The organism is Pedobacter nyackensis (assembly GCF_032678475.1).
Taxonomy (GTDB): Bacteria; Bacteroidota; Bacteroidia; order Sphingobacteriales; family Sphingobacteriaceae; genus Pedobacter; species Pedobacter nyackensis_A.
Genome location: NZ_JAVTSF010000001.1, coordinates 576715 through 634385 on the forward strand (window position 1 = coordinate 576715; position 57671 = coordinate 634385).

General features: G+C 40.2%; 38 protein-coding genes (2 of these 38 only partly in view). 13 read left to right on the forward strand and 25 right to left on the reverse strand.

Annotated features, from left to right (window positions below; translation table 11 throughout):
- The 3 genes in view from R2Q84_RS02405 to R2Q84_RS02415 are tightly spaced (at most 10 nt apart) and all read left to right on the forward strand, a layout consistent with a single transcriptional unit that may run on beyond the window.
- Positions 1 to 135, forward strand: the final stretch of a protein-coding gene (locus R2Q84_RS02405; RefSeq protein ID WP_316814926.1) for an RNA polymerase sigma-70 factor. It extends 459 nt beyond the left edge of the window; 135 of the gene's 594 nt are visible here — the last part of the coding sequence; its start codon lies beyond the left edge, outside the window; its stop codon occupies positions 133 to 135.
- 10 nt (positions 136 to 145) lie between these two features.
- Complete coding sequence (locus R2Q84_RS02410; protein ID WP_316814927.1) at positions 146 to 1105, forward strand: FecR family protein; 960 nt, start codon at positions 146 to 148, stop codon at positions 1103 to 1105.
- Positions 1105 to 2847, forward strand: a complete 1743-nt coding sequence (locus R2Q84_RS02415; RefSeq protein WP_316814928.1) for an LA_2272 family surface repeat-containing protein — start codon at positions 1105 to 1107, stop codon at positions 2845 to 2847. The genes R2Q84_RS02410 and R2Q84_RS02415 overlap by 1 nt, the downstream gene beginning before the upstream one ends.
- Here R2Q84_RS02415 and R2Q84_RS02420 read toward each other — a convergent pair whose 3' ends face one another.
- Genes R2Q84_RS02420 through R2Q84_RS02435 form a run of 4 tightly spaced genes read right to left on the reverse strand, consistent with a single transcriptional unit; the run spans position 2848 to position 7672 of the window.
- Entirely contained in the window at positions 2848 to 4017 is a 1170-nt protein-coding gene (locus R2Q84_RS02420) for an ABC transporter permease (RefSeq protein ID WP_316814929.1), read from the reverse strand. It abuts the gene before it with no gap.
- Positions 3986 to 5170: an ABC transporter permease gene (locus tag R2Q84_RS02425; protein ID WP_316814930.1), complete on the reverse strand. Its 1185-nt coding sequence runs from the start codon at positions 5168 to 5170 to the stop codon at positions 3986 to 3988. Before R2Q84_RS02425 ends, R2Q84_RS02420 begins: the two co-directional genes overlap by 32 nt.
- Positions 5170 to 6156 (reverse strand): HlyD family secretion protein, encoded by a 987-nt coding sequence (locus R2Q84_RS02430; RefSeq protein ID WP_316814931.1) that lies wholly within the window; start codon positions 6154 to 6156, stop codon positions 5170 to 5172. Before R2Q84_RS02430 ends, R2Q84_RS02425 begins: the two co-directional genes overlap by 1 nt.
- Before the next feature lie 31 nt (positions 6157 to 6187).
- Positions 6188 to 7672, reverse strand: coding sequence for a TolC family protein (locus R2Q84_RS02435; RefSeq protein ID WP_316814932.1), 1485 nt, complete (start codon positions 7670 to 7672; stop codon positions 6188 to 6190).
- Positions 7673 to 8249: 577 nt separating this feature from the next.
- On the opposite strand from R2Q84_RS02435, the gene R2Q84_RS02440 reads away from it, so the two are divergent.
- The 10 genes from R2Q84_RS02440 (at position 8250) to R2Q84_RS02485 (ending at position 24210) form a co-directional block, all read left to right on the forward strand.
- On the forward strand, positions 8250 to 8891 hold the full coding sequence (locus tag R2Q84_RS02440; RefSeq protein WP_316814933.1) for a DUF47 domain-containing protein: 642 nt from the start codon (positions 8250 to 8252) through the stop codon (positions 8889 to 8891).
- A 98-nt stretch (positions 8892 to 8989) separates the two neighbouring features.
- On the forward strand, positions 8990 to 10471 hold the full coding sequence (locus R2Q84_RS02445) for an alkaline phosphatase PhoX (protein WP_316814934.1): 1482 nt from the start codon (positions 8990 to 8992) through the stop codon (positions 10469 to 10471).
- A gap of 68 nt (positions 10472 to 10539) precedes the next feature.
- Entirely contained in the window at positions 10540 to 12333 is a 1794-nt protein-coding gene (locus tag R2Q84_RS02450) for a cytochrome-c peroxidase (RefSeq protein ID WP_316814935.1), read from the forward strand.
- 29 nt (positions 12334 to 12362) lie between these two features.
- On the forward strand, positions 12363 to 13901 hold the full coding sequence (locus R2Q84_RS02455; RefSeq protein WP_316814936.1) for a SulP family inorganic anion transporter: 1539 nt from the start codon (positions 12363 to 12365) through the stop codon (positions 13899 to 13901).
- A 102-nt stretch (positions 13902 to 14003) separates the two neighbouring features.
- Positions 14004 to 14327, forward strand: coding sequence for a hypothetical protein (locus R2Q84_RS02460; protein ID WP_316814937.1), 324 nt, complete (start codon positions 14004 to 14006; stop codon positions 14325 to 14327).
- Positions 14328 to 14410: 83 nt separating this feature from the next.
- The gene (locus R2Q84_RS02465; protein WP_316814938.1) at positions 14411 to 18775 is read left to right on the forward strand and encodes a CusA/CzcA family heavy metal efflux RND transporter; all 4365 of its coding nucleotides are present in this window, start codon (positions 14411 to 14413) and stop codon (positions 18773 to 18775) included.
- Positions 18776 to 18779: 4 nt separating this feature from the next.
- Positions 18780 to 20075 (forward strand): efflux RND transporter periplasmic adaptor subunit, encoded by a 1296-nt coding sequence (locus R2Q84_RS02470; protein ID WP_316814939.1) that lies wholly within the window; start codon positions 18780 to 18782, stop codon positions 20073 to 20075.
- A gap of 22 nt (positions 20076 to 20097) precedes the next feature.
- Entirely contained in the window at positions 20098 to 20514 is a 417-nt protein-coding gene (locus R2Q84_RS02475; RefSeq protein ID WP_316814940.1) for a Fur family transcriptional regulator, read from the forward strand.
- Between the two features lie 69 nt (positions 20515 to 20583).
- Entirely contained in the window at positions 20584 to 22584 is a 2001-nt protein-coding gene (locus tag R2Q84_RS02480) for a heavy metal translocating P-type ATPase (RefSeq protein WP_316814941.1), read from the forward strand.
- 108 nt (positions 22585 to 22692) lie between these two features.
- On the forward strand, positions 22693 to 24210 hold the full coding sequence (locus tag R2Q84_RS02485) for a hypothetical protein (RefSeq protein ID WP_316814942.1): 1518 nt from the start codon (positions 22693 to 22695) through the stop codon (positions 24208 to 24210).
- Here R2Q84_RS02485 and R2Q84_RS02490 read toward each other — a convergent pair.
- From R2Q84_RS02490 to R2Q84_RS02590, 21 genes are all read right to left on the reverse strand, one after another.
- Entirely contained in the window at positions 24207 to 25538 is a 1332-nt protein-coding gene (locus R2Q84_RS02490; RefSeq protein WP_316814943.1) for a MutS-related protein, read from the reverse strand. The two genes, R2Q84_RS02485 and R2Q84_RS02490, sit on opposite strands and share 4 nt — an antisense overlap.
- A gap of 74 nt (positions 25539 to 25612) precedes the next feature.
- Positions 25613 to 26650 carry an Atu2307/SP_0267 family LLM class monooxygenase gene (locus R2Q84_RS02495; RefSeq protein ID WP_316814944.1) on the reverse strand — a complete coding sequence of 346 codons (1038 nt, stop codon included), beginning with the start codon at positions 26648 to 26650 and terminating at the stop codon, positions 25613 to 25615.
- An 85-nt stretch (positions 26651 to 26735) separates the two neighbouring features.
- On the reverse strand, positions 26736 to 27416 hold the full coding sequence (locus R2Q84_RS02500; RefSeq protein WP_316814945.1) for an ATP-dependent Clp protease proteolytic subunit: 681 nt from the start codon (positions 27414 to 27416) through the stop codon (positions 26736 to 26738).
- Between the two features lie 85 nt (positions 27417 to 27501).
- Complete coding sequence (locus tag R2Q84_RS02505; RefSeq protein ID WP_316814946.1) at positions 27502 to 27771, reverse strand: hypothetical protein; 270 nt, start codon at positions 27769 to 27771, stop codon at positions 27502 to 27504.
- Positions 27752 to 28315 carry a sigma-70 family RNA polymerase sigma factor gene (locus R2Q84_RS02510; RefSeq protein ID WP_316814947.1) on the reverse strand — a complete coding sequence of 188 codons (564 nt, stop codon included), beginning with the start codon at positions 28313 to 28315 and terminating at the stop codon, positions 27752 to 27754. The genes R2Q84_RS02505 and R2Q84_RS02510 overlap by 20 nt, the downstream gene beginning before the upstream one ends.
- A gap of 71 nt (positions 28316 to 28386) precedes the next feature.
- Complete coding sequence (locus tag R2Q84_RS02515; RefSeq protein WP_316814948.1) at positions 28387 to 29934, reverse strand: sulfatase-like hydrolase/transferase; 1548 nt, start codon at positions 29932 to 29934, stop codon at positions 28387 to 28389.
- A 17-nt stretch (positions 29935 to 29951) separates the two neighbouring features.
- Positions 29952 to 31373: a RagB/SusD family nutrient uptake outer membrane protein gene (locus tag R2Q84_RS02520; RefSeq protein ID WP_316814949.1), complete on the reverse strand. Its 1422-nt coding sequence runs from the start codon at positions 31371 to 31373 to the stop codon at positions 29952 to 29954.
- Positions 31374 to 31397: 24 nt separating this feature from the next.
- Positions 31398 to 34802, reverse strand: coding sequence for a SusC/RagA family TonB-linked outer membrane protein (locus tag R2Q84_RS02525; RefSeq protein ID WP_316814950.1), 3405 nt, complete (start codon positions 34800 to 34802; stop codon positions 31398 to 31400).
- Between the two features lie 128 nt (positions 34803 to 34930).
- On the reverse strand, positions 34931 to 35956 hold the full coding sequence (locus tag R2Q84_RS02530; protein ID WP_316814951.1) for a FecR family protein: 1026 nt from the start codon (positions 35954 to 35956) through the stop codon (positions 34931 to 34933).
- Positions 35957 to 36033: 77 nt separating this feature from the next.
- Positions 36034 to 36597: an RNA polymerase sigma-70 factor gene (locus tag R2Q84_RS02535; protein ID WP_316814952.1), complete on the reverse strand. Its 564-nt coding sequence runs from the start codon at positions 36595 to 36597 to the stop codon at positions 36034 to 36036.
- Positions 36598 to 36779: 182 nt separating this feature from the next.
- Positions 36780 to 38219 (reverse strand): alpha-L-fucosidase, encoded by a 1440-nt coding sequence (locus R2Q84_RS02540; RefSeq protein ID WP_316814953.1) that lies wholly within the window; start codon positions 38217 to 38219, stop codon positions 36780 to 36782.
- 92 nt (positions 38220 to 38311) lie between these two features.
- On the reverse strand, positions 38312 to 39505 hold the full coding sequence (locus R2Q84_RS02545) for a glycoside hydrolase family 88 protein (protein ID WP_316814954.1): 1194 nt from the start codon (positions 39503 to 39505) through the stop codon (positions 38312 to 38314).
- A 24-nt stretch (positions 39506 to 39529) separates the two neighbouring features.
- Positions 39530 to 41410 carry an alpha-L-fucosidase gene (locus R2Q84_RS02550; protein ID WP_316814955.1) on the reverse strand — a complete coding sequence of 627 codons (1881 nt, stop codon included), beginning with the start codon at positions 41408 to 41410 and terminating at the stop codon, positions 39530 to 39532.
- The gene (locus R2Q84_RS02555; RefSeq protein WP_316814956.1) at positions 41398 to 42585 is read right to left on the reverse strand and encodes an alginate lyase family protein; all 1188 of its coding nucleotides are present in this window, start codon (positions 42583 to 42585) and stop codon (positions 41398 to 41400) included. Before R2Q84_RS02555 ends, R2Q84_RS02550 begins: the two co-directional genes overlap by 13 nt.
- Positions 42586 to 42594: 9 nt before the next feature.
- Positions 42595 to 44733, reverse strand: a complete 2139-nt coding sequence (locus R2Q84_RS02560; RefSeq protein WP_316814957.1) for a TIM-barrel domain-containing protein — start codon at positions 44731 to 44733, stop codon at positions 42595 to 42597.
- Positions 44734 to 44756: 23 nt separating this feature from the next.
- A complete protein-coding gene (locus R2Q84_RS02565; RefSeq protein ID WP_316814958.1) occupies positions 44757 to 47276 on the reverse strand; it encodes a glycoside hydrolase family 95 protein in 2520 nt (839 codons plus the stop codon).
- Position 47277: 1 nt separating this feature from the next.
- A complete protein-coding gene (locus tag R2Q84_RS02570) occupies positions 47278 to 49749 on the reverse strand; it encodes a glycoside hydrolase family 95 protein (RefSeq protein WP_316814959.1) in 2472 nt (823 codons plus the stop codon).
- An 8-nt stretch (positions 49750 to 49757) separates the two neighbouring features.
- On the reverse strand, positions 49758 to 52223 hold the full coding sequence (locus R2Q84_RS02575) for a glycoside hydrolase family 2 TIM barrel-domain containing protein (RefSeq protein WP_316814960.1): 2466 nt from the start codon (positions 52221 to 52223) through the stop codon (positions 49758 to 49760).
- A gap of 156 nt (positions 52224 to 52379) precedes the next feature.
- A complete protein-coding gene (locus tag R2Q84_RS02580; protein ID WP_316814961.1) occupies positions 52380 to 53258 on the reverse strand; it encodes an AraC family transcriptional regulator in 879 nt (292 codons plus the stop codon).
- A 246-nt stretch (positions 53259 to 53504) separates the two neighbouring features.
- Positions 53505 to 55313, reverse strand: coding sequence for an alpha-L-fucosidase (locus tag R2Q84_RS02585; protein ID WP_316814962.1), 1809 nt, complete (start codon positions 55311 to 55313; stop codon positions 53505 to 53507).
- Positions 55314 to 55394: 81 nt separating this feature from the next.
- A protein-coding gene (locus tag R2Q84_RS02590) for a glycosyl hydrolase family 95 catalytic domain-containing protein (protein ID WP_316814963.1) crosses the window boundary here: on the reverse strand, positions 55395 to 57671 show its 3' portion. 276 nt of this gene lie beyond the right edge of the window; 2277 of the gene's 2553 nt are visible here — the last part of the coding sequence; its start codon lies beyond the right edge, outside the window; the stop codon is at positions 55395 to 55397.

Consider the following 57671-nt stretch of genomic DNA (forward strand, 5'->3'; position numbering starts at 1 on the left):
GAACGTCTGGGTTTATCTATAAAAACCATAGAAAACCAAATGGGCAAAGCACTTAGAATTCTACGGATGGAACTGGCCGACTTCCTTTCGCTCATTTTATTGGGCCTGATGTATTACAAGGATTATTTTAATTAAAAGAAACAGCATGACTGATGAATTATTGATAAGGTTTCTTTTAAAAGAAACAAGTGAAGAAGAAAACATCACAGTTCAGAACTGGATTGATGCTGCTCCTTCCAATAAAGACCACTTTTTAAAGTTCGAAAAATTATGGAACAGTAGTAAAAACCTGGCTCCACAAAGCACTATTAGCGAAAATGAAGCATGGTTAAGGTTTAAACAAAAAACTGTAGCTTATAAACAACCAGCAGTAAAAAATTTAAATCCCATAAAAAAATGGCTTAAAATTGCAGCAGTATTGTTTGTCATAGCTGCGGGATGGTCTGTGTACAGCATTTTATCACCTGTTTCCTATACCAGTTTTTCGGCCGGCAATAAGGTAGCTACCAAAATGTTGCCCGACGGATCAGAGCTAACCTTAAATAAAAACTCCAGTGTTAGTTATGCCAGCAACTTTAAAAACAACAGAAGCATCCATCTCAAACAAGGTGATGTATTTTTTAATGTCGTACACGACAAAACCAAACCATTTATCATTGAAATAGACGAAGTTTCAGTACTTGTAGTAGGTACCTCATTCAACATAAAACATCTCAATGACCAAACCGAAGTAATTGTTGAAACCGGAGTAGTTAAAGTGAGTTTAGGTACTGAAGAAATAAGCCTGCAAAAAGGCGAAAAAGTAGTGATCAGTAAAAGTTCGACCAAGTTAATTAAAGCACAAAACACAGATCAGCTTTACGACTATTATCGCAGCAATGAATTTGTAACTAACAATACTCCTCTTTCCAGATTATTGGAAGTATTTAATGAGGCATATGGTGCTAACATTATCATTAACGATGAAACCATCAAAAATTTAACCATAAATACAACCTTTAAAACCACTGCAAGTTTAGAAACAAACCTGCAGGTAATCTGTCGCACACTGGATTTAACATTGATCCGTAACCAAAACCAAATTATATTGTCTAACCACCAATAATGAAACTAAAAGCCACCCTAGCCCTCTTATTTTTTGCTGCCTATACAAAAGCGCAAATGCCGCTACTCCCCTCTAAACATAATTTAGAGAAAAAGGTAAGTATTGAGGTAAAAGATCAAAGAATTGCTGAGGTATTACAAAAAATCGGCAGGGCCGGGAATTTCTATTTTTCATATAGTGGCACATTGCTGAAACAAGACAGTCTGGTTAGCCTAAACATAAGAAATTCGCCAGTCAGGGAAGTGCTAAACAAACTATTCAATAACAAAGTTGACTACACAGAAAACGGGGAGTATGTCATTTTACGATATGCGGCGAATCATTTTACCATTGAACCAGAGAATATTACTACGGCCGAGAAATTATACCTGATTAGCGGATTTGTAATTGATACAGAAACCGGATTAAAAGTAAAACAGGCGAGTGTTTATGAAAAAAGACTGCTGCAGTCGACCCTTACAGATAACAAAGGGTATTTTAAACTAAAATTTAAAGGTGAGCATACCGAAGTTATACTTACGGCGAGTAAGGAAACATACCGTGATACCAGCCTGATTTTCCTATCCGACATCAAAATAAAACCCGAAGCATACCGTGATCAAAACGACCGAACGGGAAACATGGGCTATGGTGATATAGAGAATTCGGGCATAGGTAGATTCTTCATTTCGTCCAAACAGAAAATACAGAGTTTAAATATCCCCGACTTTTTTGCCAATACACCTTTTCAGGCTTCATTTACCCCTGGATTAAGCTCCCATGGTATCATGAGCTCGCAGGTTATCAATAAATTCTCATTGAATATATTAGGTGGCTATACAGCTGGTACAAACGGATTTGAAATAGCTGGACTTTTTAACATTACCAAAGGCGACGTAAAGAAAATGCAGGTAGCCGGTTTATTTAACCAGGTAGGCGGTTCTGTAAACGGTATACAAGTGGCCGGGCTGATAAACGACGTAAGAGGAGAAAAAAAAGGATTTCAGGTTGCGGGCCTATTTAACAATGTAAAAAAAGAAGCCGAAGGTTTTCAGGTCGCCGGTCTTTGTAACCTTGCCGGCAAAAGTATGAAAGGTATGCAAACCGCAGGTCTCATAAACATTACCCGAAAAAACTTTAGTGGTTTTCAAGTTGGAGGTGTCGCGAACATTGTTTCAAAAGATATGGACGGCGTACAGATTGCAGGTGTATTAAATTACGCGAAAAAGATGAAAGGACTTCAGATTGGACTCATCAATGTAGCTGATACTTTATCTGGCTGGAGTGTGGGGTTACTTAACTTTAGTAAAAATGGATACCATAAAATAAGTGTATATACCAATGAAACAGTAAATACCAATATTTCTTTAAAAACAGGTAACGCCAATCTATATACCATATTGTTCGTTGGTATGAATGCTTCCAGCCAGGAAAAAATAAAAACGGTGGGAGTTGGTATGGGGCATGACTTCATCTTTAACAAACGCTTATCCCTGGGCCTGGAAATAACCGGACAATCTTTATACATGGGTAGCTGGGATGCAGCAAATTTACTAAGCCGTGTACAAACAAATCTGCAATTTCAGCTATTTAAAGGCTTCGCCATATTCGGCGGACCTGCATATGCGATATATAGCGGAGATGCCCCGGCCGGATCAAGTGCCCCCGGCTACAAACAGAATGTAGTCCCCTCCCACCATACGAGTTTTGGCAATGCAACCAAAGGCTGGATCGGTTTCAACGCAGGCATCACGATCATGTAATTATGATTTTGCGACTAACAAGCTTTCCGGTTTACTAAATCTCAAATAACAAATACCTGTATAAAACAACCATAACAATAACAAATGAAGTAAAGGTCCTGTTTGACTGGATAAACTGGCACCCGATTGTACAATAGCTGTATACACTTTAATAAACGGTGTAGTAGGTATTAACATAGAAATCCATTGTACAACCAACGGCAGTGATTCAAAAGGCCAGGTATACCCGGTAATTAAGAATATAGGATAAGTTGAAAAAGCCATTACCTGCAAACACAACAACTGGGTTTTAAACAATGAGCCTATAAATTGTGCCATAGGTATCAATGTAAACAAGAGGAGCATCAGTAATATTCCCAGGTCAAAACCACTTCCCCGCATGGGTAGGTTTAATATTTTAAAGTTTACATTCAGAAAAAAGAAACCGTAAGCCCCAAAAACAAATAGATAAAACAAGCCTTTACCCCATATTGCCGTAGATACTCCGCCACTAAACCATTCCTTAATCCGGGAGTTTTCCCGTTCTCCTGCCACACTTTCCGATAAACCAATCAGCAACGTTTGCTGCAAAATCAACGCCAGCAATGCAGGCAGTAAAAAAGCACCGTAGCTGGATCTTTCGTTAAATAACGGGCGATAGTCTAAATTAATCGGCATCACATTTTGCATCGCCATCGCGGTGCTTAAACCTTCACTCTTTTCAAAATACTGCAACCGAACGCCCGCTCCTATTGTCAAACAAATCTGCTGCACACTCATCAGGATATCACTTGAAGGTAAAAACCTTGCTGCATTTACCGCAAGTACTACATTACTCTGTTTTAAGCTCAATAAATTACTTTGTGTACCTTTCGGAATATAAAAATAGCCCTGAGCGTCGCCCCTGTACATACATTCCTTAGCCTCTTCCAGGTTCGAAAAATGAATCAACTCTACTACAGGTGAATTGTCGATATTCTGCTGCAACAAACGCGATAAACGCGACTGGTCGTCATCAACCACCGCCAGTTTTACATTTTCTTCCTCTTTATTGATGTAAATACTGCCGTAAAAAAAAGCGTACAATAACGGCGCAATCAGCAAAGTCAGCAACAGACTATGGTCCTTTGCCACAAGAGCTGTTTCTCTTAGAAAAAGCTTAATTAGCGACGGCCTGGACTTCTTGCTCATTTTTACTCGTATTAAATTGTTGTTGAAATAAAATCACAGCCGTTGGAAACATCACCGCACAAAACAAAAGCAGTTTATTGATATCGGCCTGCGCATAATTCATCGGCAAATTCATGTAATACACCTTAAAAAAAGCGTCTAAAAAAGGCGTGTAAGGCATTATTGTAGCATAATACTGATCATACCACGGCATTGCCCATCTTGGAAAAGTAAAGCCGCTAAAAACAAATGCAGGCGAAGTATAGAATAAAGCTACATCACCCGAAAGCATCACATCCTTAAATAAAGCAGAAATAAACATCCCAATACCTAAACACGCAATAGACAACAAGGTATACAACAAAAAGAACTTACCTGTGGCAGCAGAAACCCCTATACCGAATATTGGAAAAATAACAAATGCGATGACAAAGAAGTTAATCCAGGCAAAGACCAGATGAGCCAGTGTTTTTGCCATAATTACTTTCAAAGCTGACCCATTTGCCAAAACATACAACTCCTGCATGGTATTCGTTTTCCATTCATAATTTAATGCCAGCATACTACTAATAATCAAGATCATCTGCATACCAACTGTTATTAGACCAGGCACCAGATATTCCTGATAATTGTAGTTAGAATTATACAACTGGTAGGAATTTAGTTTTATCGGATTCGCCAGCGCCATGGCCCTGTCTGGTTTCATGCCCGTTTTTACCAGTTTCTTTAATACGACACCAGAACTTCCCATAATAATGACTTCTGCTACGGCCTTATAAACCAGCTTGGCCGGCACTAACGAAGCCGCATTGGTATATAGTGTCACATTGGAAGGGTGCCTGCTGTAAATATCCTTTTGCATATTTGCCGGAAAATGTACGGCACCCATTATTTCGCCTTTTTGAATCAAGTCTTTAACCTCAGCTTCACTACCAACACTCCGTGTAATCTGCAAGGTTTCACGCTGCTCCAGTAAGAATATAAGCTGTCTGCTCATCGCTGATTTATCTTCATCCCAAATGGCAAAAGCCAGATGTTTTGCATCTTTTTTCTGATAAATGAGCGCATAAAAAGAAAATAGCAAACCTGGAATAACCAGCATCACCAGGTAAAAAACAGGCAACCTGATTATTCGTTTCCACTCTCTTAAAATGATATGGCCTATTGCTTGCATTAAGGCAGAATTAAAGAAGCTGTCATGCCCGAACGTAAACCTTTAATCGCCGACAAATCTTCCGGCTTAAACTCAACTGTAAAAGTCCTCAGTTCAAACTGTCCTTTATCTTTTGCCGGCACCCAATTTGCAAATTCAAGTGTCGGAGAAATTGTAGACACCTTAACGTTAAAAACTTCAGGCTCACAGCCCGGCACAGTTACCTTTGCAACCGAACCAACTTTAAGATCCTTCGCCCTATCCTGGCGAATATTAAATTTAATGAATGACGAGTTTTTCTTTTCAATGGTCATCATCGGATAACCTATTGAGACGATTTCTCCCTGGTGTGTAACCAAACTAGAAATCACCCCGTCTGCAGGGGCATGAACCCTCGTATTATCGCCCAATGATTTAGTTAACTCATAAGCTTGTTCCGCCTGCTTTACAATGGCATTTGCTGTTTTCAAAATTTCAGGTCTTGTACCATCCTTCAGCATCTTCAAATTCAGTTGCGCCGTTTCCATTTCTTTTTTAGCAGCCTGATACCTAAAATAAAACACATCCTTCTCCTGCCCCGAAATTACATCAGCATTGTACAAACGTTCCATTCGCTGGTAAGTAGTATTAAACAAATTATATTGCTCTTCGCTAATCTGGTAAAGCTTGGATGTAGCTTCAATCAACTCCGGTCTTGCACCTTGTGCTAGTAGTTCCTGCTGTCCCTTTGCCGCCTCTATCGCTGCTAAAGCCTGCGATTTAATGGCATCAATCTCGTTCGACCGCAACACCGCAACCAGCTGTCCCGCTTTCACGGTATCTCCCTGCTCTACCAGTAACGAGTCTAACCGCCCAGGAAATTCTGCGGCAACATCTACACTAGAAGCATCAACCATCCCAATTAAATTGTCTTCATCATGATTCCCTTTCAAGAAGAAAAACAAAGCAACAATAACAACCAGTATGGGGATCAGCAGGGCCCAGTAGTTTTTTATAATTTTATTCATACTCATATCTTTTATATTTCTACTGCTACTTTTACTTAATAAACTGACTTATTTGTTTCGGATCACCAAGACTGTTAAAATATTCCGCCAATGCCAGGTAATATCCTAAAACAGCCGCCTGATAAGCTTTATCAATTTCTTCTTCTATTAGAACAGCATCATTTACATCTTTTGGTGACGAAAGTTGGTTTTCCATACGTTTCGTAATCAAACGAGCGGTGGTTTCAGCTTCTTTTCTGGCATTGTCCATTACCGTTACTTCATTTTGAAGGGAAGTCATTTTATTGCGGGAAACCTTTGATAAAACCTGAAGCGTTAATCCGGCATTCTCTTCGGCCAGCTTCGATTCTTCAATCAACTGCTGGGCAGCTAACGTACGTTTTCGGGTTTGTCCGTTAAACAAGCTCCATTGTAATTCAACACCAACAAACCAATCGGGTATCGTTACCGGCAGGTCTCGCTGGTACAAATTGTAGTTTCCAATGGCAAAAATATTAGGCAGGGAAAACGATTTACTAATTTTTACAGCAGTTTTAGCGTAAGACATTTTACTCCCAGCCAGCTGATACAGTGGGTTATTTGTCCAGAATTCGCCTTGTGGGAGTTCAGGATTAACTGGTGTAAACTTTATCGTATCAGTAATCAAAATATTCGAATCAAGCGGCACCCCTAGTAATTTATTCAGCTCAACATGTGCATTTTGCTTATCCAGCTTTATACTGCTAAAACGCGCATTGGCCTGCATCAACACTACATTTGTCCAGCTTTTCTGGTACGGAGGCAAAATCTCATTCTTAACCAGTTCGTTCGCATAGTTGTTATTTTTGGTCAGTATATCAACAATATGCTGTTGCTTGTTCAGCACTGTATTCAAATATAAAATCCGGAGGTATTGCAAGGATATCAGAAAGTCGACCTCTTTACTCACTACATTTACGTTAATTTTTGCTGTATTTGCCAACGATTGCGCCAGATTCGTCGCAGCATCCAACTTATTTCCTAAAAAAATAGGTTGTCTTACGCCCAATCCAGCAACAAAGTAAGACTGTTTGCTTAATTCAGGATTGTAATCAGGATACACTGCTCCAATAACATTCTTCGAGGTATTGTAAATCCGGTCTTGCGCCGCCTGCGATAAATTATTGCCTGTAATTTCCTTAAAAACCTCATTTGCAGCATTCACACTTTGTTGTGATGAACCATTTACTATCCCATCTTTAACTGTCTGCAGGTTAATGGTTAACGGGCTACTGAGATAAGTATAACTGGATAATAAATCAACCTTGGGTAAGTAACTCTTTTTTTCGGCCTCTAAATTATACGTTCCAGACAACAAGCCAGAGCGGGCCTGTTTCAAAGTAACATTTCGTTGATTGGCAAGATTATAACAATCCTGTAAACTGGTCGACTGCGCCTTTACATCTAAACAAACGAAAACTAAGCATCCTAAAACAACATAACCAAAGTGGTTATTTTTTCGCTTTAATATAAGATCAGCAGGTAGATTTTTAATCATATAGTGGAATAAAAGCTATTTAAGCGGCGTTACAATAGGATAACAATAAAATTCTTAAAAAGTTTTGCCAATAAAAAACACTGATTTTCCACCAGAAAAACAAAACCACAACAACCTAAACAACAGTCAATTAACCAACATCTAAATTAACTTCTGTATTTTGCAGTTTATCTGGATGATAACTATTCAAATCGCACTCTTTCCTTATCAGTCAACTATTTGTTAATTAATAATTAAAAAATATCATTAAAGCTTACTCCAGCTTAGATATTACTCGAAAAAACATTCAAATACGCCAATTCCCAACAGGGGGCCGACAGGGAAATAACAAGGGGTAAACAGGGACTTAACAGGGGCAAATTCCCTGTCAACTCCTGGTTAGATCCTTTTAGCATCCCTGTTAATTACAATTAACTTATACTTAATTACCCTACTGTGATTTTGTCGTTGGGCACCTGTGGCCATACCGGTTAGCTAAAGATACAGATGTTCGTTGGCCGTTAATGACAATTAATAGCCCTTACATTTCATAGTGACTTAACATTGCAAAGATATTTTTGTTAAAATCAAAAACACTATGAACAGCATTTTCAACTTTTTTAATCCTAAGGACAAACTATTCCAACCTCTTTTTGAACAGGCTGGAGACAATCTCGTAAAAATCTCACATGCGCTGGTTGAAACTGTAAGCACAATAGATCCTGTTAAAAGGAGAGAACATATCAGAGAAGTTGATAAGCTTGAACAAATTGGCGACGACATTACGCACACTATTTTCTTAGGACTAGGGAAAACCTTTATTACCCCTTTTGACCGTGAAGACATTCACGCATTGGTCAGCTCACTAGATGATATCGCAGATTATATTTATGCAGCGGGTATAAATATCGATTTATACAATATCAAGACTATCAATAAATCGATGATTAAATTGGCTCAATTGTTATTTGAAATGTGTACTGATCTTGATATGGCCATTAAAGAGTTGAGGAATTTTAAAAATACGGAACTAATTGCGGCGGTATGTTTAAGAATAAATGCCGGAGAAGCCAAGGCTGACAAAATTTGTAATACAGCTTTAGCTATACTGTTCGATGATGAAGTTGATGCCATTGAACTCATCAAACAAAAAGAGGTACTGCAAATGCTTGAAATGGCAACCGATAAATGCGACGATGCTGCAAACGTGCTGGAATCCATTTTGATTAAAAATGCCTAGAATCATTCCAAACTACCCAAGCAAGGACATTTAACATTGTCTTAAACGTCTCACAATATTAGCCATGTAGGTTTGCTATAGAAAAACAAAAACAAACTATGACTAAAATTCTATTCAAAAGAAAAACACTGGCCTTTGCAATCGCTGGTTTTGTTGCCACTGCAGTAGCAGTAACAGCCTGTAAAAAGGATAAAAAAGAAATAGTTGAGGAAATTGAGCTCCTTAAAAATTACTCTGTAACTCCATCGTTGTTGAAAACAATGGACGGATTTGAAAATCTCAAAATCACAACATTGATCAGTAGCGATGATGTGTTACCTGAGTCTCCAAATTTTATTTTTGGTGCACAGCCTGATGGTGCGGCGATTCTAAAAAATCCAGCTGGAGATGGTTTCATCATGATCAACAATCATGAAATCCTACAGTCTGTATCGAGAGTTTACCTCGATAAGAACTTTAAACCTATCAAAGGTGAGTACATTGTTGATTCTGATGGTGGTATGACCCGTCTTTGTTCTGCAACGATGGCAACTCCTGAAGAACATGGATTTTCCAAACCTACTTTTCTTACCGCCGGCGAAAGTGGTTCCGAATCTATGATTCATGCCATTGACCCTTTAGCTACTCCGGACAAGAAGAACCAGCAAAGAACGGTAAAAGCATTAGGCAGATGGAGTGCAGAAAATGCTGTACCACTTCCAAAAGGTGCTTACCCAGGTAAAACAGTCATATTAATTGGTGAGGACGAATCAGATGGCCAGTTGGCCATGTATTTATCCAATACTCAAGGTGACCTGAGCAACGGAAAAGTTTATGTTTTAAAACGTACAAATAACGATCCTGTGGAAACCAGTATGTATAAAGGGAATTCCTACGATGTTGAATTTGTAGAACTTAATAATGTACAAACCAGCACAGGATTAGAACTTCAGCAACAGACAATTGATAAAAAAGCGCTAATGCTTGCCCGTGTTGAAGATATCGACTACAGAAAAGGTAGCGCCGCCAACGGACGCGAAATTTACTTTACTGCTACCGGAGTAAGTCAGGCAGATAAGTTAACACCGGTAAGTGGAAAAACAATGTGGGGCCGTGTATACAAGTTGGTTTTAGATGCCGACAATCCATTGAAAGGTAAACTTCAGGTTGCAGTAGATGGTGGTGATAACCCTGGCAGCAGCATTGTGAACCCTGATAACCTTTGTGTAACTGAAAATTATGTTTACATACAGGAAGATGGAGATTCTTATTACAAGAACAATGATCATGACGGTACAATCTGGCAGTTTAACATGGCCAGCAAATCGTTAAAACCGATGTTGCAAATGAACCACCGCAGAAACGAAACTGCATTTAATGCTAAATATAACCCTGCAAACAGTACACTTTTAAGTAGCTGGGAATATGGAGCGATGTATGATGTTTCTGCACTTACCGGAATTCCTGAAACGTTTGTTGTGAACCTGCATCCGCATACATGGACAGATGCCAAATTTAAAAACGCCGATGGAGGAACCGCGCGTCTGACAAATAATAGCGAAGGCGGACAAGTTGTTATTGTTCGTGGTATAGCAAAATAATCAATCTACTTCATACGATCCCTCCCGGTTAAATGCCGTGGAGGGATATTTTGTTCAATAAACTCAACATGATCCGCAATTCTAAATTCACTATATTTTCAATTCTAATCTCCATTACCACACTCTTGTCTATATTTTGCACAGTTAAAAAAAAGACACCGGCAGAAGAGGTTAAAATAAGTTTCGACAGCCAGTTGTTAAAACTACAATCAATTGTAGACCAGGAACTTTTAACCGCAATAAATAAAGCAGATGAGAAAGCCATTAAAGCAAGCTTTCTACAATCCCGGGCACAGTATAAAAAGATTGAATATTATATTGAATATTTCTTTCCTTCGACCTCTGCGTTGATAAATGGAGCGCCAATTGACGAAATTGAATTGGGTGAAAACTTAATTGAAGAACCTACAGGTTTTCAGGTTATGGAAGAACTGATTTACGATACACCAACACCGGAAAATCGTGACGAATTACTGAATGAAGTAACGAAGATGCAGACCAACCTTAAGCGGGTTACCAGATTTAATGAACAATATGAAATAACCGATGCGCAAATTTTTGACGCAATCAGATTAGAAGTTTTTCGCATTACCAGTTTGGGTATTACAGGTTTTGATACGCCAACAGCTTTACAATCCTTACCAGAAGCAGCTGCAGCTTTAACAGGAGTAAAAGATGTTTTAAAAAACTACAAAGCCAATAATGAACTATTAGCCTCTATTGAAACTGCAATTAGCCTCCTCAACAACCATCGGGATTTTAATAGTCTTAACCGGATAGATTTTATAACAGATCACTTACAAACGATAAGTAATGGCATAGATAAACTTCGCAAAAAACTGAACATCAAAACAACAAGCAGTGGTTCTGCCCTAAATGACGATGCGGTAAGCATGTTTCAAAAGAACGCATTCAATATGAACAAGTTTGTCGGCAATTATACAGAATACCTATCCGACGAGAAAATTGCTTTGGGCAAATCCTTGTTTAATAGCACCCTACTTTCAAATGGAGGAAACAGAAGCTGCTCAAGCTGTCATCACAAAGGAAGAGCATTTGCCGATGGTCTCAAAACCGCTGAAGGCCTGAATGGGACCAAATTCTTATTAAGGAATACCCCTACTTTAACTTATGCCGGTTTACAACGTGGTTTCTTTTATGACCTTAAAGCAGGTACCCTGGAAGATCAGGCACTGGATGTTGTCCATCATAAAAATGAAATGGACGGTTCACTGACTGAAGCTGCTAAACGTTTAAACAATGACAAAGCGTTCCCATCTGCTTTTAAAAACACGTTCAAGGACAGTACAGTCAACATCACTCCATGGAAAATCCAACATGCACTGGCCTCCTACATACGTTCACTAGCGCCTTTCTCTTCAAAATTTGACAGATATATGCAGGGTGATAAAACACAGCTTAATCCGGAAGAAAAAGCCGGGTTCAACCTATTTATGGGTAAAGGTAAATGTGGCAGTTGTCATTTTGCGCCACTATTTAACGGTACGCAATCTCCCTTATTTACTAAAAGTGAGGCTGAAGTTCTGGGCGTACCTACACATGCAGATACCGTGAACGCAAAACCGGGCTCCGACCTTGGCCGCTTCATGTTAAATCCTTACCCGCAGTACAAGTATGCCTTTAAAACCACTACTCTGCGCAATGTTGCTAAAACAGCACCATATATGCATAATGGTGTTTACAAAACTTTAGAAGAGGTTCTGGATTTTTACAATCGTGGCGGCGGAGCCGGCATAGGTATCATTCTTGACAACCAGACTTTATCATCAGATCCGCTTAAACTCAGTAAAAAAGAAATGCAGGATATTATTGCCTTTTTAAAAACATTAGATGATCAATAAAGCACTTTAATATCCTATTTTTGCGGTTAATGAAGCCAATCCTACGTTTGTTTGATTTTTCGCAAAAGGTTAATTACAGAACTGAAGTTCTTGCAGGTTTAACGGTTGCCATGACCATGATGCCTGAATCTTTGTCTTTCGCCATCCTTGCGGGCTTACCTCCCTTGTCGGGTTTGTATGCGGCTTTTATCATGGGCTTAGTCACCGCAATTTTTGGTGGGCGACCAGGATTAATATCTGGCGGTGCCGGTGCAACAGTTATTGTACTGATTGCCTTAATGAAATCGAACGGATTGGAATATGTATTTGCAGCCGTTGCTATGGCAGGCGTGATCCAAATTATTGTCGGTCTTTTTAAACTGGGGAAATTTATACGCCTGGTACCACAGCCAGTTATGTTCGGTTTCGTGAATGGCCTTGCTGTAATCATTTTCCTGGCCCAACTGGAACAGTTTAAAGTAAATGTGAATGGAGAGCTGGTTTGGCTAAGTGGAAGCGCACTGTATATCATGCTCGGATTGGTGGCTTTAACTGTTACTATCGTTTTAATATGGCCTAAAATAACTAAAGCAGTACCTGCTTCACTGGTAGCGATTATTGTTGTTTTCCTCGTCGTATTGGGATTTAATATAGATACCAAAACAGTTAAAGACATCGCTGCTGTAGGCGGAGGCTTCCCTCCTTTTCATATCCCTGAAATCCCGTTTACTTTCGAAACACTTAAAATTGTGTTTCCCTATGCGCTGATTATGGCTGCTGTTGGTTTAACTGAAGGTTTACTTACCCTAAACCTTGTGGATGAAATTACAGAAAGTAGAGGAAATGGAAACCGGGAATGTATTGCGCAGGGAAGCGCAAACATCCTTAATGGCTTCTTTTTCGGCATGGGCGGCTGCCCAATGATCGCGCAAACGCTGGTTAATCTTTCGGCAGGTGCCAGAGCCCGCTTATCCGGCATTGTTGCCGCCATCACCATTCTGGCTATCATTTTATTCGGGTCATCTTTAATCGAAAAGGTTCCGATGGCAGCGCTAACAGGTGTAATGATCATGGTAGCCATAGGAACATTTGAATGGATGAGCTTTAAAGTCATCAATAAAATGCCCCGACAAGATATTTTTGTAGGCGTAACGGTTGCACTTATCACCATCTGGCTACACAACCTTGCTTTAGCAGTATTAATCGGGGTTATTATTGCTGCATTGGTTTTCGCCTGGGAAAGTGCAAAACGAATAAGGGCAAAAAAACATATAGATGAAGACGGGATTAAGCACTACGAAATTTATGGACCGTTATTTTTCGGTTCAGTAACGGCCTTTATGGAAAAGTTTGATGTAAATAATGATCCGAAAAAGGTAATCATTGATTTCCGCGATAGCAGAATTGCTGATATGTCGGGAATCGATGCTTTACATAAACTCACAGAAAGATACAAAAAGGCAGGAAAAGAACTGCATTTAAGATACCTTAGTGAAGACTGCAGACAACTCCTTAAAAATGCAGATGCCATTATTGAAGTCAATATCATGGAAGATCCTACTTACAGAATCGCTGGCGATATATTGTAAAAATAATAACGACAAAAGCGCTTTATTAACTTGAAATTAAAATATAACAGATGAATGATACAAATTAATTTGTTTTTTAAAAAAAACGAGTAAGTTTGCAATATGAAGTATCTGGCGTTCATATTTACCCTTTACGTAGTGGCCCTGTCTGCATGGCCGTGCTGTGGTAATGAAGCTGGTCTTACCTCTGGTCAGAATGACGCTTGTTATACATCTTCAGATAACCATGATAAAGCGCAAAAAGACCCGCATGCCTGCTCTCCATTTTTTCATTCCAGCACTTATCATGCTTTTGTAGCATCACCAGCAGTGAACAAAGCTCCCGCTCTTGTCATTTCTGATTGTAACAATAGCTTTCCTGACTTCCAGGATTGTGCAGTGATCTTATTTCCCGGCGATATCTGGCAGCCGCCTCAGTGGGTATAATTATTTTTCTGTTTATAATTATTAACCCACGTATTTTAATGGCATATACATGCTATTCCTATGCGGTAAAATAAGATCATTTTATGTTTAACAAGATTATTTTATTCTCCATAAAGAATAAACTAGCCATTGGTATAATGACCCTTGCCTTAGTTGTATGGGGAATTTATTCCTTAACCAGGTTACCTATTGATGCGGTGCCTGACATTACCAATAACCAGGTACAAATTATATCTCAGGCGCCTAGTTTAGGTGCTCAGGAAGTTGAACAGTTCATTACAGCCCCTATTGAGCTGGCAATGGCCAACATTCCTAAGGTAATCGAAAAACGTTCCATATCCCGTTCGGGCATATCAGTAATTACCATCGTTTTTGAAGACGATGCAGATATTTATTGGGCAAGACAACAAGTTTCAGTACAATTAAAAGAAGCAGAAAGTAATATACCTGATGGTTTAGCCGAACCTTCCTTAGCTCCCATCACTACCGGCTTAGGTGAGATTTACCAGTATGTTTTACATACCAAAAAAGGCTACGAGGATAAATATTCGGCTACCGATTTAAGAACCTTACAGGATTGGGTGGTAAGAACTCAATTGGCTGGTACTAAAGGTGTAGCTGAAGTAAGTGGCTGGGGCGGTTATGTAAAACAATATGAAATTGCGTTAGACAATGAGCGTCTCAACGCCAATAACGTAACCATTTCGCAGATTTACGATGCCTTAAAAAACAACAACGAAAATACAGGTGGTTCTTATATAGAACAACAGAGCAATGCCTACACTATTCGTGGCATTGGCCAGGTTAAGTCGCTGGACGATATTGAAAAAATCGTTGTAAAAAATGTGGGCGGTGTTCCTGTCTTGATCAGGGATATTGGAACAGTTCAATTTGGAACTGCCACAAGATATGGTGCGGTAACCAGAAACGGAACAGGAGAAGTTGTAGCCGGGATAACCCTGATGTTGAAAGGCGAGAACTTTAACCAGGTGATAGAAAACGTAAAAGAGAAAATCATTCAGATTCAAAAATCCTTACCAGAAGGCGTAATTATTGAGCCCTATATGGATCGGACTGAATTGGTTGGCCGTTCTATCAGTACTGTCCAGAAAAACCTGATTGAGGGTGCCTTAATTGTAATTTTTGTACTGTTGTTACTACTTGGCAACTGGAGGGCCGGGTTAATTGTGGCTTCGGTAATTCCACTCTCTATGTTGTTTGCCTTTGCTATGATGCGCCTGTTTGGCGTTTCGGGGAACCTGATGAGCCTTGGTGCAATCGATTTTGGTTTGATTGTAGATGGAGCGGTTATTATCGTTGAAGCCATTATATTCCGTCTCACGGAAAGTAAGTTGTTTAAAGGGACACCAAGGTTAACCCAACAGCAGATGGACAAAGAAGTATTTACTGCTTCTTCAAAAATCAGGGCTAGTGCAACATTTGGCGAGATTATCATTCTGATTGTGTACTTACCGCTACTTTCACTGGTAGGTATCGAAGGTAAAATGTTCAGACCAATGGCCGAAACTGTAGTTTTTGCTATTGTTGGTGCATTCATCTTATCATTAACCTATGTTCCTATGGTGAGTGCTTTATTTTTAAGCAAAAATACCGAGCACAAAAGAAACATATCTGATAAGATTATGGACTTTTTCAAAAGGGTGTACAAACCCATGCTGGAATGGGCATTGGGCTTTAAAAAGTTAGTTGTAGCTATTGCCATTGTATGCTTTGCATTTACCCTTTGGTTATTTAACAATATGGGTGGTGAGTTTTTACCTCAATTAGAAGAAGGCGATTTAGCTGTTGAAATTGCAATGTCGCAGGGAACATCACTTACACAGGTTGTAGAAAGTTTCAGCAAGGCCGAAAAGATATTGAAAGATAAATTCCCGGAGGTAAAACAAGTAGTAACCAGGATTGGTAGTGCCGAAATTCCAACAGATCCAATGCCGGTTGAGCGTGGTGACATGATGGTGGCAATGCTTCCTAAAGAAGAATGGACAACGGCAAAAACCAAAGAAGAAATGTCTGAGAAAATGGAAGAAGCACTTTCTGTTTTACCGGGTGTAAGCATTGAGATCACACAACCTATGCAACTGCGTTTTAATGAATTAATGACTGGCGTCAGACAGGATGTAGCTATTAAAATTTACGGAGAAGATCTTGATGTGCTTACCGAACAGGCCAACAAGGTTTCTAAACTAATTGCACCTGTTGCCGGCGTTAATGAACCCTTTGTAGAGCAAGTTACCGGATTACCACAGGTGGTAGTAACTTACGACAGGGAAAAAATTGCGCAATACGGATTAACAATAGGAAACATCAACAGCATATTAAAAACCGCGTTTGCAGGGGATGTAGCCGGAGTAGTGTTTGAAGGTGAAAAACGTTTTGATATGGTGGTACGTCTACAGCGCGATCTCAGGGAAAATATCTCCAGTATCGAAAACTTATATATTCCACTACCTTCAGGCAATAAAGTACCTTTAAGCCAGGTTGCTAAAATTGAACTGAAAGAAGCACCTGCGCAGATCTCCAGAGAAGATGGAAAGAGACGTATATATGTCGGCTTTAATGTAAAAGGAAGAGATGTGGAGCGTACCGTTGCAGAGATCCAACAGATCCTGAATGCAAAGTTAAAACTGCCTTCCGGTTATTATATCACCTATGGCGGACAGTTCCAGAATCTGATTGAAGCCAAAAGTAGACTATCAGTTGCGGTACCAGTAGCTATGCTTCTCATTTTAGGACTTTTATATTTTACCTTCAGATCATTTAAGCAAACCATTTTAATCTTTACAGCGGTACCTTTATCGGCCATTGGTGGTGTATTTGCATTGTTACTTAGGGATATGCCATTTAGTATATCTGCCGGGGTTGGCTTTATTGCACTGTTTGGAGTGGCCGTACTGAATGGTATTGTACTCATCTCCTATTTCAATCAATTGAAGGAAGAAGGAATTACTGATGTATATCAACGCGTAATTCAGGGCACACAGGTAAGATTAAGGCCAGTAATTATGACTGCTGCAGTGGCCTCGCTGGGCTTTTTACCAATGGCCTTATCCGGAGGAGCCGGTGCTGAAGTACAAAAACCATTGGCAACCGTTGTTATCGGAGGTTTATTGTCGGCCACCCTACTCACGCTATTTGTATTACCATGTTTGTATATCTTAACTACCGATCGTAAAAAAAGAACTGTAATGACTGTAAAACCTTTAATTGTGGCGCTCATGCTATTTGCCGGATTAGGATTCACTGGCAGTGTTAAAGCACAACAACCAATTTCGGCTGATACCGCAGTTGCCATGGCATTAAGAAACAACCTGCAGCTAAAATCGTCGGATCTGGCCGTCAATCAGGCACGAACAATGCAAAAAACGGCTTTTGATCCTGCCAAAACAGAATTTGGTGTTTCCCAGGACCCTACAGGTGGTGGTAGCAACGACAACTCTGTTTCTGTTTCTCAAAGCTTTGCCTGGCCGGGATTTTACAAAAACCAAAAGAAAGTACTTACCGGACAAACTGGATTAATGGAAAAGACCAGTAATTACACTAAATCGGAAATTACACGCGATACCAGGCTTGCCTATTACAACTTACTCTATAGCATCAGTACCTTAAAAGTTCTGGAACTGCAAGACAGTATTTATAGTAACTTCATCAAAAAATCGGAACTTAGATATAAAGTTGGCGAAACCTCTAATCTGGAACTGATTACTGCCAAAAATAAATATCAGGAGGTACAAGCCTTAAAAAAAGCGATGGAAACCGAATTGTCTGTCCAGCAGCTTAATCTACAGCAATTACTGAATGTGAAAACCAGCTTAAGCCCTTCCGAAAAAAGTCTTCCGGTATTGATTTTGACTGAAAATGGAATAACCGCAACCGAAAGCAACCCACTAATGGAAGTATATCAACAGCAGGTTGCTGTCGCTAAATCTAAAATTGACCTGGAACGCTCACGTGCCATGCCAGATCTTACACTTGGCTATGCGCAACAATTCGTCATCAAATCATTTGATCCCGCAAACATTGGTCGTACTTATACCCCCGGAACCCGGATTGCCGGAATACAGCTGGGTATTGCCGTACCCATATTTAATGGAGCTGGCCGTGCAAGGGTAAACAATGAAAAGATTGCCGCTCAAATTGCTGAAACAGACTATCAACGTGTACAAAACCAACTGAATACGCAATATCAACAAGAACTTCAGAATTATGCACAACACAAAAGCATGGCCGACTATTTCACTTCCGGAGGTCTGAAACAAGCTGATGAACAGCTGCGAATTGCACAGGTATCTTACGACCTGGGAGAGATTGGTTATATTGAATTTATTCAAAACATGGCACTGGCTATACAAAGTAAACTCAATTATTTGCAAACCGTCAATGCGCTGAACCAATCAGTTATTCAATTACAATTTTTAAAAGGAAAATAACCCAATGAACACAACAACATATATAAAAAGAAACATCGCTATACTCATCTGCTCAGCATTTATAGTTAGCGCAATCAGTTCATGCGGTGACGCAACAAAAAAGGCCGGTACTACTACTGAAGCAGCACACGATCATGGTGCCGAAGGACATGCTGAGCACAGTGAAGCGCTTGAGTTAAGTAAGGAACAAATGGATGCCGTAGGCATTGTTATTGGAAACATCGAACAAAAGAACCTTACTGCAGTAGTTAAAGCGAGCGGGCAATTGGCTGTACCACCTCAAAATGCGGCACAAATTAATGTACTGACAGGCGGTATCATCAGAAAAATAAATGTAATTGAAGGTCAGCGTGTAAGCAAAGGTCAAGTATTGGTTACCATAGAAAATCAGGACCTGATCAAACTTCAACAAGATTATTTAACGGCTAAAGGTGGCTTTAGCTTTATCGAAGCTGAGCATAATCGTCAGCAACAGCTTAAAGCTGCCAATGCTGGTACTGGAAAAGCGCACCAACAGGCGGAAGCAAACTACAATGCAGAACGTGCCAGATTAAAAGCTTTGGAAAGCCAACTCAAGCAATATGGCATCTCCGTTAGCAGAATTACATCAGGTAACATCACGTCTCAGGTTCCTGTTACTGCCCCCATCAATGGAACTATTGGAAAAATATCCGCTGAAACCGGGTCCTACGCACAACCGGGTGTATCAATCATGGAAATTGTAGATAATTCAAAAATCCATGCCGATCTCATTGTTTTTGAAAAAGATCTTTCAAAAATTAAAGTGGGACAAAAAGTAGATTTCCAACTGACTAACCAAAAGAATGAACAGATTGAAGGAGAAATCTATGGTATCAATAAATCATTTGAAAATGACAGTAAAGGCGTAGTTGTACACGCGATTATTAAAAAACCAGGTGCGAACCTGATTCCCGGAATGTATGTAACCGGCCTTATCGGTATTGGTACTGCAGCAGCCAATGCGGTTCCGATTGATGCCATAATCCGTTCAGAAGGAAAAGCGTTCATTTTTATTGTGGATACCGAAGCAAAAGCCGCACATGAGGAAGAGCACGGACATACACACGAGGGGGAGGCAGAAGAAAAACATAAAGAAGAAGACGCAAAAGACAAAAATTCAGTACATTTCAAAAAAGTTGAAGTAACAACCGGTGTTGCTGAATTGGGCTATATACAGATCAATCCTTTAGAAAAATTACCTGCAGATGTCAGGGTGGTTACAAAAGGGGCCTTTTATTTGCAGTCAAAAGCATCAGGACCAGCAGAACATAGTCATTAATGGAACAATAAGCATAAAGTATATGACACAGGACATTGAGCACAGACTTAAAAACAGACAGGTTAACCCTACGGCCATGCGTTTGCTCGTATTGGATTTCTTAACGAAACAAACTGCTGCCATAAGTTTAAATGATCTTGAAAAAGGTATGGCCCCATCCGACCGGATTACCTTGTACAGGACCTTAAAAACTTTTGAAGAAAAAGGACTGGTACATAGTATTGAAGATGGCACCGGGGCTACTAAATATGCTTTATGCGAGCAAGATTGTGATGGTGAAAACCATCACGATCTTCATGTTCATTTTTACTGCAATTCCTGTAAAGAAACATTTTGCCTACCCAACACCCGCATTCCTGAACTGGCATTACCTAACGGCTTTAAACAACAGGAAATGAACCTTATTATTAAAGGAGTCTGCGAACAATGCAGTAAATAAATCCAGCAGCTTACTTTGCAATAGCATTGCATAACTTCAGCCCTTACCTTTGTTGTATAATTTAAGGCGATGAAAGTAACGGACCTACATAAAGACTGCTGTTCGGTTGATGAAATCAACGGTAAAGCACTTCAAGTAAATCATAATCATAGCGCAGGTAATCATACTGAGCAGCATAGCGATGACGACGGGCATAACCATGGCGCGGAAGAACCTTCAAGCTGGTTAAGTCATTGGCCTTTGCTTACCTCCCTTGCCGTTGTTATTGTAATGATGGTACTGGAATATGGCTTTCACACCACATTCAATACCGTCACGCAATTAATCATTTTTGTTCCCGCCTACTTCCTTGCAGGATACAACGTCTTAAATCTGGCCATTAGAAAAGCTTTAAGGTTTGATTTCTTTAATGAGTTCTTTTTGATGAGTGTGGCCACTATAGGTGCCTTCGCTATTGGCTCCTTCAGTGAGGGCGTTGCCGTAATGGTTTTTTATTCCATTGGCGAATGGTTTCAGGATTCTGCTGTTAGTAACGCAAAAAGGAGTATTAAAGCACTCCTTGACATCAGGCCCGACTCCGTGAATGTAATTAGAGATGGAAAAGTGATTACAGTGGCACCAGCAGATGTAGCCATTGAAGAGACCATACAGATTAAACCCGGCGAAAAAGTAGCACTGGATGGGATTTTACTATCTGACAAGGCGACATTCAATACTGCTGCCCTAACCGGGGAAAGCAAACCGGATAATAAAGCAAAAGGTGAAGTTGTATTGGCTGGAATGATTAACCTGAATCAGGTTACGGAAGTTAAAGTTAAAGCTGCATTTAAAGACAGTAAATTAAGTAAAATACTGGAGATGGTGCAGGATGCCACCGCACGTAAATCGCAAACGCAGCTCTTCATTTCCAGGTTTGCCAAAATATATACACCAATAGTTTTTTTACTGGCAGTGCTCGTTGTTGTACTCCCTATGTTCTTTGTAACTGATTACGTATTCAAAGACTGGTTGTACAGGGGGCTCGTATTCCTCGTGATCAGCTGTCCTTGTGCCCTTGTGGTATCAATACCTTTAGGGTATTTTGGAGGAATCGGTCTGGCCTCAAAAAACGGAATATTGTTTAAAGGTTCAAACTTCCTTGACGTTATGACTAAGGTCAATGCCATCGTCATGGATAAAACCGGTACCTTAACCAAAGGGGTATTTGAAGTTCAAAAAGTAGTGACAAACGACTTTGATGAAAAAGAATTAGTTCTTTTGGCAGCAGCCATCGAAAGTAAATCGACCCACCCCATTGGGCTTGCGGTGGTTAAGTATGCAGGAGAAGATTACCACAATGCTAAAATTGCTGAGGTGACAGAAATATCCGGTCACGGACTTAAAGGAACTATTAATGGAAAAACTGTGCTGGCCGGAAATACCAAACTGCTTAAAAAATTCAATATCGATTACAATCATGAAATAGATGCAGAAGCAGATACCATCGTAGTTTTAGCCGTTGATGGAAAATACGCAGGCTATATTACCATTGCCGATGAAATTAAAGAAGACGCCATGCAGGCAATCGCTGACATGCATCGCCTGAATATTCAAACGGTCATGCTAAGTGGCGATAAACAGAATGTAGTAAATAAGGTAGCCAAATTGCTTGGCATTGATAAGGCCTTTGGTGATTTGTTGCCAGAAAACAAAGTTGAGAAAGTTGAAGCGTTGAAGAAAGAAGGTAAACACCTGGCCTTTGTAGGTGATGGCGTAAATGATGCTCCCGTTATTGCGCTTGCAGATGCTGGAATTGCCATGGGCGGATTGGGTAGTGATGCGACTATTGAAACTGCAGATATTGTAATCCAAAATGATCAGCCCTCTAAAATCGTCACCGCCATAAAAATCGGAAAACTGACGAGGAATATTGTCTGGCAAAATATAGCCTTAGCTATGGGTGTTAAAATCATAGTATTGATTTTGGGTGCCGGTGGTGTGGCCACTTTGTGGGAAGCTGTAATCGCCGATGTTGGCGTAGCCCTCCTTGCCATTCTGAATGCGGTACGCATCCAGCAAATGAAGTTGTAAATTAAAAGCAGTATATTTTTCAAGGCCAATTGAATTTATAAGTCTGCTAATAACATGTATAAAAAAACAGGTTTTTATTCCGCAATTGCAGTAGCAATTTTGAAACAAATGAAAACCAGATCAATCTTAACTATTTGCGTCCTGATCCTCGGACTGTTCACACTTTCATTCGTAAAAAATGAAAGCTGGCATTCTAAATTCCTCGTTGTAAATAAAGATGCCAGCATTACTTATTTACCTGATGAAAAGGGCAATATCATTCCCGATTTTAGTCGTGTCGGTTATCATCATGGACTAAAAGCAATCCCGGAAGTTAAGGTCGTAAAAACAGTATCTCCTGTAAAAGGTGATGCGGGACGCGGTATTCAGGAAGCCATAGACCAGGTGTCAACTTTACCTATCGGCGCTGATGGTTTCAGAGGGGCTATTCTTTTAAAAAAAGGAGATTATGGCATTGCAGGAACATTGAACATTAACACCGATGGCATTGTTTTAAGAGGAGAAGGAAATACAGCGCAAGGTACAAGATTAATTGCAACTGGTGCGGGTTTACGTTCACTGGTCGCAATTAGTGGCAAAGGAAAAATCACACCAACCGGTGAAAGGGTTAAAATCACAGATGCATATGTACCCACAGGAGCTAAATCTTTTGACGTAGTATCTGCAAAAGACTTTAAAGCGGGTGATAAAATCATCTTATACAGACCTGGAACAAAAAACTGGATTCAGGATATACAAATGGATAGGATTGTCGCCAGACAAGGCACCAAACAATGGGAAGCTGCTGAATATAGTCTGAGTTATGAACGAGAAATTACAGCTGTTGATGGCAATAAAATCACTATTGATAACCCTGTAGTGATGGCTATGGAAACCAAATATGGTGGCGGAGAAATCTTTAAATATGAATATAAAGGTCGTTTAAAAGAAATCGGGATCGAAAACATCCTGTTTGAATCAGAATATGCACACGATACAGATGAAGACCACGGCTGGATTGCAGTTGACTTTAACCATACCGAGAATGGCTGGGTAAGCGGGGTAACTTCACGTTTCTTTGGTTACTCCTGTGTCAGTTTAGAGTCCGGAGCCAAAAACATCACCGTAAAGGATTCCAAATGTTTGGATGCTAAATCAGTAATTACGGGAGGAAAAAGGTATTCATTTAACAACAATGGACAGCAAAACCTTTTTATGAATCTGGAAACTACCGAAGGCAGGCACGACTATGTAACAGGTGCAAAAACTTGCGGACCTAATGTTTTCTATCATTGCAAATCAAGGAGAACGCATGCTGATATCGGACCGCATCATCGTTGGGCTACCGGCACGCTATACGACAACATTGATACTGATGGTGAGATTAATGTGCAAGACCGCGGTAACTGGGGAAGTGGGCACGGATGGGCCGGCGTTACACAGGTGCTCTGGAACTGTAAAGTAAAGGCAGCAGCGATACAAAGTCTCTGGGCTTCAGGCAAAAACTATGCGGTCGGTATACAAGGCAAAAAAGTAAATGGTCGTTTGGAAGGTAAACCTGATGGAGAATGGGAAGGATTAAATAAAAAAGGCCTTCAACCACAGTCGTTATATGAAGCTCAGCTAAAAGCAAATGGGAGGCACTAAGTTTTTTTACAAGACTCCCTTATAATATCAACTATACCTTCATTTTGAACAATATACATTCCAAGTCTTTCCTTTGAAACACCCTCCGCCAGCCGATAGGTAAAAACCGGCTTACCATCTCTGAAAAAGGTGTCTAAATATTTAAAAGATATATTATTGAATCTTGCGAGTTCATCTGCAAGTTCAACAATATGGGTAGAGATAAAGAATGCGGAGTTCCTGACAAAGGAAAGTTCCGAAATAATTAATAAAGAAGCATCAAATGCATCTTTCACATTTGTTCCCCTAAACAATTCATCAAATATGACGAAGATTTTATCCTTTTCAGCAAGTTTTAAGGAGACCTCTTTCACCCGCTTTACTTCGCTATAATAATGACTTAAACCTTCATTGGTGTTGTCCGGCAAATTTATGGTGGTAATCAAACCATTAAAAATTGTGGTTTTTACTGATGTAGCCGGTACAGGAAACCCCAAATGGGCTAAGTAAATTACAATGCCCAGAGACTTCAGCAAAGAAGACTTTCCAGCCATATTAGACCCTGTCAAAAACAGAATGTTTTGATCTTTATCGATAAAAACATCATTTTTTACCGCGTTCGAAATCCCGGGGTGAAATAAACCATTGACAGCAACTTTGAAGTTATCGCTTTCTTCATACACAGGAAATGTAAATCCGGTTTTTGAAGCTACAATTGCAACATTCTCAAAAACGTCCAGTTCGTAGGCAAGCTGGAGCAATTCGTTCATATTCTCTTTTTCAATTCCACGAAATGCACTATCAAGCTTATTTACCTGAAAGAACTTCATATGACGTTCGTTAAGTAGAATCGCCTCTTTTAACAGACCGTTCTGAATAATGTCTGTTATCCGTTCAAAGATGGTAACCAGATATTCTGGAGTATCGGTTTTAGAATGCTCCTCTATAAATTTCAGGATATATCTCGCAAAACTTATCAGATACTTTAGTCCGGTTTTAATGATATAATAATCATTACTGGAATTTCTCGTCGTAAAATCATATACCGCATCTATAATATTACTTTTCGATCTTCTTTTATCGAACTTCAGGTAAAAAGAGATCAGATCAAACTCTTCATTTCTGATATCGAGATTAATCTCATACTGATGAAAAAATGCAAGCGCATCTCTCCGCAAAGTAATTTCATTGATGTCGGAAGAAGGATTTCGCATCAGTTCGGCTAACCGTTCTCTCCCTCCCAGCGTTCTTGTGTATTTAAAAATATTATATATCGAATTGGAACTCGCCCCCTCATTAAAAACATTAAGGTCTCTAAGGGTTTGTTCATCTATATTAAATCCACTCATTAATCAAGCGCTTAGGTTCATATTTGAAAGATATGCATAATTCCCTAAGAACTTGATTAAGAGGCCCGGATTTATTAAGCCTTGTTTAATGCTTTCCTAACCACTGGTGCGATCTTCGTGCCGAATATTTCGATTGACTTCATCATTTCAGCGTGCGACGGATCACCAATATCCATGTGTCCGATAAACCTGGTAATGCCAAATAGTTCGTGCATGTACAAAATTTTCTCAGTTACCGCTTCCGCTTCTCCGATAAACAAGGCACCTTCTTTAGAACGTCCGCCATCAAATTGGTCCTTGGTATATGGCGCCCAGCCTCGTGATGCCCCAATCCTATCCATTTGCGCAGCATAATTGTGATAATAGGCATCGGCATTAGCTTCATTATCGCTCACAAACGCATGGGAGTGTATACCAATCTGCATTTTATTGATATCATGACCATGTTTCACATACTGCTCTTTGTAATATTCAATTAACGGTTGAAACTGTCTTGGCATTCCTCCGATGATTGCTACAACTAACGGCAGTCCTAATACTGCTGCACGCAATACCGACTGTGGTGTTCCACCTACTGCAATCCATATCGGCAACTGTCCGTTATTTGTCGCTCTTGGCAATACCATCTGGTTAACCATTGGTGCCCGAAGCTCCCCGTTCCAGTTCACAACTTCATTATTATTGATGTTAAGCAATAAATCCAACTTCTCCTCAAACAGTTTATCATAATTTCTAAGGTCATAACCAAACAACGGGAAAGATTCAATAAAGCTACCTCTACCCACGCCTATTTCCGCACGTCCATTCGAAATCAAATCGATAGTTGAAAAATCCTGGTACACTTTTACCGGTTCAGCAGAACTTAAAACCGTTACCGTACTCATTAGTTTTATATTTTTAGTAATGCTTGCTGCCGCAGCCAGTACAATTTCGGGAGATGAAATGGCATAATCGGGACGGTGATGTTCGCCTAAGCCAAAAACATCTAAACCAACTTCATCGGCCAGTTTAATCTGTTCCAGAATTTCCTGTAGTTTTATTTTCGCTGATCTTGGTTGCCCAGTTTGCTGATCGATTGACAAATCGCCAAACATACCTATTCCTAATTCCATATTTTTCTATTTTGATACCACAAAGTTACCCAGAGCGGTAAATATAGACATTGATCTAGGATAAGTAATAGCAGCAATATGCCTGCTACCTGGATAAAACCTCGTCAATCATTCCAAATTCCTTAGCTTCAGTGGATGACATCCAATAATCCCGGCTTGCAGCCTCATTGATTCTATCGTAAGGCTGTCCGCTGTGCCTGGCTATAATCTGGTAAAGCTCTTTTTGTACCTGTAATACCTGCTTAACGGAAATATCCATATCCATTGCCGTTCCCTGCGCTCCACCGGAAGTCTGATGAATCATTACCCGCGAGTGTTGCAAAGCAGACCTTTTTCCAGCAGCCCCTGCACAAAGCAGCACGGAGCCCATTGAAAGTGCTATTCCCGTACATATCGTAGCTACATCAGGTGCGATAAACTGCATAGTATCGTATATACCAAAACCGGCATACACCGATCCTCCGGGAGAATTAACATACAGCTGAATATCTTTTTCTGCATCAACCGACTGCAAAAAAAGCAATTGTGCTTGTATAACATTTGCATTCCTCTCCTCTACCGCCTCTCCCAAAAAGATGATTCGATCCATCATCAGACGCGAGAATACATCCATCTGGGCAACATTTAACTGTCGTTCTTCCGTAATATAAGGCGTCATGGCAATCGGACGCGCAATTGCTGAAGTTCTGGAAATGTAGTTGTCTACATACAAACTGTTGATGCGGTGATGTTTCACCGCATAACTGCGAAATTCCTTGTTGTTCATATTTTGCTTTTTTTAGATTGAATCAGACATAGCATTCCCATTGCCCGTTGCCTGAACATTAAATTTGTAATTAGATTAGAGGGTTTTACTTACTGAAGAAGCGTTTAACGCGCTTGCTGAAAGAAAAATGCTCCGGTGCTGTAAACAGCTTTTGATCTACCTGCCGGATTTCTTTGCGCAACTGTTCCCGGCCGTAGGTTTCAATAATCTGATATGTTTTTTGCTGCCAGTATATACTTCCCTTAAGATCAGGTTGTAATATCTGGCGGGCCTGCATCAAAACTTTATCTTCTGCGCTGGTATTTACCAAAAGAAAACCTTCAATTAACTGCAGCTCATTCAAGGATGTCTTCATAACTTACTGATTTTTCTTTTACTGTTTCCTTAATTTTTTCCAGGCACTTGAATTTCTGTACTGTAGCAGAGCGTGCGCCTGAAAAACCGAACCTTTCAGCAATACTTTCCATCTTTAGCTGTTCATAATAAAAAGCACTGAGCAACTGCATACATTTCTGACCTGCGGTTTGTAAAAGCTGAAATAACCGCGATGCAGATATCTCCTGATCTTCGGGACTGAACAAACCTGCCTGTTCATCAAAATCAGTATCGAGTTCATCAATAGATACCTGCTTTTCACTTTGTTTGTACCGTTTGTTCCAAAGGTGGCGGGCTATGCCAAACAGATAAGCTTTATCGCTATACTCCAGGCTCAATTCAGTACGTACTGTTTTCTCATAATAAATGATCAGTGCATCCTGAAAAATATCCCGGGCTTCATCCAATGAACCACCCATTCTACTGATGTATTTTGCGACTAGCGGAAAGGCATTCTTGTACAATGTGGTAAGCCAGGCTTCCCGATTGTTACATGATGTATCTTCGTTTAATTGTGTGACCATGATTACTATGTTTTAATAGTATGTGGACATTTAAACTCAAATATCACCAAAAAAATGATAAAATTTTATTGTCATGGTCTCGGTTTGCTATAACCCTGCTGCTGAATCCTGTCCAATAACATTGTAAGTTGCTTAACTATTTCCGGATTTTTATCATAAACATTAACTTTCTCCCCAGGATCTTTGTCTAAATCATATAAAGTTCCTGCAGGTTGATCTGCCGACTCCTGTACAGTCCTCGGTTCGGTGAACCCTCCCGATCCCAATGCTGTTGTTAGTTTCCACTTTCCTTTTCTAATGGCAAAATACCCACCCAGAGAATGGTGTATGATCGATTCCCGAATTGGAATAGAGCTCTGTTTACCTTTAAATGCATTAAGCATATTAAAACTATCTTCTGCAACATTCGCTGGTAAAGACTTATTCAGTATTGCCGCTACAGTAGCAAAAAAATCAGTTGTACACATGGTTTGTTTGCTAACAATTCCTTTGGGGATGGTAGATGGCCATCTGGCAACAAATGGAATCCGGTGCCCTGCCTCATAAATATCAGCTTTTCGTCCCTTAAAAATATAGTTGGCATGATGTCCTGACTGCTCAATATCTGAGGTTTTCCAATCAGAACCATTATCGCTAGTCACAATTACAATGGTATTAGCGGCAAGCCCATTCTTTTCCAGTGCTTCCATAACTTTCCCGATCATGAAATCAGTTTCAGCCACATAGTCGCCATAGTTACCAATTTTTGTGGCATTTTTAAATTCCTCAGTAGGTACCCAGGGCGTATGCGGAGAAGGCAAGGGCAGGTATAGGAAAAACGGCTTCTTTGCTTTTGAAGCAGGTTGTTTATTGATAAAAGCAACAGACTCATTTACAAAGTTTGGTAAGACCTGCTGAAAGTCAAAATCTGGCGACATCTTACCAGGTCTACGCATTGATCCTCTACCATCATTCTCAGATTTCCCTTCAGTGATGGCAGTTGGATTTTGTACTACTTTTCCGTTACGGATATAGCAATAAGGAGCCATATCAAGTGATGCAGGGATAATATAAGAATAATCAAAACCATGATCGGCAGGCCCGCCTTTAACCACAGCATCATAATTTACATTGTCATTAAAGTCAACAGTTATTTTTTCCTCATTTTTTAGTTCTCTGATGGGGTGACCAGGATTTATTCTTGCCCAGTCCAGACCTAAATGCCATTTTCCGATGCAAGCAGTCTGGTATCCGTTTTCTTTAAGAAAATCAGCAACAGTTATCCTTCCCGGTTCAATCAGAGAATTGGAAAATCCGTTCAACACTCCCTTTTTTAAGCGGGTCCGAAAAGCATACCTACCAGTAAGAATTCCGTATCTGGTAGGTGTACACACAGCTGAATTTGAATGTGCATCCGTAAAGTAAACACCTTCCTTAGCCAGCCTGTTCATATTTGGTGTCTGGATTTTTGAATCTTTATTTAGACACTGCAGGTCACCATAGCCCATATCATCAGCAAGGATATACACGATATTCGGTGTAGTTGATTTTTGTTGGGCATAAAGATGTATGGGTAAAGCTGATGCAATTACCAATAATCCTAAAACAATGTGATGTAGTAACTTCCCGGGAATAAGCATATGAACGGATTTTTGTTTTACAGATTTGAATTTACATCTTTTTCCGAATCAGGGATTGGGAAAAGTAAATGATTGTCATCAACAGTAATACCTATTGTTGCCATTGCTGTTTTTAAGCGTCCAAATCGCAACAAATCCCACCTGCGTTGTCCTTCGCCACATAACTCACGTGCACGTTCTGCCAGAAGTGCTGTAACAAACGCTTCGTTACCTGCTGTATTGCTAAGATCCAATTGATCAGTAGGCAAAGTTAACCCTGCCCGGCTACGGATGGTATTGATTCCATTAAACTTAGCGGGATCAGAAGGATTAACGTTATTCATCGCTTCCGATTGCAGCAAATAAACCTCCGCCAGTCTGAGCACAAACCAATCTGTCCTGGAGTTGTTATCTTTTTTCCACTGGCTATCTTTAAACTTGTATATAAATGGTGTCACAGTTGCTCCGGCAGCAGTATTAGATACACTATACGTTTTACGAATGTCCCTGTTTCCTTCAGGGAAACCATTGTTAAAAAAATTGTTTGTAACCAGGAAAGAGCCGTAACCTCCCAAAACTGTTGGATAAAACATTCTCAATGTAATATTGGCAACGTTAGGTGCAGCACCAAAGCGAACAGCAAATACAACTTCCTTATTGTATTTATTATCCGAATTAAAAATATCAGCATAGTTACCCAGCAATCCGTAAGAACCTGTATCATTGATCACTTTATTGCAAGCCGCAAGTGCGTCTTGACTGTCAGTCTGTTTAGCTGCAGTTGATTTCGCTCTCGTTAACAATACTTTAGCCAATAAAGCAGATGCAGATCCAGAAGAAACCCTACCCTTATCTGCAACTGGTATATTTTTCTCAGCATAACAATTCAATTCTGCAAATCGAAGGTCAGTAACAATCTGTTCATACAATTCAGCAATTGTTGCCTTTTTAGGGTAAAGATTAGGATCAATTGCGTTAACCGGCGCCAGAATCAGCGGTACTTCTCCAAAAGCGGTAAGCAAATTAAAATACCCCAGTGCACGCAAAAAGCTGGCATTGCCCAGGATGTTATTCTTATTGACTTCGGCCATAGAAATTGGCGGTACATAGGCCAGGACCTCATTTGCATTTTTTATCAGCTTATAGTTATTTACGTACCAGTTTGTAATTTCACCATTTACACCGGTAAAAGTATGGCTGGTCAGTGTATTCCGGTCAGCAGCACCCGGGCCTGCATACATCAGATCAGATGCATTATCAGAAACAGTATAAACCGTCCTTTGATAAAAGCTTTGTGGCTGCAAAGTGCTAAAAACTCCATTTAATGCCGCAATAGCATCTTTTTCATTCTGATAAAAATTTGAAGGCGTTAAAAAACTACCAGGCTTTTCAGTAAGGAATTTCTTACATGAAACAAGTGATAAAGTAGCTATGATAAATGTTAATATTTTAGTTCTCATGATCTTTTGAATTAAGTTTAACCGTTAAAATCCCAGTTTTACACCTAACAAAAACGTTTTTGAAGGAGGATAGGAATTTATATCCGCTCCAAGGTTTAAGTTTTGCGCTCCGGTATTCTGACTGCCAGAATTGGAATTACGGTTGTCAAATGAGTTGATTTCAGGATTATAACCAGAATATCCGGTAATAGTCAGTAGATTTTGTGCAGTTACATACACCGTAGCATGCTTAAAGACCTTAGCTGCTTTAGAAACCGGCACATTATAACCTAATGAAACAGTTTGTAAACGTAAATAACTACCGTCTTCCAGATAACGACTTACCACTCCGGTACCTTTTTCAGTTGTGCTAAATGCTCTTGGCAAAATATTGGTGGTACCGGGTCCGCTCCAGGCCCCGGTCATTTCAGCATACTGATTAGTAGTTGTGCCTCCATTATGTGCATACTTCGTCAGGTTCAAAATCTTATTGCCCTGCACTCCCTGAATGAACACAGATAGATCAAAGTTTTTATAACTAAATGTATTGTTTACACTGTAGATGAACTTTGGTGCCGCCTGTCCAATGATTTCACGGTCATTGGCATTAATCACTTTATTTCCATCCAGGTCCCTGATAATTGCATCTCCGGGAACAACTCCTTTTCTTCCGGCCGCATCAATCTGCTCCTGTGTCTGCCAGATCCCATCAGAATGATACCCATAAAAAGAACCTATGGGCTCGCCAATTCTTAAAATTGAAGGCGCTAAGCCATTTGTCACAATATATGCCCCACTACTACCAACGAGGATATTATTTGTACCGTTCATGTCAACCACCTTATTCTTGTTTGTTGAATAATTGATAGTGGTAGCCCATTGAAAATCATTATTATCAATATTTTTAGTATTTAAAGACAATTCCAATCCATGATTCTGAACTTTACCGGCATTAAGCAAAATGGTAGAAAATCCTGAAGATTGCGGAATAGCAACATTCAACAGCAAGTCAGAAGTTGTTTTACGATAATAATCGGCCACAAAACTGATACGATCGTTGAACAAACCTAAATCCAGTCCAAGGTCAAAAGACTGTGTTGACTCCCATGCCAGGTTTGGATTCGGAATGTTATTTGAAGCCACGCCTACAACTCTTCCTGGCGTCTGACCAAGCGAATAGCCATTGGTTACATATTGTCCTAATGAGGCATAAGAAGGAATTTCCTGGTTACCTGTCTTCCCGTAACTAGCCCTTAGTTTCAAATTAGAAATCTGCTTAACTTCCTTAATGAACTCTTCACTGGATAGTCGCCAGGCAACCGCACCTGATGGGAAATACCCCCATTTACTCGTTTCCCCAAAACGGGATGAACCATCGGCACGCATGGTAAATGTGAAAATGAATTTATCCGATAAATAATAATTAGCTCTTCCAAAAAAGGAAGCAAGGTTATTTTTTACTGTATTTGAACCAGGTGTAAGGATATTGCCGGCAAGGCCAAGGTTATCATATCCCAAAGCATCAGTAAAGAAATTCTGACCACTTGCATCGAACCCACTCGTACTGAACTCCTGCAACGAAAAACCTGCAAGCGCATCAAAGCGATGATGCGCATTTATTGTTTTAGTATAGGATAGGGTATTTTCATTCAACCAACTGTAACTAGTAGTATTAGAAGAAAAAGCAGAACCGCCATTAGCCTGTCCGATAAAAATAGTTGAAGGCAGATAGCGCTTCTCCGTACCTGCACTGTAATCCACACCAAAACTGGATTTGAATTTTAATCCAGGTATAATTTCATATTCTCCAAAAGCATTAATTAGTCCGCGGGCTGCTCCTATGTTGTCTTCAGACTCCCTTACACCTGCTACAGGGTTTCCATATACCCCTACGTAATCTATTGGATTATTTTGAAAAGTATATTTTCCATCTGCTCCACGAAGTGGAACAATAGGACTCATATTGAGGGCACCTCCTGCAGATCCATACCCTATACCGGTTTTGGTAGCATCAATTGCTTGTGCAGAATAAGATATCTGTGAGGAGAAACCAATTTTAATTTTCTCACCCACATTTCGATCCAGGTTCATCCTGATCAGTTCTCTCCTGAAACCTGTATTGTGCATAATTCCCTTTTGGTCAAAATGATTAAAACCAAGATAGTAACGGGTGTCTTTATTACCTCCGGCAAAACTTAGCTGATAATTCTGAATGGGTGCTGTCCTATACAATTCATCCTGCCAGTCAGTCCCATTCCCCATTGTACTGATTTGCTCGGCCGTATAGGGTAGCTTTTTTGCCGTATTAGGATTTGCGGCATTATATTGTGTATAATAATCATTAAGATAGGTGGCAAATTGGGTCGCATTCATCATCTCCATTTTCTTAGACAATTGCTGTTGACCGAAATAAGCGTCGAAATTAATGCTATTCTGTCCTTCCTTACCTTTTTTTGTGGTAACCAGAATAACTCCGTTTGCACCACGGCTACCATAAATGGCCGTAGATGAAGCATCTTTCAGTACTTCAATAGACTCAATATCATTAGGGTTAATGGAACTTAAATTTGCTACTCCTGCAAATCCATCAATTACATATAGGGGCTCATTACCTGAGTTTATGGAGTTGGTTCCACGGATGCGGATCGAACTGGTACTACCCGGCTGGCCATCTGACTGGGTTAATTGTAAACCGCTCACTCTTCCTTGTAACATCTGGTCAGCTCCCACAACCGGAGTCTTATCCAAATCTTTACCACTTAACGAAGAAACAGAACCGGTAAGATCAGATTTTCGTTGCGTACCATATCCCACAACTACAACCTCGTTAAGCTGCGAATTGTTGTCAAGTTTCATCGACACATTGATAACAGTTTTCGAGCCAACCGATATCGTTTGTGCAACATAACCGAGATAAGTAAAGACAAGAGATCCTCCTTCCGGTGCAACAATTTCGTAAGCACCGTTACCAGCAGTTACGGTCCCTTTACTGGTGCCAACAACTTTTATCCCCACACCGGGCATTGGCCCACCATTTTCATCAGTGACAATTCCTTTTACCGTAATTTCCTTTTGTGATTCATTTTTTGGTGCAATCACATATAGCCCTGCTTCAGTCTCTTTAAAAACCAGGTTGGTTTCTTTCAGCAAAAGATTCAGCGCATCCTGAAAATTAAGGTCCTTTACCTGCAAAGTAATGATATTCCCTGCAGGCAATAAATCTTCACTGTATAAAAATCGTGTATCGCCCTTTTTCCCAAGAATTGACAAAGCTTTTTTAAGTGTAGTCTCTCTCAAATCCAAACTTACTTTCACTTGCTGCGAAAAGCTGTTTGCAGATACATTAAGACAAAACAAAAAAGTTAAAACAAAAGTCCAGTTTAGCATTAATAAATAACTTCGATTAACGGTAATAAAAAATACTTTACCATCAAGTATCTTTTTTTTCATAATTTTACAATGTTAATTTTAAAACAATCGATTAGTAATCAGCAAATTGTGTTTGCAGGTGCTATAGGTTGAATCTATTAGCGGGGAATATTGGAGTATTTCCCGCTTTTTATTTTTAAGGTCCTTTTTCAGTTGAGCTCTATCGTTCCATCTTCAGCGGCTTTAAATTTAAAAGATCTTATCAGTTGCATGGCACTAAGGGCCTGTTCAAGAGTTTCATTTTCAAAAACACCAGTAAAAGCGTAAGACTTCAATTTCTCGTTCCTGATGGCTATTTTAATATTATACCATCGCTCAAGAATGGGAACAAGTTTTTCAAAAGAAGTATTTTGGAAGACCAATGTATTTTCTACCCATGATGTTTCCTCAAGGTATTCTTTATGCCCAATTGCAAGTGGCTGAATACTTTCGATCACCAGCTTTCGCTTATAGCCCTCCTTTTCTGAATTGTTTTCAGTCAGCGCGAATTTCTCTTTGGGTTTGAGAATCATACGTTGTTGCGGGGTGTTGTTTATGGAAAGTTCTATTGACCCGCGGATCAGCGTGGTCTCAGTAGTATTTTCTTCATGATACGCCTTTACATTAAATGCTGTGCCCAGGACTTTGATTGCTATTTTTTCGGTATGAATAATAAAAGGATGATTTTTATCTTTTACCACGTCAAAAAAAGCTTCACCAACTAAGTAAACCTCTCTTGTTGTACTATTCTTCATTCCTTCATTGTAGCGAAGTTTACTGCCAGAATTGAGCCATACCGAGGTACCATCTGGCAAACTTATATTTTTCCTTACGCCATTACCAGCAATAATCTCGGAATCGAACTGTGCAGGGCTAAACAAAAAATATCCTCCGAACACAAGTGCAAAAACGGCAGCTATTGCGCCTATTAAACTAAAATATTTTCGTTGATGGTTAACAGAATTTTCATTTTCGCAGGTAAACTCTTCAGCATATTTTGATAGATGGGCTGCATAAATCTGTTCCAGATCATCATTGGCAAAATCATCCTTGATTACAATCTGGGCAATAGCTTCGTCATAGTACATCACATCCGGATACCTCTGCATAAGCGAATCCAGTTCCGCCAGTTCTTCAATGCTGATTTCCGCCGCTAATTTCTTACTCAGTAAAGTAATGATCCGTTCCCGCTCCATTAAGGTATTTTATATTGGTTAGGGGAAGGACAATATAAATCGGAAAACTCCCTAAAAGAAAATTAATTATTTTTTATTTATATCAGGTTAAATTCTTTTTTCACACTTTCAGCCAGTCTCCTAACCGCAATAACCAACTGTGCATCAACAGTTTTAACAGAAACACCAAGTACTTCTGCCACTTCTTTATAACTCATCCCATCTTGCCTTATCAGTTTAAAAACAAGCTTGCAACGCGGAGGAAGTGCATCGATATTTTGATTGAGCCTGTTTTTTAATTCATCACTGATCAAGATTTGTTCAGGGGTGGAATTATCAGTCTCCAGCCTGATATCCAAATCGTCGAGTGATACAATAACCTTCCCCGATTCTCTTTTCAAAAAATTCATAGACAGGTTTTTTGCGATGACAAAAGAATAAACCATGATATTCCGGATCTCGGTTAGTTCATCGCGATTTCTCCACAATGTGATCATAACGTCGGCAGCTATCTCTTCTGCTATATGGGCAGATTTTACAAAGCAGCATGCAAATCTCTTCAGAGCGGGAAATAAAAGCACAAAGAGCTTTTTGTATGCAACTTCACTACTATTCCTGGAAATATCATAAAGTAAGGCTTGAATATTAGAGAAATCTTGCATGTATCTTTTAAAATTAATGGAGCATTAATTTCTTTGGCAGGCTTAGTTTCTGTTAAATACAAAATGAGGCTGTATCATTAATACTGATTAACACTATTCTTATGCAAATCGTCATTCTGAATTTATTTCAGAATGACGATCGCATTAATGATACAGCCTCATCTCAAATGTAAAACTAATTGCTAGTCAAGTGCCCCTGTTTTCATTTCTTTTTTAGGTTTACTATCTATCTGATGTTTCACTTCGCCTATAAACTCTACTTTAATTACACTGGCTACTTCGTCCGAAGCCTTTACAGGCACTTCTACAATAAGGTCATTACCTTTGGTTTCTGTTTTCAGTTTAGCTTTTGTTGCAAGCAACATAGCTGATTTCACCTTGTTCTTTACACCAGGAATAACCAATTGTCCATCAGCAGGCCAATCGAATACGGAAAAGTAAAGTACCGTGCCCGTAGGTGTTTCTTTCCTTGTGCAACGGCCCCAGCTTAATGGCGCCAATGGGCTGGATTTTGTACTATATATAGCCTCGCTATTTATTTTCATCCAGGCTCCTATTCCTTTCAAACGGTCGATACTTTCCTGCGGAAATGTACCGTCGGGTTTCGGACCAACATTCAACAGATAATTACCTCCTTTAGAAGCGATATCTACAAGATTACGAATTAATGTTTCTGTCGATTTCCACTTTTGATCTGCAGTTCTGAAACCCCAGGTACCATTCATGGTCATACAGGTTTCCCAGTCCATACCATCTAGTTCGGCCTGACTTGGTATCTTCTGTTCCGGTGTTTTGGTGTCACCAGGAAAATTAGGGCGTTTTAAACGATCATTTGTAATGATATGAGGTTGTGTTTTTAAAGCATCCTGCAGTTTCAATGCGGCTTCATCAGTCATATTGGTTGGTGTATCCCACCAAAGCACAGCAATATCACCATAATTAGTCATCAGTTCTTTAACCTGAGGTACTGCCACATCGTCAATATACTGATCAAATGTTTTAGTCATTTGAGCGGGGTCCCAGTGTCCTTTATTTTCGAGGGTATAAGCATCAACTTTCGCTGAGTCTGGATTCAGCCAGCCCTCTCTCATTACTTTCCTGGCAGCAGATCCTCCTGGATTATTCCAATCCTGTGCCTGAGAATAATAAAAACCTAGTTTAATTCCATATTTCTTACAAGCCGCAGCCAATGGTTTTAACAAATCTTTACCGTAAGGCGTCGCATCTGTAATGTCCCATTTACTGGCTTTAGAATTGAATAGCGCAAAACCATCATGGTGTTTAGCCGTAATAATAAGATATTTCATCCCCGCATCTTTAGCCATTTTCACCCAGGCATCCGGATCATATTTCACAGGGTTAAAGCTTTTAGCCATTTCCTGGTATTCCGCAACCGGGATTTTAGAACGGTTCATAATCCATTCAGCACCACCCCGTAGTTGTTCATGCCCTTTATATACCCCTGCAAATTGTGCATAGACGCCCCAATGGATAAACATTCCAAACTTTGCCTCTCTCCACCAAGCCATACGTTCATCTTTCGTTAATGCCTGCTGGCTATAAAGCGACTGGGTTAATAATAAAAAAGCGGTTATTGCTAAAAGTATTTTTCGTTTATACATGATTTGGTTTTATAATTGGTTTTTGCTGAAACCACTAATTTAATGCATATAAAGCTCCTTCTATTCAATCAAATTAGCTCAGTTCTCAATCATTATGACTTATCTTTTAATCCTTTATATCTTAATAATGCTTCCAGGTAGTAGTAGTCTGCATACGATAATGGTACATCTACCTCGCTATTTGAGGGCTTTGAGCCTGTACTTTGTAAAAGGATAAACCCTTTGTTCTTACCTACCGGAGATACATACTTAGTACTCAAACTATTCAGCATTTTATCTGCTTTTTGAAGATAGGATGTTTTGCTCTTGCTGTAACCACTCAATTCATATAATCCTGACGCAATTACAGCTGCTGCCGATGCATCACGTGGTTCATTGGGTATATTTGGCGCATCATAATCCCAGTAAGGAACCAAATCTTCAGGCATATTTTTATGATTAAGTATAAAACCGGCAATATTTTCTGCCTGTTTTAAATAAGCAGGATCTTTGGTAAAGCGATAGCACATGGTATAACCATACAATGCCCATGCTTGTCCGCGCGACCATGCAGATTCGTGACTATATCCCTGGTGGGTTTGTTTTTTCAAAACGGCACCAGTATTCGGGTCATAATCAATCACATGATAAGAACTATAATCAGGGCGGAAATGATTTTTCATGGTAACATTAGCATGGCTTACCGCAATTTTATAAAATGAAGAATCTCCTGTCAGTGTGGTAGCTTCAAACAATAACTCTAAATTCATCATATTATCAATGATCACTGGATTTACCCATTTGTCTCTGCTGTGGTCCCACGAAAGGATTACTCCTGTTTTAGGATTAAAACGGGTTGCCAGTGTTTTGGCAGACTGGATAATGACATCAGCATAGTGCCTATCTTTGGTAATACGATAACCGGTACCAACACTACAATATACCTTAAAACCCATATCATGGGTTTTACCATTAAACTGCTCCTGTTCAATTAATGAAGTGTAAGCTCTCGCCTGCTCCATCCATACTTTTTTACCTGTATATTCATACAAAAACCAAAGCTCTCCGGGAAAGAAACCACTGGTCCAGTCCTTCGACCCTACTAATTTTAAAGCTCCATCTTCTATAGTTCTGGGGGTAGCAAGATCTGTCTTCCCTTTGCCTGCTTTCACCTTTTCTACTTCTTTAAGCATTACAAGCGTTTGCTCATCAGCCTGTTTAAAGGCCTTTTTCACATCAATTTTCTGTGCCAGCAATGGGCCCGATGCAAATAATACAGCGCATATCGTAAGAGAGAATTTTTTCATAGTCTTTTTATTATGTTTAATATTTTATTTAATAGGTAAAAGCTGGATTTCAAGTAGTTTCATTAACTCTTCTCCCTTTATGTTCAGCGGTTTAACACTAAGTTCAATTGCCCCGGCATTGAGTTGGACAACTCCTATTTCTTTGGTTATTACAACTCCTTTTATAGAAGCGGTCACCACTTCTTCTTTTGAAAAGTTGCCAACGTTAACCTTATAGGTAGAGCCGCCTTCATCAGCTATGTATTTCAGGACTACCTTATATTTAGCTGCTTTCAATGATTTAACATTCCAGCTCAGATAAGCATCTTTAGATTTCCAGTCAGTTACAAAGTACCTGTTGGTCTTTCCGTCGCCAAAGCCAAATTTCTGACCATGTTGCTGGGCATCAAATGCAAGAAATCGGTTTTCCGGGATATCAGATGCCAATACTCTTGTCGCATCTGTTTCTATTTTTCCGTCTATTTCCAAAACCACGACCACATTGGGCTCATCCGGTGATTTTAAGGGAAGACTTACATTTACATCTGAAGCATCTAAGCGCTTAACTTCCAGTTTATTTTTGTTTTTATCCGCAAGGAAATAAGCTGTTTTTACCTTACTTTTTAAACCACCTACAATTAAATTCCCATCATTAGGCCAGTTAAATACATGCAGATAAAGCCGCTGACCTCTCTCTGTAACTACACCCCAGGCCGGAATAGGTAAACTACTCCGTTCCGTACCATAAACAGCAGTTCCGTTTTTAGCTAACCAGCTCCCAATAGTATCTAAAATATGTTGGTCCTTCTGATCAAAAGAGCCATCTCCTTTTGGTCCCAGGTTCATTAACAGATTAGCGCCACGGGAAGCAGAGTTGGCCAAAAGACGGATAAAGAATTTTGCCGGTTTATGGCTTTCATCGTGTTTAGAATAACCATAAGACTCATTGGTAGTTGGAATCGCTTCTGCATCACCTTCAACAGTTCGTAACTCTGCCGGCCTATCACCCGTATTTGCATAATCTCCAAAATTCCCACTCGCACTTCTTACCAAACGGCCATTTACAACGATATCGGGATCTGTTTCTCTAATCGCTTTCAGCATCCTCATATTTTCTGATAAAGGCAATTTATGAGGGGTATCAAACCACAAAATATCAGGATGATAGTTATTGATCAGTTCTTTAATCTGTGGGATGGCCTTTTCGTCTACATACCTCGCAGCTTTAGGTAACCACTCGGGGTGCGCATCGTACCAGTTTACACCTCCCAGTAATTTATCTCCCCCAGGGTTATTGTATTCCCAATCATTCCCCGGTGCATCAGGATGTTCCCAATCAAAAGCATGTGAGTAATAAAACCCAAACTTCATATCATGCCTTTTTGCCGCAGCAGCCAGTTCAGCCATTGGATCACGTTTGAAAGGTGTCTGTTTAACAATATTAAAATCAGACACTTTTGAATCGTACATTGCAAAACCGTCATGGTGCTTAGCTGTAATGATGAAATAATGCATTCCGGCCTTTTTAGCCGCTAAAATCCATTCTTCTGCATTAAAATTTACAGGATTAAAAACATGCGCAAGATCAAGGTAAGCAGACCTTGTTATTTTTTCTTTACGCATCAGGTGCTCTGAATAACCTTTTACTTCTTTTCCCTTCCACTCCCCACCAGGTAAAGAATATAGTCCCCAGTGAATAAACATACCAAACCTGGCATCACGCCACCATTTCATACGTTCATCATGTGTTTTCATTGAGGCTGTCCACCATCCCTGTTTAGCTTCATCAATCGCCTTCTGGTCGCGTTCCTTAACGCGATTAAACATTTCTTTATCTTCATCTCCTTTCACTTGCGCATAACCATATCCACCTGTTAAAAAAAACACAAAAAATAGAACTGCTGAAAAATAACTTAATCTAACCATATCAATGGGTTTCTTACAGGTAAGTTTCTAATTACTTCTTCTACCTGAGGATCATGGTCAAGCTTTCCCCATGTATTCAGCCAATCTTTTTTATGATATGCATTTGCAGCGAATACCAAAAAAGGCTGTGCTACCGGCCAGTTCTCCCAATACATTACATCAGGCTTTAAAGGCCATTTGCTTTTATCGGCTACAAAAGGATATAAATATTCAACTCCTTTCTCTATCGACTTGCCATCATGTGTTTTATAGCTCCAAAGGTTATCGTCTTTTACCGAGAGGATCTGACATAAAGTAGTCATTGCATCCAGGTTAAAAATTGAGTAACCAAATGGTTTGGTACGACTCATTTCTCTTGGAAAGCTACCATCAGCAGCCATTTGATTTGGAAGTAATACTGTTTTATATCGATCGCGACAAAAGTCAAGTAGTTTAACGTTATTGGTTAGCTTTGCAAAAGACGCTACCTGCATGGTAAAACAGGTGCCATGGTTGTTTTGGGCATTCATTTCGTCTTTTCCGTATTGATGGGTCATTAACCACTCCAGGTATGCGGAAAACCATTTTTTACTTCCAGCCAAAACGCCTGCGTCCAATACTTTTTGCATTACAATAATTCCCTGTGCGACTTCCATCAGCTGAATGGTATCTATGATCCCAATACCACGTCCTGTAAACCTTCCTTTTATAGCCTGCGCATATTTCAAACTTGGGTTCATCATGGTACCTTCATTGATAAACCAGGCTCTTAAATGTAACATAGCATGTTTTACATATTTTTCATCACCGGTAAGTTTATAGGCAGATGCCAGTGAGCCAATGATTTTACTAAATCTGATCATCGCCAGGCGATGTGCCACAAAGTTTTCCGGATTGGTCATTCCATCTCTTTGAATATAAGGACCGTCAGGATTTGAGGGATCCGGCCACCAATAATCTCCTTCCGAATAAAAATCGTTTTTACTACCGGTACTTCTGGCCGAACTTTCCGAAGTAACGGTAAGGGGCTGCTGTTTCATCGCCCATTCTGCATTTTTTAAAACCAATGTCTTCAAGGTTTTAACTACTGTTTTCTCTACTTTTTCATCAGTTTTTTTCAATGTTTCCACGAAAGCAAAAGACCGGTAGTCAATAACAGTTATTAAAACAAATACTATTAAAAGAATCTTCTTCATGCTTTCTATTTATTTGGTCATTGCTTTAAAAGTTATTTTATTAATGGTATTGGGCTTTCCTTTTTGTGCGGCAGAGACTGTAGTTTTAAGCTGACCACTGGCGGTCTTACTGATATTGATTTCCCTGAAACTAAAAGCACCGCTTTCATAGTTAAATGTTTCCCCATCATCGTCATACAGCATATACCTGCCTGGCTTACTTCCATAATACCTGATCTCCAGATCTAATTTTTCTGAAGGCTTAGGCGCATGCATCAAAGCCGGCCCCATAGGAATAATTCCCCCATCTTTTACATACACAGGAATTTTATCTAATCCTGGAGTTACTGTAATGATTTCTCCATCACCTGCATAAGCACCCGTATAAAAATCAAACCATTTACCTTTAGGCAAAATCACAGTCCTGCTTGTTTTTCCGGTAAACATTGGCGCCACCAACAAATACTCACCCGCCATATATTGATCTTTAACTTCCTTACTAACAGCTTCCACATAAGGGTTATCTTCCAAATTAGTGCTCTTAACTTCTTTTTTCAGGTCAGACTGATACCCGTCTTCCAGGTTCATCGCCCTGAAAGGTGGAATACCCTGAAAACGGTATTTGGCAAACTCACTATACCAGTAAGGCATCATTTTCATACGCAGTATTGCCATATCCCTTACCTGTTTTTCAACTTCAGGGTAAGACCATGGTTTGGTGCCACTAGACCATGCGTTGATCATTGCCATAGGTGAAAACACAACAGATTGCATTCTGCGCAACCACTCTTCGCCGGTTTTTGACGCACGTGCTTCGGGTGTCCATAATACGCCCGAAAAACTGCTGTTGATCAAGGCTGTAATAAAATCCTCGTGGTTATAATAATCGTTATAAATTACGTAAGGCAATGCGCTTCCGCTACCATTCGATGCCCTTACCAGCCCATAAGTACGTTGGTTTCGCTCACGGAACAGATCAGCACTGTAACGCTGAATTAACAAGCCATAAGTCTGACGTACCTGTTCTGCACTTTTACCAGAAGGAAAAATGGTAACATCCGGCCATAGGTAATGATCGTAACCATCCACCTCATCAAATTTATATCCGCTAACGCCTAAATCCACCTGTCCTCTTTTCAATTGTCCGAATAAAATATCACGGGCTTCAGGCATGGTTAAATCGGGTACTGCACCTACCCAAACGGTATGGTCTGCGGTATAAGGTTTAATGGATTTATAAATACCTGCTTCCGGAGAAACATAAGGATTTGTCCATAAATTTAACCTGATGCCTTTATCAAGCATCTCTTTAACAAACTTACCTGGTTCAGGATAACGTTTCGCATCCCATTCGAAGGTACATGGATAAGCCCTGCTTTGCCATCCCGGTTCTAAACCAATAAAATCAAGAGGAAAACCTTTATCTTCAAAAGCTTTTGCTTCATCTGCTACATCTTTAGCTGTATACAATGTTTTAACACGCTGCGTAAAGCCCAAACCCCAACGTGGTGGCAGAACACCTCCGCCATTAAACAAATTGTACCTCCGTACGGCATCCAATGGTTTAGGGCCTGCAAAAACATAAAACTCTACCCCTTCTGCCGGAACAAGAATTTCAACACCATCGGAATAAGGACGTGACGACCAGCTTTTATCTGTATTACGGTCTTTCGCTTCCGGAACATTTTCGCCATCACGTTTTACTGCTGAACCTGCATAAACATTTAGATAGCGGGCCGAGTTAATAAATACGCCATAACCGTTTGACGACACATAAAAAGGTGTTGGTGCATGTGTACGTCCGTTGTCTTTACCTCCGTAGTGGTCTACATGCAATTGCAAGATTTTACCACGCTGATGAACGGTTTGAAAATTTAACCCAAAACCATAAACCTGTTCTTTTTTATCAAGCGGAAAACGCAGGTAGGTTTTTCCATCAACCAGTTTCCCGGTAATCTCTGCTTTTATCAAAGGAAACACTACATCTCCCATATTTTTTAGCCCTTCGGCATAAGGTTTAGCACCCGAAGCAGTCAGCAGATTATAGCTTTCAGGCTTACCTATAGTTCCTTTCCATACACCTGGTGCCACTTCTTCCCATTGGATGTCCTGAGCAACTATACGCGTTGCACCAAATACCAGGGCTAAGCAAATTAAATATTTAAACATTCGGTTCATCACAGATCAGTGGTTTATAGCATAATTACTTTATATGTCCTTCCTTTCTCAGTTTTAAAACTGATGGTATAGTTCTTATCAGCTGTCGGCCTGGTTATTGACGACACACCTAAAACCTTTACCGGCGTTTTTGAGTTCAGACTGCAATTACCTCCCGAACCGGAATAAATCTCTGCTTCAGTTAGTTTTCCATTTTCCCAATTCATCGCTACTGTAAAATTGCCTCTCGCTTTTATCCCTTTAATACTTCCCTTTTGCCATTCATCAGGTAAAGCAGGCAGCAGTTTTAACATCCCGGGTTTACTTTGTAACAGCATTTCTGTTATACCTGCGGTAGCTCCAAAATTTCCATCTATTTGAAATGGAGGATGTGCATCAAATAAATTGGGATAAGTCCCGCCACCACTCATTTGTACATTGGTCAGCTGGGCTGCAGGCGCTTTAGGGTCGGCTTTTGGTTCGACCGTTTTTGCCGGGTCAATTAAAGTAAGACCAGCCTTTAATATTTTCAAAGCATGGTTTCCATCCCCTAATCTTGCCCACCAGTTGATTTTCCATGCCATAGACCAGCCAGTGCTTACATCACCACGGTGAATTAATGACTGTTTAGCTGCCGCAGCCAGTTCTGGTGTTTCGTCTAAAGTAATCTGGTTACCGGGATACAGACCAAACAAGTGTGATAAATGTCTGTGTGTATCTTTAGGATCGTCCAGATCTTCAAACCATTCCTGTAACTGCCCATGTTTACCAATTTTAAAAGGGTAAAGTTGTGATCTGGCATTTTCTAAGCCAGTCCTGAAACCGGTATCTGTGTTTAATGCTTTTGATGCCTCAATACAGGCAGTAAACAGTTCCCGGATAATACTCATATCCATTGTTGTAGCCATACTCACTTCATACTCTTTCCCGTTAATTTTAAAAATGTTCTCCGGAGAAGTAGAGGGATTGGTAACCAGATAACCATTCTTATCTTTAATCAACCATTGTAACATGAACTCTGCCGCCCCCTTCATCAATGGATATGCTTTTTCTTTCAGAAATTGCTGATCACCAGTAAACAAATAATGATCGTATAAATGTGTACTTAACCAGGCGCCGCCCATTGGCCAGGCCGACCATCTTGGCGCAGCTTTAGGGTCCCAGTCGTATCCACCTGAAGGAGAGGTCTTAGACCAGATGTCGGAATTATGATGAACCACCCAACCTTCTTGAATCCCGTAATTCACTTTTGCCGTTACCGCACCGTTGATAGCCAAACGACCGATAAAATCGAATAAAGGCTGATGAAGTTCTGAAAGATTGGTATTTTCAGCCAGCCAGTAATTCATCTGGGTATTTGCATTTACCGTATAATTACTTCCCCATGGCGGCTGAACATGATCGTTCCAAATCCCCTGTAGATTAGTTGCCTGCGAACCTTTCCTTGAACTGGCTATCATTAAATACCTGCCAAACTGATAATACAACACCTGCAATTCCTGATCATTACCAGAAACACCTTGCTTTGACAGCCTGATATTTGTTGGTAGTTTGGAAAGTGCGCCATTGGTACCCAGACTAAATGAAACGCGATCAAACAATTGTTTATAATCAGCAATATGTGTTTTTTCGATTGCAGAAAAAGGCTTGGGATAAGCATTCTTCATAGCCTGCTTAGCAAGTATGGAAGGATCTTTACCCGCTAAACCCGGAGACTTATTAAAACCATTGAAACTGGTTCCATCAGTTAAATAGATGGTCACAGCGTTTGCGCCTTCAACAACAATTTCATCTCCGCTTGCTTTAGTTGCGCCCCCTTCTGCTTTTATCTGTACATGAACTTCAAAGGTCATCCCCTCTTTATCATCATAAACCACCTGTTGTGGTTCTATAGCCCTATGAGCAACATGTTTTGGCGCCTTCCCTTTTAACACCAGGTAATTTTGTGCTGGCGTAAATACACTGTACTTTAACTTACTTGAAATACCAGTTTTAAAACTTATCGACTTCGGTTGATCTGCGGTGAGACGAATGACCATAACCTGATCAGGATAACTGATAATGGTTTCACGTTTATATTTCACGCCCCCCAGCGTGTAGGTCAGGGTATTAACTGCTCGATTAATGTCCAGTTCGCGTTGGTAAGCTGTTGGAAGAGAATCCTTCAGATTAAAATCCAGAAAGAGATCTGCCATAGTCAGATAACGTGCAGAATAAGGGCCCTGCATATTTTTTTTCCAGATATCAGCTGCCTTTCCGTAATCTCCTCCAAATACCGCTGCTCTTACCAAAGGTAAATTTGCCGCAGCTTTAGGGTTATTTCCTGCATCTGGTGTACCCGACCATAAAGTATTGTTGTTTAACTGAAAACGTTCTCTGTTGACACGGCCAAAAACCATTGCCCCCGTTTTGCCATTTCCTAAAGGCAGCGCCTCCTCCCATACTTTGGCTGGCTCGGGATACCATAATTTCAATGTATTTTTTATATTCTGCTGTGCCGAAGCAACTGAAGCAGCAAACAGGAACACGAGAAAAAGTGAATTACATTTCTTCATTTCAATTCAGGTTAAAAATGTAGGTTTTTCCAGCTACCGTGTTTAGATCATAGTCTTTGGACGGTTTTATACCCACCGGATTAAGTTTAGCCAAGGGTGAAATGATTGGTGTTTTAACCTCCGGAACTTCATAAAAAGGATTGCTGTTTGTCCCTTTTACTTCCTTAAGTTTATCGGTATTAAATTTCATATCGGTATAGATGCGTAACCTGCAGTTACCACCCAGTTTTGAGGTCACTTTAAGCTGTGTGATCTCCTTGTCTTTCCATTTGATATCAACTACATATCCACCACGGGCAACAAGCCCCGTTATTTCCCCCGAAGGCCAGTTGTCTGGTAATGCAGGAAGAATATGTATTGCGCCATCATGCGATTGCAGTAACATTTCAGCAATGCCCGCGGTACAACCAAAGTTACCATCGATCTGAAATGGCGGATGTGCGTCAAACAAGTTAGGATATGTTCCTCCGCCTGTAGTGCTTACACCATCCACACGTCCTCCAACAAGTTTTAGCTGATCGGTAATCAGTTTATACGCGTGATTGCCATCCAGAAAACGGGCCCAGAAATTAACTTTCCATCCCATAGACCATCCCGTTGCCGGATCTCCCCTGTAGGTTAATGATGTTCTTGCGGCATCAAAGAGCTCAGGTGTTCTGTTGGGAGAAATCTGGTTGCCCGGATATAATCCGTATAAATGTGATACGTGACGGTGTTTGTCGTCGGTACGATCCGAATCATGCATCCATTCTTGTAACTGGCTATATTTTCCAATCTGCATTGGCACCAGTCTACCGATCGTTATTTTCAATTTTTTACGAAAATCAGCATCCAGATTTAGTATTTCAGCTGCCTTTTCAGTCTTGGTAAACAAGTCAAACAGTAACTGATTGTCCATTGTAGCACCGGCGGCAATGGAAACCCGTTTGCCGGGAACATAAGTATTTTCCGGTGAATTGGAAGGTGTAACAACCAGCCATTTATGAATAGGTTCTTCCTGCAATACATCCAAATAAAACTCACAGGCACCTTTTAAAATGGGATAATACTCCTTCAAAAACCTTTGATCACCAGTAAACATATAATGGTCCCATAAATGCTGACTTAACCAGTTTCCTCCCATAGGCCATAAACCAGCATAAGGTCTGTCGACAGGCCCCGTAATGCGCCATAAATCGGTATTGTGATGGGTTACCCATCCTTTTGCCCCGTACATTACTTTAGCGGTTTCCCGTCCCGTTACAGAAAGGTCTTTCAACATTTTGAACAGTGGATCATGCAACTCAGATAAATTGGTGACCTCCGCAGGCCAATAATTCATCTCCGTATTGATATTGATGGTGTATTTGCTATCCCATGACGGTAGCATCTTGTCGTTCCATATTCCCTGCAATGTAGGCGGCTGGTTTCCTGGCTGAGAACTGGAGATCAGCAGATATCTTCCGAACTGGAAATATAACGCGGTAAGATGCGGGTCATTACCGTTTGCAAACGCGGCGATACGTTGGTCCGTAGGTCTATTTACTGCATCTGTAACACCAATATTAAACTTAACGCGATTAAAATATTTTTGATAGGACTGAATATGCGCAGCCAGTGCCGAGGCATAGTTCTTTCTAACCGCCTGGTCTAAAAAAGAAGCTGCTTTAGCATTTGCATTAACACTCAAATCCTGGTAGTTCTTAAAGTTTGTAGCTATCGAAATGTAAAGGGTGGCCGCGTTGGCGCTTTTAATAACCCAGCTATTGTTTTCCAGCGATGCTTTTCCGCCATCAGCAATAGCGATAACCTGTGATTCGAATTTAATTTGTCCCTTTTCACCTTCATGGTCTGAAGTAATTCCGGAATATATCAATTTACCATTCTGAGTACTTAATGCCCCTTTTTGCGGTGAATCCATTCCTACCGTAAATGATATTTTCCCAGGTTTACTCGCTGTTAAACGCACAATCAATACCTGATCTGAAAAAGAGGAAAAGATTTCTCTTTTGTAGCTTACTCCATCCAAATCATAAGTAACTGTGGCTACAGCTTTTTCAATATTTAAGTCACGATAATAATTAACTGCTTTTTCATGTCCTTGAAATTTAAGGAAGAGGTTTCCAACGGGTTGATAGATCATTCCACTGTTCTTTTTAGGGAACATATCCACATCGGCAATTGCCTGTGCTTCTTCGAACTTCCCTTCAAAAATCAGTTTCCTTAATTTAGGGATCGCAGCTCCAGATTCGGAGGTAATGTTACTATTTGGACCACCAGACCAGACCGTTTCTTCATTTAACTGCAATTGCTCTTTAGCTGGATCACCGAAAACCATCGCCCCCAAACGGCCGTTACCAATAGGCAGCGCTTCGTTCCAGTTGGCGGCAGGAGTATTATACCATAGCTTTAATGTACCATCCAGTTTTTTCTGTCCAAATACATACGAGCTACAGGTTAAAAGTAAGGTTACTAATAGCGTTCTGATGGTCATGGTTACCTTTAATTAATTGTTAGAAAACTTACCGGCAAGCCCTCAGCTTTTACACTTGCTACATTCTTTCCTTTATTCAGTTTTACGCTAATCACTGCTCTTCCATTGTACAGCTGCACCTTTCTTGAGCCATCAGATGTACCCTGATCATCAATCAGTTTACCATCGCCTGTTAATCCAAAAGTTACATAGTCCCGTGCATCAAGGCACAATATATTGTTCCCATCAACCATTTTCACTTCCAATACAGCGACATCATTGTTTTCAGAAATCTTTTCGAATACTAATCTGGCTGGTTTAGTCCATTTTGCCGTTTGATATTGCTGTGTAATTTCATCGGTAATTTCTTTTCCATCTTTAGTTTTAGCAACCACCTTGATTTTATTCTCCCCTTCTGCATATTTAACCATCCAGCGTAAACCTGCAGCAGGATAACTCTGGCTATTCCTTTTCTTTTTTCCCATGCTTTTACCATTCAGGAAAAGCTCTGCCTCCGTGCAGTTGGAGTAAACCTTAATCATTTTCTGTTCATTGGCATCACCCCATCTAACCGGCCAGGAGTGCCCGTAAATATGAACCATAGGCGCTGCTGTCCAATACGACTGAAAAACATAAAAGGCCTCTTTCTTCTTGAAATCACGCTCGATTACTCCTTTTTGGTTCATATATGGAACAGGATTATCTGGACGGACCGGGGTTGAAAAATCTTTAAAAGGCCAATAGGCCGTACCGCTTAACCAGGGCATATTTTCCTGCTCTTTTAAATGCCAGTCAATTAAGTTGACAATATAACTTTCACTCCAGTCTCCATCCTTCGAAACTCTGGCACTTCCTCCAAATAAAGACGCATCACCATCTCTTTCATCTGCACCAACACCTGTCTGCACCAAACTCAAAGCCTTATCCGGACTCTCTGAATGACGGCCTGCATGGCTATCACCTCCCCACTCCACATGTAGAAAATGGTCTACCCGCTCAAATTCTTTTTTAGATGCTTCCTTGTACTCCGTATAGATACCACGGTACCAACCTGCCCAAATGGACGGAGAATAAACATCAACGATATCTTTACAAAAATCACATCTTCTGATCGCTGTTTTTCTGGTCGGATCTAACTGATGCGACAGGTCATTCAGCTCTTTCATAAATGTTCTGATCTTTTGTTCGTCGAACACATTGAAATCGCCCGGCCAGTCATTCTCATTTCCTAATCCCCAAATGATGATGGACGCATGGTTATAATGTTGCTCAATCATATTTGTGAGCATTCTTCTTGCCTGCTCCTTATAAATGTCGCCTCCGAGTCCACCACGGCACCATGGTATTTCTTCCCAAACCAATATTCCCAGGCTATCACATAGATCCAGAACAATTCTTGACTGCTGATAATGCCCAAGGCGAATAAAGTTAACGCCCATTTCTTTCATCATCTTCATCTCCTGCACAATCATTTCTTCGGTCATTGCCGCAGCTACACCCGCATGATCTTCGTGACGATGTGTCCCTCTTAACAATAAACGTTTACCGTTAAGCATAAAAGGGCCTTTTTTAACAAACTCAAAACTCCTGAACCCTACTTTTTCCTCCAGTACATGGATATCTCCTTTTACAGTGACGCTGGTTTCTACCGTATAAAGATTTGGCGTTTCGGGCGACCATAGTTTTGGATTCTTAAGGCTGGTTTCCCAAAGGCGTTTATCGCCATTAAATGCTTTTAATTGATTTTCCCAGATACCAACTACCTTTCCATCGGGATCTTTAACCGTCACTTTAAGGGAAACAGTATCAACTTGTGTTGGATTCAACAATCTTGTAGAAATACTCAACTTTCCTAAGGCTCCTTTGCTATCCACACTGGCCAGTGCAAATATTTTATCTATGGCTACTTTAGGGGTATACACCAAGTTAAGATAACGGTATAATCCCCCATATAAATTAAAGTCTGATAAGTCAGATGGAATCATTTCCAGATCACGTGAATTGTCACATCTGATCTGCAGGGGGACCTTACCTTTGAATTGTTTTTGATAAACTTCAGTTTTCTTAAATTCATTTACCACATCCGTAATGTCTACCGTCCACTCATCATACCCACCAACATGCTCTGCTACTTTTTTATCGTATACATATACCTGGGTTTTCTGTCCCGCACCTTCAAAATGTAAAAGCGTCCTACCATTGTTATATGGATTGTTAACCTCAATTTGTGTACGGTACCAACCTGGTCCCTGGTAATAATTCACATCAGGATCTACAGCATCCAGCGCATTGAAGCAATGTGGTAGCTTAACATCCTGCCACAATGGAACACTTTCCGGATTACCGTCCTTAACCGGTCTTATCGCTTCCCAGACCCCACCCAAATCGCCTTTTAAGTACGACCAGTCATTGATTAATCTCTGTTTATGTTGCGCAATTGTGTACTGACTGCAGATGAGCAATCCTAAAAATAATACCAGCTTCGTTCTCTTCACTTCTTGATAATGTAACTTAAAATATACTTGGTTAGACGCTCATTTTAATATTGCTAAATTGCCAATTCACATTTGGTTTTTACTTTCCCCAATTACCTTATTCATCAGTTATATTGGCAAATAAAACCCCATTTATTGTCAAAAAAAGCATGTTATTTAAGCACAGGCGCTCACAAATTCTTTCTGATAACAGAGCGGACTTTTACCCGTTATTTTCTTGAAACATTTATGGAAACTCGCGAAGTTGTTGAAGCCGCTGTTATAGCAAACCTGTTTAAGATTTAAGCTGTGCTCTATTAACAACTTACAGGCCTGCCCTACTTTTACTTCTATTAAAAACTGGGAATATGTTTTACGTGTACGTGATTTGAAATAACGGCAGAAAGAATTTGGACTGATCCTCGCCACTTCGGCGATCTCTTCCAGATAAATTTTGTTTTTGAAGTTGGCGTAAGTATAGTCGTAAATATCATTAATCCTATCCTTCTCTACCATTTCCAGATCGTAATGGAAACCCACAGATGAGAGTACTTCAAGCTGACTTGATTTGGCAATCTCCACTAAAGCCTGCATCAGAATAATGATTCTCTCCGTTCCTTCGGCCTTCAGCATTTTAGTAATTAAAGCACCTACCTGTGCTTTATTTTTACCGGTTACCTTTACACCTCTTTTTGCCTTTTCTAAAATATCTTTCAGCTGTTTGTTTTCAGGCAGGTTCAAAAAGCAATCACCAAAAAGGTTTTCGCTGAAATGTGCAACCCTGATATCGGCTGATGCGGGTTTTGTATCTGTTGTAAAATAGGCTTCATCAAACCTCCAGTAGTGAGGTAAATTAGCGCCTAACAATACAATATCTCCTGATTTAAAACGCTTAATACTATCTCCTATAAACTGGGTACCATCGCCCTGATTAAAATAGATCAATTCAATCTCCTGGTGATAATGCCATTTACTATTAATAGAAGGCTCCAGGTCTTGTCTAACACTAAAAGATTGTGCAGGTTCCATTGATACTTTAAGTAATTGTGCTTTCATGGTCATTATATTTAGTTAGGTGAAATCTTGCTTAAAATATAACTGACCGGTAAGAATAAGTTTGTTCATGGCTCATCTAGCTTTACAGGTCCAGGACAAAAAATGTCCTGTATGCATTATATTTGGTAAGGCTAAAGTAGCTTTGAATGAAACAAGAGATGGGGTAAAATCTTAAAAGAAAAGGGTGAAATTCTTAAATTTCACCCTTTAAAGGTACTTTTTAATAGAAAATTGATTTTACTCCATTTATTTTACGGGTTCCAGCAAAATTGACTTTAGCTTAAACAGCTCCTTCCCATTTTGTACCGGATGAATAGAAATGGTATACAGCCCCCCTTTCGAAAATGTTGTAGTAGCCACCGTGTGATTGATAAATGGTAATGGTGCTTTTTTATCAAATTCGGAGGTACGGAGAGAACGGAACAAAAACTCCTGTCCGTTAACTTTCATACTACCTTCTTGTTTTGCACTTTCCGGTGAACAGGAGTATTGGAGTGTGACTTTATAGTCACCTGGTTCAATGATATGAATATTAAAGTCTGCCTGATCGGCAATGTCTTTCATATCTGTTACACAGGTCGTATGTTTCCAGTCGCCATAATAGTGACTATAAGTAAGACTCTGAATCTTACTATTGCCCTTTGTCTTTGCAAAAACAGCCTCAACGTCGTTTACCTTAAACTGTTTAGACACTGTAACAGGAACATTCAAATCATAATCTGCGATTTTCCCTGAATACTCCACAACAAACACCGTATTTGCAGCATCGATACTAAAGTTGGGTAAATCAATCCAGATATCATTTCCTTCACGTTTCCAGTTCAGTTGTTTTTGATCTGCTAAACTGGAAACCCTGGTTACCTTACCTTTAAAATCCGGGATGAGTAGTTTGCCATTCGCAGGTCTGTTCAATACATGAAGGTATTGTTTACCAGGTTTTGAAGTACTTACGCCCCAGGGTTGTGCGGGAATAAGGCCATAGCTAGAAGCATAAATACTCTCTCCGTTTTTTTGCAGCCATTTTCCTGTTTCACGTAAGAATTTAGCTGAATACTCGGGAATATTTCCTTCACCGTCTGGTCCGACGTTCAGCATAAGGTTTCCTCCTTTTGATGCCACATTTGCCAACAACCTGATGATTTCGTCCGGCGTTTTGAAATTCATATCGTGTTTGATGTAGCCCCAGGAGTCATTGTGCGTATAAATGGATTCCCATGGGCCTTTAATTGGAGTTGAAGGAACTTCCGAATCACCAAAATCCCTGTAATCTCCCAAACCGTGGCCCACCCTGCTGCTAAACAAACTTTTCGGTTGCAAAACCCGCAGATCATCAACAAACGCCTGGGTTTGCTCTTTTGTCATTCCCCCTGGCGTATCGAACCATACGATACCTAAGGGACCGTAATTTGTTAAAAGTTCCTTTAATTGTGGAATAGCCTTTTCCCGATAGTATTTCTGGTAATCCTTTTTTGACTCATCAAAATCCCAGGTATTCTTGCCACCATCAGGTTCATACCAATCCTGGAACTGAGAGTAATAGAAGCCAAACTGAATTCCTTGTTTTGCGTTCGCAGCGGCAAGCGCTTTCATTGGATCCTTTTTGTATGGTGTAGCATCTACAATGTCGAAGTCTGTTACTTTAGAATCATACATTGAAAAACCTTCGTGATGTTTTGCTGTAATAACCATGTATTTGATACCGGCATCCTTAGCCAGCCCGGCCCACTCGTCAGCATTAAATTTTACAGGATTGAAACCCTCTGCTACCTTCCTGTAGTCTTTAACAGAGATTCTCGCCTGGTTCATAATCCATTCACCACTACCGTAGTACCGTTTTCCGTTCCATTCTCCCGCTAGTTTCGCATATAATCCCCAATGGATAAACATACCAAATTTGGCGTCTTTGAACCATTGTATATTTGGATGTTGTTTTCCTGAAGCTTTATCTTCCCACATTTCGTCCATAGTTTGCGCATAAACCGGAAAGGTTAATACGCAAAACAAAGCAGGTGTAAGAAAACTGTAGATACGGTGTTTCAAAGTTCTTCTATTCATTCTTTTATTCGATTTCAATTATTTTATATCGGATGACGGTTAAGTTATGGTCTTTAGTTTCTCTTAATCCTTAACAAGAGATCAATTTACGGATTGTTTAAACTGATCAGGTGTTTTACCATTAGCAACAAGAACCAAATGATCTTCTTTTTGAGTATCCAGAACGATCAGGTCATTCTTTTTGTTCTGCTCACGTTTTCCGTTTCTGTAAATTACCACCGTCTTTCCCGGCCATGGATTTCTTATCCTAAGCGTTGTTCCCGACTGAGAACGCAGCTCTACAAATTCGACCTGCCCTTTTTTAATAGAAGAGGTAACCAGGAAATTACCTCGGGAAAGCATCGTGTATTTTGCATCCCAGTCAGCAGGAAATGCCGGAAAAACACGCATAATCAGATCGCCACCGGGACTTGCCGGGGCAGTTTGATTGAGGCCCAGCTGTAGCGCATCGGCCGCCCGTCCTAAACGCTGAATGTTTGTCGTATAAAACCCTTCGCTCACATCCATCCTGTTAGCCATCACTTCATGTGCCGGATCTCGTCTGATCTGGTTTGGCACCAAATATTTCAACGCATCCTTACGGCCTAACATTGCACCTGCCGCCGGGAGTTTGGACAGTACATATGGATATACACTTTTATTAATTCCATCTGGAAAATACCCATCATAAGTATTTTGTGCAATTTTTAGCATACCGGGGTCTGATTCCAGGTTGCAGAGATCAAAAAACCATACTGGCATTGTATTGCCATCAGGTTTACGTTGCCCGTTCCCTTTTATCAAGGGTGGTAAAGCGCCTACCCAGAATTCCTTTTGTCCGGCTATATCAGGGTAATTTTTATTGGTGGAAAAGGGGGAAAGGTTGTCTAAAAACTCCTTCCAAACCGGCCGCATATCTTCATCCAGTCCAAGTATTTCAGATGCTTTGATCAGGGTCGGGAATATACCTTTCATGGAAGCAATTTCCTCCACCGTATTATGCCCCCCCCAAATCGACTCATTATCATTTACATGATAAATATGATATTTACCGTCCTTCTCCTTTTTTACATTGGGAAAATTACGATAAAACTCAGCCATTCCTTTCAACATCGGATAAGCCCGTTCTTTTAACCAATTGAGATCCTGGGTATATTCATATTGTTGCCAATACTGGTAAGCAATTTTCGCGCCCCTGGAGAAAATATGGTTCACCGGACTATAGGCTCCTTCTCCTCTATTCGCCACAGGCCATCTTCCTGCAACCCATGTAGTATCCTTTCGCCAGTTCCAGCGACTCAGAAAAGGTTGTTTGGTTTCGGCATAATCAATAAATTCCTGAGTCCGTTCCGCCCATGGTTTTTGCTTCAGGTAGAGCTTACGCATTTCAGCAGCAATATCTTCAGGAAGCGACGCGACACCATCAAAACTTACGGTTTCCGGTATATAAATACCTTTACTTCCCCATTGCTGTGCCGCACTTTTCTCAAAACTTGAATAGGCGTTGGTGTAAAGTTTAAACATCGGATTCATCAGTTCCAGGTGATTGGTTGGAAACAAAGCATTATAGAGACAGCTTTGATTGGCTCCCCAGAAAGCTCCGCCCCACTTACGCAAGTCGCCCCCGGTTGTCCATAACATCCCGTTAAACTTAGTTGGAAAATCTCCTCTTGAGCTAGCTGCCATCACATACAGGTAATATGTATAATTCTGCTCAACGAAATTAGCTTCGCCATCCGGACTATTAAGACTGACAAAGGACTTGGACCAAAAATCAGTCCACCATTGTTTATTAGAGGCATGTAAACCATCAAATCCCAGCTTTTTCGCATCCTCCAGCTTTTTGATTGCTTCAGCTGTCAAATCCGTTGAAGGATCAAAACTGGCCGCACTGGCAATATAAACTGTAAAATCCTTTTGTCCTGAGGTAGACAGCAACCTGACAGTAGTTTCATTAGCTATTTCGGTGGTAACCGGGATTCCTTCAATCCCCATAACCACCGCTGAAGCACAATAGTAATTATCTTCCTTAAATACCTGCGTCAATACAATATACCGTCCCTGAATACTGATTTTCGAAACCGCACTGTGGTTCCCGCGATTGGTAACCGGCATTCTGAGCATTCTGAGAGTAGCCATAAATGAAGCACTGGCCTCTCTTTTATCACTGATGTTCACCGCCATTACATCTTCCTTGTTCCAGGCCAGGGCTTTGGTCTGTATACCTTTTCCGTTTGCCGTGGCAAGCCCCTCATAGCAGGATAAATGCTGCTTAAAATCAGGTTTATTGAAAACGGAAGTACCAAAATCAAGGTCAGCGAAAGCGGTTCCGCCACAATATTCTGTATTGCGTTGAAAAAAGTTATTGGTTGCAGAATT

What these genes read in the sequence shown, in the direction of transcription:
- R2Q84_RS02440 (WP_316814933.1), top strand. Translation starts at nt 8,250, where the DNA reads ATGAACAGCATTTTCAACTTTTTTAATCCTAAGGACAAACTATTCCAA.
- R2Q84_RS02540 (WP_316814953.1), bottom strand. Translation starts at nt 38,219, where the DNA reads ATGTATAAACGAAAAATACTTTTAGCAATAACCGCTTTTTTATTATTA.
- R2Q84_RS02530 (WP_316814951.1), bottom strand. Translation starts at nt 35,956, where the DNA reads ATGGAGCGGGAACGGATCATTACTTTACTGAGTAAGAAATTAGCGGCG.
- R2Q84_RS02420 (WP_316814929.1), bottom strand. Translation starts at nt 4,017, where the DNA reads ATGAGCAAGAAGTCCAGGCCGTCGCTAATTAAGCTTTTTCTAAGAGAA.
- R2Q84_RS02525 (WP_316814950.1), bottom strand. Translation starts at nt 34,802, where the DNA reads ATGAAAAAAAAGATACTTGATGGTAAAGTATTTTTTATTACCGTTAAT.
- R2Q84_RS02570 (WP_316814959.1), bottom strand. Translation starts at nt 49,749, where the DNA reads ATGACCATCAGAACGCTATTAGTAACCTTACTTTTAACCTGTAGCTCG.
- R2Q84_RS02580 (WP_316814961.1), bottom strand. Translation starts at nt 53,258, where the DNA reads ATGAAAGCACAATTACTTAAAGTATCAATGGAACCTGCACAATCTTTT.
- R2Q84_RS02535 (WP_316814952.1), bottom strand. Translation starts at nt 36,597, where the DNA reads ATGCAAGATTTCTCTAATATTCAAGCCTTACTTTATGATATTTCCAGG.
- R2Q84_RS02425 (WP_316814930.1), bottom strand. Translation starts at nt 5,170, where the DNA reads ATGCAAGCAATAGGCCATATCATTTTAAGAGAGTGGAAACGAATAATC.
- R2Q84_RS02430 (WP_316814931.1), bottom strand. Translation starts at nt 6,156, where the DNA reads ATGAATAAAATTATAAAAAACTACTGGGCCCTGCTGATCCCCATACTG.
- R2Q84_RS02515 (WP_316814948.1), bottom strand. Translation starts at nt 29,934, where the DNA reads ATGCTTATTCCCGGGAAGTTACTACATCACATTGTTTTAGGATTATTG.
- R2Q84_RS02490 (WP_316814943.1), bottom strand. Translation starts at nt 25,538, where the DNA reads ATGAGTGGATTTAATATAGATGAACAAACCCTTAGAGACCTTAATGTT.
- R2Q84_RS02460 (WP_316814937.1), top strand. Translation starts at nt 14,004, where the DNA reads ATGAAGTATCTGGCGTTCATATTTACCCTTTACGTAGTGGCCCTGTCT.
- R2Q84_RS02410 (WP_316814927.1), top strand. Translation starts at nt 146, where the DNA reads ATGACTGATGAATTATTGATAAGGTTTCTTTTAAAAGAAACAAGTGAA.
- R2Q84_RS02445 (WP_316814934.1), top strand. Translation starts at nt 8,990, where the DNA reads ATGACTAAAATTCTATTCAAAAGAAAAACACTGGCCTTTGCAATCGCT.
- R2Q84_RS02550 (WP_316814955.1), bottom strand. Translation starts at nt 41,410, where the DNA reads ATGGTTAGATTAAGTTATTTTTCAGCAGTTCTATTTTTTGTGTTTTTT.
- R2Q84_RS02585 (WP_316814962.1), bottom strand. Translation starts at nt 55,313, where the DNA reads ATGAATAGAAGAACTTTGAAACACCGTATCTACAGTTTTCTTACACCT.
- R2Q84_RS02465 (WP_316814938.1), top strand. Translation starts at nt 14,411, where the DNA reads ATGTTTAACAAGATTATTTTATTCTCCATAAAGAATAAACTAGCCATT.
- R2Q84_RS02475 (WP_316814940.1), top strand. Translation starts at nt 20,098, where the DNA reads ATGACACAGGACATTGAGCACAGACTTAAAAACAGACAGGTTAACCCT.
- R2Q84_RS02560 (WP_316814957.1), bottom strand. Translation starts at nt 44,733, where the DNA reads ATGTTTAAATATTTAATTTGCTTAGCCCTGGTATTTGGTGCAACGCGT.
- R2Q84_RS02450 (WP_316814935.1), top strand. Translation starts at nt 10,540, where the DNA reads ATGATCCGCAATTCTAAATTCACTATATTTTCAATTCTAATCTCCATT.
- R2Q84_RS02545 (WP_316814954.1), bottom strand. Translation starts at nt 39,505, where the DNA reads ATGAAAAAATTCTCTCTTACGATATGCGCTGTATTATTTGCATCGGGC.
- R2Q84_RS02500 (WP_316814945.1), bottom strand. Translation starts at nt 27,416, where the DNA reads ATGAACAACAAGGAATTTCGCAGTTATGCGGTGAAACATCACCGCATC.
- R2Q84_RS02505 (WP_316814946.1), bottom strand. Translation starts at nt 27,771, where the DNA reads ATGAAGACATCCTTGAATGAGCTGCAGTTAATTGAAGGTTTTCTTTTG.
- R2Q84_RS02495 (WP_316814944.1), bottom strand. Translation starts at nt 26,650, where the DNA reads ATGGAATTAGGAATAGGTATGTTTGGCGATTTGTCAATCGATCAGCAA.
- R2Q84_RS02485 (WP_316814942.1), top strand. Translation starts at nt 22,693, where the DNA reads ATGAAAACCAGATCAATCTTAACTATTTGCGTCCTGATCCTCGGACTG.
- R2Q84_RS02555 (WP_316814956.1), bottom strand. Translation starts at nt 42,585, where the DNA reads ATGAAGAAGATTCTTTTAATAGTATTTGTTTTAATAACTGTTATTGAC.
- R2Q84_RS02470 (WP_316814939.1), top strand. Translation starts at nt 18,780, where the DNA reads ATGAACACAACAACATATATAAAAAGAAACATCGCTATACTCATCTGC.
- R2Q84_RS02480 (WP_316814941.1), top strand. Translation starts at nt 20,584, where the DNA reads ATGAAAGTAACGGACCTACATAAAGACTGCTGTTCGGTTGATGAAATC.
- R2Q84_RS02520 (WP_316814949.1), bottom strand. Translation starts at nt 31,373, where the DNA reads ATGAGAACTAAAATATTAACATTTATCATAGCTACTTTATCACTTGTT.
- R2Q84_RS02510 (WP_316814947.1), bottom strand. Translation starts at nt 28,315, where the DNA reads ATGGTCACACAATTAAACGAAGATACATCATGTAACAATCGGGAAGCC.
- R2Q84_RS02455 (WP_316814936.1), top strand. Translation starts at nt 12,363, where the DNA reads ATGAAGCCAATCCTACGTTTGTTTGATTTTTCGCAAAAGGTTAATTAC.
- R2Q84_RS02415 (WP_316814928.1), top strand. Translation starts at nt 1,105, where the DNA reads ATGAAACTAAAAGCCACCCTAGCCCTCTTATTTTTTGCTGCCTATACA.
- R2Q84_RS02435 (WP_316814932.1), bottom strand. Translation starts at nt 7,672, where the DNA reads ATGATTAAAAATCTACCTGCTGATCTTATATTAAAGCGAAAAAATAAC.
- R2Q84_RS02565 (WP_316814958.1), bottom strand. Translation starts at nt 47,276, where the DNA reads ATGAAGAAATGTAATTCACTTTTTCTCGTGTTCCTGTTTGCTGCTTCA.